53 protein-coding genes, 1 tRNA gene and 1 pseudogene are annotated in these 57,671 nt (G+C 36.5%); 39 read left to right on the top strand and 16 right to left on the bottom strand.

The window, feature by feature from the left end; genetic code table 11:
* Positions 1-18: 18 nt before the first annotated feature.
* Together HNR69_RS04255 and HNR69_RS04250 are read left to right on the top strand one after the other, a co-directional pair.
* The gene (locus tag HNR69_RS04255) at positions 19-624 is read left to right on the top strand and encodes an NAD(P)H-dependent oxidoreductase (RefSeq protein ID WP_011608490.1); all 606 of its coding nucleotides are present in this window, start codon (positions 19-21) and stop codon (positions 622-624) included.
* A gap of 333 nt (positions 625-957) precedes the next feature.
* A complete protein-coding gene (locus HNR69_RS04250) occupies positions 958-1,584 on the top strand; it encodes a hypothetical protein (RefSeq protein ID WP_041605197.1) in 627 nt (208 codons plus the stop codon).
* An 81-nt stretch (positions 1,585-1,665) separates the two neighbouring features.
* On the opposite strand, the gene HNR69_RS04245 is transcribed toward HNR69_RS04250, so the two are convergent.
* On the bottom strand, positions 1,666-3,354 hold the full coding sequence (locus HNR69_RS04245) for a solute:sodium symporter family transporter (protein WP_011608492.1): 1,689 nt from the start codon (positions 3,352-3,354) through the stop codon (positions 1,666-1,668).
* 326 nt (positions 3,355-3,680) lie between these two features.
* Here HNR69_RS04245 and tamA point away from each other — a divergent pair, with 326 nt between their 5' ends.
* The 4 genes from tamA to ilvD all read left to right on the top strand — a co-directional run bounded on the left by tamA (position 3,681) and on the right by ilvD (position 12,537).
* Entirely contained in the window at positions 3,681-5,441 is a 1,761-nt protein-coding gene (gene tamA / locus HNR69_RS04240; protein ID WP_081376621.1) for an autotransporter assembly complex protein TamA, read from the top strand.
* A 10-nt stretch (positions 5,442-5,451) separates the two neighbouring features.
* Positions 5,452-8,976, top strand: a complete 3,525-nt coding sequence (gene tamB, locus HNR69_RS04235; RefSeq protein WP_136122283.1) for an autotransporter assembly complex protein TamB — start codon at positions 5,452-5,454, stop codon at positions 8,974-8,976.
* Between the two features lie 2 nt (positions 8,977-8,978).
* Entirely contained in the window at positions 8,979-10,529 is a 1,551-nt protein-coding gene (locus tag HNR69_RS04230; protein WP_075293631.1) for a Ppx/GppA phosphatase family protein, read from the top strand.
* 172 nt (positions 10,530-10,701) lie between these two features.
* Positions 10,702-12,537 carry a dihydroxy-acid dehydratase gene (gene ilvD / locus HNR69_RS04225; RefSeq protein ID WP_012341084.1) on the top strand — a complete coding sequence of 612 codons (1,836 nt, stop codon included), beginning with the start codon at positions 10,702-10,704 and terminating at the stop codon, positions 12,535-12,537.
* A gap of 398 nt (positions 12,538-12,935) precedes the next feature.
* Here ilvD and clpX read toward each other — a convergent pair whose 3' ends face one another.
* From clpX to tig, 3 genes are all read right to left on the bottom strand, one after another.
* Positions 12,936-14,180: an ATP-dependent protease ATP-binding subunit ClpX gene (gene clpX / locus HNR69_RS04220; protein ID WP_075293630.1), complete on the bottom strand. Its 1,245-nt coding sequence runs from the start codon at positions 14,178-14,180 to the stop codon at positions 12,936-12,938.
* Positions 14,181-14,195: 15 nt separating this feature from the next.
* Positions 14,196-14,777, bottom strand: coding sequence for an ATP-dependent Clp endopeptidase proteolytic subunit ClpP (clpP, locus tag HNR69_RS04215; RefSeq protein WP_075293629.1), 582 nt, complete (start codon positions 14,775-14,777; stop codon positions 14,196-14,198).
* Positions 14,778-14,862: 85 nt separating this feature from the next.
* On the bottom strand, positions 14,863-16,161 hold the full coding sequence (gene tig / locus HNR69_RS04210) for a trigger factor (RefSeq protein WP_075293628.1): 1,299 nt from the start codon (positions 16,159-16,161) through the stop codon (positions 14,863-14,865).
* 358 nt (positions 16,162-16,519) lie between these two features.
* Between tig and HNR69_RS04205 the strand changes: the two genes are divergently transcribed.
* Positions 16,520-17,935, top strand: coding sequence for a GspE/PulE family protein (locus HNR69_RS04205; protein ID WP_232451458.1), 1,416 nt, complete (start codon positions 16,520-16,522; stop codon positions 17,933-17,935).
* 33 nt (positions 17,936-17,968) lie between these two features.
* On the opposite strand, the gene HNR69_RS04200 is transcribed toward HNR69_RS04205, so the two are convergent.
* Together HNR69_RS04200 and HNR69_RS04195 are read right to left on the bottom strand one after the other, a co-directional pair.
* Positions 17,969-19,228 carry an HlyC/CorC family transporter gene (locus HNR69_RS04200; RefSeq protein ID WP_012341088.1) on the bottom strand — a complete coding sequence of 420 codons (1,260 nt, stop codon included), beginning with the start codon at positions 19,226-19,228 and terminating at the stop codon, positions 17,969-17,971.
* A 69-nt stretch (positions 19,229-19,297) separates the two neighbouring features.
* On the bottom strand, positions 19,298-20,095 hold the full coding sequence (locus tag HNR69_RS04195) for a cytochrome C assembly family protein (RefSeq protein WP_075293627.1): 798 nt from the start codon (positions 20,093-20,095) through the stop codon (positions 19,298-19,300).
* Between the two features lie 149 nt (positions 20,096-20,244).
* Here HNR69_RS04195 and ffh point away from each other — a divergent pair, with 149 nt between their 5' ends.
* The gene (gene ffh / locus HNR69_RS04190; protein WP_075293626.1) at positions 20,245-21,621 is read left to right on the top strand and encodes a signal recognition particle protein; all 1,377 of its coding nucleotides are present in this window, start codon (positions 20,245-20,247) and stop codon (positions 21,619-21,621) included.
* A 42-nt stretch (positions 21,622-21,663) separates the two neighbouring features.
* Here the strand turns inward: ffh and dauA are convergent, their stop codons facing one another.
* Complete coding sequence (dauA, locus tag HNR69_RS04185) at positions 21,664-23,403, bottom strand: C4-dicarboxylic acid transporter DauA (RefSeq protein ID WP_075293625.1); 1,740 nt, start codon at positions 23,401-23,403, stop codon at positions 21,664-21,666.
* A gap of 138 nt (positions 23,404-23,541) precedes the next feature.
* Here dauA and HNR69_RS04180 point away from each other — a divergent pair.
* The 12 genes from HNR69_RS04180 to HNR69_RS04125 all read left to right on the top strand — a co-directional run bounded on the left by HNR69_RS04180 (position 23,542) and on the right by HNR69_RS04125 (position 33,378).
* Positions 23,542-23,631, top strand: a tRNA-Ser gene (locus HNR69_RS04180).
* 259 nt (positions 23,632-23,890) lie between these two features.
* Positions 23,891-24,751 (top strand): phosphoribosylaminoimidazolesuccinocarboxamide synthase, encoded by an 861-nt coding sequence (locus tag HNR69_RS04175; protein ID WP_075294126.1) that lies wholly within the window; start codon positions 23,891-23,893, stop codon positions 24,749-24,751.
* Positions 24,752-24,817: 66 nt separating this feature from the next.
* Positions 24,818-25,648 (top strand): SDR family oxidoreductase, encoded by an 831-nt coding sequence (locus tag HNR69_RS04170; RefSeq protein ID WP_075294125.1) that lies wholly within the window; start codon positions 24,818-24,820, stop codon positions 25,646-25,648.
* 92 nt (positions 25,649-25,740) lie between these two features.
* Positions 25,741-27,075: an argininosuccinate synthase gene (gene argG / locus HNR69_RS04165; RefSeq protein WP_011609516.1), complete on the top strand. Its 1,335-nt coding sequence runs from the start codon at positions 25,741-25,743 to the stop codon at positions 27,073-27,075.
* A gap of 109 nt (positions 27,076-27,184) precedes the next feature.
* Entirely contained in the window at positions 27,185-28,072 is an 888-nt protein-coding gene (locus tag HNR69_RS04160; protein WP_075294124.1) for a VirK/YbjX family protein, read from the top strand.
* A gap of 83 nt (positions 28,073-28,155) precedes the next feature.
* Positions 28,156-28,611 (top strand): 3-hydroxyacyl-ACP dehydratase FabZ, encoded by a 456-nt coding sequence (gene fabZ / locus HNR69_RS04155; RefSeq protein ID WP_011609514.1) that lies wholly within the window; start codon positions 28,156-28,158, stop codon positions 28,609-28,611.
* 13 nt (positions 28,612-28,624) lie between these two features.
* Complete coding sequence (gene lpxA, locus HNR69_RS04150; protein WP_075294123.1) at positions 28,625-29,413, top strand: acyl-ACP--UDP-N-acetylglucosamine O-acyltransferase; 789 nt, start codon at positions 28,625-28,627, stop codon at positions 29,411-29,413.
* A gap of 81 nt (positions 29,414-29,494) precedes the next feature.
* Positions 29,495-30,664, top strand: coding sequence for a lipid-A-disaccharide synthase (gene lpxB, locus HNR69_RS04145; protein ID WP_075294122.1), 1,170 nt, complete (start codon positions 29,495-29,497; stop codon positions 30,662-30,664).
* Positions 30,665-31,300: a ribonuclease HII gene (gene rnhB / locus HNR69_RS04140; RefSeq protein ID WP_011609511.1), complete on the top strand. Its 636-nt coding sequence runs from the start codon at positions 30,665-30,667 to the stop codon at positions 31,298-31,300.
* A gap of 60 nt (positions 31,301-31,360) precedes the next feature.
* Positions 31,361-31,945, top strand: a complete 585-nt coding sequence (gene mog, locus HNR69_RS04135; protein ID WP_011609510.1) for a molybdopterin adenylyltransferase — start codon at positions 31,361-31,363, stop codon at positions 31,943-31,945.
* Between the two features lie 42 nt (positions 31,946-31,987).
* A complete protein-coding gene (gene glnB, locus HNR69_RS04130) occupies positions 31,988-32,326 on the top strand; it encodes a nitrogen regulatory protein P-II (protein WP_011609509.1) in 339 nt (112 codons plus the stop codon).
* Positions 32,326-33,378 (top strand): AI-2E family transporter, encoded by a 1,053-nt coding sequence (locus HNR69_RS04125; RefSeq protein WP_075294121.1) that lies wholly within the window; start codon positions 32,326-32,328, stop codon positions 33,376-33,378. The genes glnB and HNR69_RS04125 overlap by 1 nt, the downstream gene beginning before the upstream one ends.
* 67 nt (positions 33,379-33,445) lie before the next feature.
* Here HNR69_RS04125 and prmB read toward each other — a convergent pair whose 3' ends face one another.
* Entirely contained in the window at positions 33,446-34,399 is a 954-nt protein-coding gene (prmB, locus tag HNR69_RS04120) for a 50S ribosomal protein L3 N(5)-glutamine methyltransferase (protein ID WP_011609507.1), read from the bottom strand.
* Positions 34,400-34,477: 78 nt separating this feature from the next.
* Here prmB and smrB point away from each other — a divergent pair, with 78 nt between their 5' ends.
* Positions 34,478-34,984 carry an endonuclease SmrB gene (gene smrB, locus HNR69_RS04115; RefSeq protein ID WP_075290544.1) on the top strand — a complete coding sequence of 169 codons (507 nt, stop codon included), beginning with the start codon at positions 34,478-34,480 and terminating at the stop codon, positions 34,982-34,984.
* A gap of 1 nt (position 34,985) precedes the next feature.
* On the opposite strand, the gene yccS is transcribed toward smrB, so the two are convergent.
* From yccS to HNR69_RS04100, 3 genes are read right to left on the bottom strand one after another with little or no spacing between them, the layout of a single operon-like run.
* Positions 34,986-37,151, bottom strand: a complete 2,166-nt coding sequence (yccS, locus tag HNR69_RS04110) for a YccS family putative transporter (RefSeq protein ID WP_075290546.1) — start codon at positions 37,149-37,151, stop codon at positions 34,986-34,988.
* Positions 37,152-37,175: 24 nt separating this feature from the next.
* Positions 37,176-37,634, bottom strand: a complete 459-nt coding sequence (gene mgsA / locus HNR69_RS04105; RefSeq protein ID WP_011609504.1) for a methylglyoxal synthase — start codon at positions 37,632-37,634, stop codon at positions 37,176-37,178.
* 51 nt (positions 37,635-37,685) lie between these two features.
* The gene (locus tag HNR69_RS04100) at positions 37,686-38,339 is read right to left on the bottom strand and encodes a curli polymerization inhibitor CsgI-related protein (RefSeq protein ID WP_075294120.1); all 654 of its coding nucleotides are present in this window, start codon (positions 38,337-38,339) and stop codon (positions 37,686-37,688) included.
* Positions 38,340-38,729: 390 nt separating this feature from the next.
* On the opposite strand from HNR69_RS04100, the gene HNR69_RS09690 reads away from it, so the two are divergent.
* From HNR69_RS09690 to HNR69_RS04015, 18 genes and pseudogenes are all read left to right on the top strand, one after another.
* A complete protein-coding gene (locus HNR69_RS09690) occupies positions 38,730-39,761 on the top strand; it encodes a ShlB/FhaC/HecB family hemolysin secretion/activation protein (protein WP_311735921.1) in 1,032 nt (343 codons plus the stop codon).
* Between the two features lie 17 nt (positions 39,762-39,778).
* Positions 39,779-40,474: pseudogene (locus HNR69_RS09685) on the top strand (ShlB/FhaC/HecB family hemolysin secretion/activation protein); the annotation flags it as partial.
* 33 nt (positions 40,475-40,507) lie between these two features.
* Entirely contained in the window at positions 40,508-47,374 is a 6,867-nt protein-coding gene (locus tag HNR69_RS04090) for a two-partner secretion domain-containing protein (RefSeq protein ID WP_221265075.1), read from the top strand.
* Positions 47,375-47,377: 3 nt separating this feature from the next.
* Positions 47,378-47,728, top strand: coding sequence for a hypothetical protein (locus HNR69_RS04085; protein WP_075294118.1), 351 nt, complete (start codon positions 47,378-47,380; stop codon positions 47,726-47,728).
* On the top strand, positions 47,712-47,933 hold the full coding sequence (locus tag HNR69_RS04080; protein WP_232451460.1) for a heme transporter CcmA: 222 nt from the start codon (positions 47,712-47,714) through the stop codon (positions 47,931-47,933). Before HNR69_RS04085 ends, HNR69_RS04080 begins: the two co-directional genes overlap by 17 nt.
* Complete coding sequence (locus tag HNR69_RS04075) at positions 47,930-48,280, top strand: hypothetical protein (RefSeq protein WP_075294116.1); 351 nt, start codon at positions 47,930-47,932, stop codon at positions 48,278-48,280. The genes HNR69_RS04080 and HNR69_RS04075 overlap by 4 nt, the downstream gene beginning before the upstream one ends.
* Positions 48,281-48,420: 140 nt before the next feature.
* Entirely contained in the window at positions 48,421-48,852 is a 432-nt protein-coding gene (locus tag HNR69_RS04070; protein WP_178384272.1) for a hypothetical protein, read from the top strand.
* Positions 48,853-48,855: 3 nt separating this feature from the next.
* A complete protein-coding gene (locus HNR69_RS04065; RefSeq protein WP_075294115.1) occupies positions 48,856-49,230 on the top strand; it encodes a hypothetical protein in 375 nt (124 codons plus the stop codon).
* The gene (locus HNR69_RS04060) at positions 49,214-49,441 is read left to right on the top strand and encodes a heme transporter CcmA (RefSeq protein ID WP_221265074.1); all 228 of its coding nucleotides are present in this window, start codon (positions 49,214-49,216) and stop codon (positions 49,439-49,441) included. The genes HNR69_RS04065 and HNR69_RS04060 overlap by 17 nt, the downstream gene beginning before the upstream one ends.
* A complete protein-coding gene (locus HNR69_RS04055) occupies positions 49,438-49,797 on the top strand; it encodes a hypothetical protein (protein WP_075294113.1) in 360 nt (119 codons plus the stop codon). The genes HNR69_RS04060 and HNR69_RS04055 overlap by 4 nt, the downstream gene beginning before the upstream one ends.
* Positions 49,798-49,929: 132 nt before the next feature.
* Positions 49,930-50,349, top strand: coding sequence for a hypothetical protein (locus HNR69_RS04050; RefSeq protein ID WP_178384271.1), 420 nt, complete (start codon positions 49,930-49,932; stop codon positions 50,347-50,349).
* A 1-nt stretch (position 50,350) separates the two neighbouring features.
* A complete protein-coding gene (locus tag HNR69_RS04045; RefSeq protein WP_136122308.1) occupies positions 50,351-50,713 on the top strand; it encodes a hypothetical protein in 363 nt (120 codons plus the stop codon).
* Between the two features lie 62 nt (positions 50,714-50,775).
* Entirely contained in the window at positions 50,776-53,064 is a 2,289-nt protein-coding gene (locus tag HNR69_RS04040) for a hypothetical protein (RefSeq protein ID WP_075321885.1), read from the top strand.
* Between the two features lie 665 nt (positions 53,065-53,729).
* Positions 53,730-54,386, top strand: coding sequence for a hypothetical protein (locus HNR69_RS04035; RefSeq protein WP_157665518.1), 657 nt, complete (start codon positions 53,730-53,732; stop codon positions 54,384-54,386).
* Positions 54,387-54,539: 153 nt separating this feature from the next.
* Positions 54,540-54,794 carry a type II toxin-antitoxin system TacA family antitoxin gene (locus HNR69_RS04030; protein ID WP_075294108.1) on the top strand — a complete coding sequence of 85 codons (255 nt, stop codon included), beginning with the start codon at positions 54,540-54,542 and terminating at the stop codon, positions 54,792-54,794.
* Entirely contained in the window at positions 54,794-55,105 is a 312-nt protein-coding gene (locus HNR69_RS04025; RefSeq protein ID WP_075294107.1) for a hypothetical protein, read from the top strand. Before HNR69_RS04030 ends, HNR69_RS04025 begins: the two co-directional genes overlap by 1 nt.
* A 137-nt stretch (positions 55,106-55,242) precedes the next feature.
* Complete coding sequence (locus HNR69_RS04020; RefSeq protein ID WP_011609927.1) at positions 55,243-55,506, top strand: type II toxin-antitoxin system TacA family antitoxin; 264 nt, start codon at positions 55,243-55,245, stop codon at positions 55,504-55,506.
* A 1-nt stretch (position 55,507) separates the two neighbouring features.
* On the top strand, positions 55,508-55,975 hold the full coding sequence (locus HNR69_RS04015) for a GNAT family N-acetyltransferase (RefSeq protein ID WP_075294106.1): 468 nt from the start codon (positions 55,508-55,510) through the stop codon (positions 55,973-55,975).
* 213 nt (positions 55,976-56,188) lie between these two features.
* On the opposite strand, the gene HNR69_RS09550 is transcribed toward HNR69_RS04015, so the two are convergent.
* From HNR69_RS09550 to HNR69_RS03995, 5 genes are all read right to left on the bottom strand, one after another.
* Positions 56,189-56,323 (bottom strand): hypothetical protein, encoded by a 135-nt coding sequence (locus tag HNR69_RS09550; protein WP_256692772.1) that lies wholly within the window; start codon positions 56,321-56,323, stop codon positions 56,189-56,191.
* 1 nt (position 56,324) lies between these two features.
* Positions 56,325-56,558, bottom strand: a complete 234-nt coding sequence (locus HNR69_RS04010) for a hypothetical protein (RefSeq protein ID WP_011609925.1) — start codon at positions 56,556-56,558, stop codon at positions 56,325-56,327.
* A 95-nt stretch (positions 56,559-56,653) separates the two neighbouring features.
* Entirely contained in the window at positions 56,654-56,956 is a 303-nt protein-coding gene (locus HNR69_RS04005) for a DUF2442 domain-containing protein (RefSeq protein ID WP_075294105.1), read from the bottom strand.
* Positions 56,925-57,179 (bottom strand): DUF4160 domain-containing protein, encoded by a 255-nt coding sequence (locus tag HNR69_RS04000; RefSeq protein WP_075294104.1) that lies wholly within the window; start codon positions 57,177-57,179, stop codon positions 56,925-56,927. Before HNR69_RS04000 ends, HNR69_RS04005 begins: the two co-directional genes overlap by 32 nt.
* Positions 57,180-57,310: 131 nt before the next feature.
* A complete protein-coding gene (locus tag HNR69_RS03995) occupies positions 57,311-57,535 on the bottom strand; it encodes a hypothetical protein (protein WP_232451461.1) in 225 nt (74 codons plus the stop codon).
* Positions 57,536-57,671 lie beyond the last annotated feature (136 nt).

Below are 57,671 nucleotides of genomic sequence, written 5' to 3'. Positions count from 1 at the left end.
TGATCTCAAGGAGGTTAAATGTCTTTATTAAATATCATTAAATCGTTTTTCTCATCTAAAAAGGAGCAAGCCATGCCGAATATTCTCGTCATTTCAGGTCATTCAAATTTACAGCAATCCACTGCCAACAGTGCTATTTTAGGTGAATTGGCAAATAACCTTCCAAATGCAGAAATTCGTAAATTAGATGAGCTTTATCCCGATTTCAATATCAACATCGAAGCTGAACAAGCGGCATTATTAAAAGCCGATATTATCATTTGGCAATTTCCGGTGAACTGGTACCATTTCCCAGCGATTATGCAAAAATGGTTATCTGATGTGTTCACTTATGGTTTTGCTTATGGTTCTGAGCAAAAATTAACTGGTAAAAAATTGTATATTTCTTGTACTACAGCAAGTCCGGAAGAAGCCTATCAACACGATGGTGCACAAAAACACACCATTGAAGAATTTAGTTATGCTTATCAGCAAACTGCCGCACTTTGTGGTTTAGAATTTTGCGGTATTATTCATTCTGGCAATATGCTTTATATTCCGGGTATGAATACAGAGGAAGATAAAGAAAATGTAATTGCAAAAGCAAAACAACATGCTGAACGTCTAGTAAGTGCGGTTAAATAACACATCATGTTAATAGACAAAAGGGACATAATGTTTTATGTCCCTTCCTTGAGTCAAAATAACGATAACACTTCATCATCACATCTTTTTTAAAATCTCAATTTTTTCTGTATTTTTTTGAAAATCTATATCGTATAATGCTCAGTCGGTTTAACGATAACATTAAACTATGTAAACATTACAAACATTATTTTTTCTAAATAAGGGGTCTCTTATGAGATACAAATTATCTTTAGTACTTTTATCAATGCTGCCCGCACTTTCCCATGCGGGGGGGGTAATTTCAACTTTTACGGCAAAGCGGGAATTGATTTAACCTCTCGATTTGAAACGATGAAAATAACGGAAAATCACGATAGTGATAGAGGTTTTAAATTATCAATTCCGGCAAGTTCAAGACAAAACACTTTCTCACCCAGTATCTTCTTTGAAACGACTTACAATATTTTACCGCAAACGGAAATTGGTCTCGGACTAGGCTATATCAAACGAAAAGGCTTTGACCATATTGCAATTTGGCCTGTCGAGGGTAGTTCTTTATATAACCCCCAAGGACAGTTTCATCTGAAAGAAACCTATAGAGTAAATCGTTATGCTTCCCTGCCAATTTATTTTATTTTGAAACAAAATTATGCCTTAAATGCAAATACAAAATTTTATCTAAAGGGCGATTTAGGGTATTCAATTAATAAAATTCGTAAAACAGTATATACTCTCTATGAGGATTTATCCTTGGGTAGTAGCACAGGTTACAAAAAAGACAGAGATTTTATTAGTAATAATAAATCTAGAAGCGGTCTTTACTTAGGTTTAGGTTTGGGGATTGAATATAAATCTTTCTTAGTAGATATTGGATATTATCATACTCATTCAAAAATCACTTACAAAGAGCAAGGAAGTTACGTATCAACACCCTATAACAACGATGCAATACGCTTAACGCTTGGCTTTAAATTCTAAAAAATAAAAAATTAACGGTCATAAAATAGATGTTTTATGACCGTTAAACATATTCGTTAATAATGTAATGCTAAAAAAACATCAATTATTTTCTTTAAGTCTAAATTGTTGATTACGGTGTTGCACAAATGAGTAGATGAAATACAATACTGTCGCTGCACCGAAACAGTAATAACCGATCCACACTGCCGGCAACACGTCTTTTGCCATGAAAATATACAGAGAAATTGAAATAAATGTGATGACTAAAGAAACAGCTTTTGCATAAGCCCAAGGTTGAATATCCACTTGCTTAGTGTATTCTTCGTTGTATGGTGTTTCCATTGGCATGATGCGACCGATAATTAGCATTACTACTACATTCACAACAAATAAGATAGCGATTAAGTGGAAAAAATGGATCTCAACTTTAATCACAAATTTACATAGGATATAAGCTACCATACCAAATACTAAACCGAATTTAGCCGCAATCGCAGGGACACGTTTTGTCAGTAAACCAACCACCACAACACTCAAAATTGGGGCATTAAAAATACCTTGTAATTCTTGTATTAAGAAGAATAAACCATCCGGTGCATTGGCTACTAATGGTGCAACAATCATTGCCATAATCGCTAAACCTGTACCGACCCATTTACCCACGCTAACTAATTTCATATCGCTTGCATGAGGATTAATTTGTGTTTTATATACATTGCGGGAAAATAAAGTTACCGATGAGTTTAAGGCACTATTAAAGGTGGATAAAACTGCCCCAACAACAACTGCCGCAAAGAAGCCGACTAACGCATCTGGTAAGACTAAATGAACTAAATTAGGATAAGCCTGATCTGGAATATCTAATTTACCTTGGTAAATATGATAAGCAATGATACCGGGTAAAATGATTAATAAAGGTCCCAGTAGTTTTAAAAATGCACATAAAAGAACACCTTTTTGTCCCTCTTTTAAACTTTTCGCACCTAACGCACGCTGAATAATGGATTGGTTTGTACACCAAAAGAATAAATTAGAAATAATCATTCCTGTGAATAATGTTGAGAAAGGAACAACAGAATTATCGTCACCAATAGAATTAAATTTATCAGGGTTTGTTTCGTAAATGGTTTTTAAACCATGCCAAGCATTACCATCTCCCACATAAGCTAAACCTAAAACAGCCACTAAAATTCCACCGACCAATAACCCGATACCATTAATAGTATCAGATACAGCAACCGCTTTGAGTCCACCGAAAATTGCATAGACTGATCCGAGTATTCCGATTCCCCATACCATAATCCAAATTGCCGTAGTCTTATCAATGTTGAAGACGGTAGAGACATCAAAGAGACTTTCTAATGCAAGTGCACCTGTATAAAGCACGATCGGCAACAATGAAATAACATAGCAACCGAGGAACAATAAAGAGGTGATTAATAATGTTCCTTTGTCAAAACGTTTTTCTAAAAATTCTGGAATAGTTGCAATGCCAAGTTTTAAATACTTAGGTAAGAAGTAAAGTGCAAACATTGCAATTGTAATTGCCGCTAAAACTTCCCATGCCATTACGATAAAACCTTCACGATAAGCCAAACCGTTTAGACCCACTAAATGCTCGGTAGAAAGGTTAGTTAATAACATAGATCCTGCAATAAACGTTGCTGTCAACGACCGTCCGGCTAAATAGTAGCCTTCAGAGTTGCTAAGATCGTCTTTTCTGGTGTACCACCAAGCAAGCACAGCAACAAGGGCTGTAAATCCTATAAATGAGATAAGAGATAGCATAGAAATTCCTTATATGAATGAGTGTTTCTATCATTGTTGTAAACAACACATCGATAAGGTCGAATGGTGACCTTTCTTGAAATATATATTTCAAAAATTATTAAATCAAATATTTTTGTTTCATTTTGTTACAGAGATCAAACTTTTTAGTGAAAAACTATCAGAAAATAACCAAGAAAATTTTATTTTTAAGACTTGTAAACCCAATATGACATTTTGGTCTATATCTCAAGAAACAAAAATTTAAATCAAAAACACCGCACTTTTTACATTGCATAACACCGTTACTAACAGGTAAACTAGACAAGGTTAAACTAGGGATGAATATGAAATTACTAAGTAAATATTTTGTGAGATCAATACTGAACACGAGCATATTTGGCATATACCTAGCAAGTTCGTTTTCTTTTGCTGAACATCTTGTTGATTTAAAAGTTGTTGGTGTAACCGGTGTACAAAAAACGACTAATGTAGACGCTTATATAAATACCATTGATGAAGAAGAGCGTGATGGATCTGAACGTTATCAACAATTAGTTCGAACCGCAATTGATAAAGCATTACGTGCTTATGGTTATTACAGTAGCACAGTGAATTTCACTTTACAGCCGGCGAAATCATCTAATAAACCCGTGCTTGTTGCAAATGTGGACATGGGAAGGCCAAGTATTATTCAACGTGCCGATGTTACTATTCTTGGTGAAGCAAAAGATGATGAGGTTTTTCAAGATTTACTTCGTCGTACTGCCCAAAAAGGCGAACACGTAAGCCATCCTGTTTATGAAGACTATAAAAGCCGGTTGCAAAAGCAATTACTCGCTCGTGGGTATTTTGATGCAAAGTTTGAGGTTTCTCGTTTTGAAATCAAACCATCCACTTATCAAGGTTGGTGGAAAATGGTTTTAAACAGTGGCACTAGATACAAATTCGGACAATTCAATTTTAAGCATAGTCAAATTCGTGAAGATTACTTACGCAATATGATGCCAATCAAAACAGGCGATAAATATTTAATTAATGATCTCTCATCACTTACCAACGACTATACATCATCAAATTGGTTTAGATCGGTTTTATTAGAACCGAAAGTCGATGAAAAACGCAAGGTGGTTGATATCAATGTATTGCTTTATCCTCGCAAGAAAAATGCAATAGATGTAGGGATTGGGTATTCGTCTGATGTAGGCACTCGATTCAAGCTCAGTTGGATTAAGCCTTGGATTAATAATCGTGGACATAGTTTCAATTCCAATTTATATATATCAGCCCCAAAACAAACTCTTGAGGCGAATTATAAAATTCCCTTACTGAAAAATCCGCAAAGATATTATTATGAACTGTCTGGTGGTTTTGAAAAGGAAAATACTAAAGATACTCAAACTATAGCAGCAAGTTTTGCTGCATTACGCTACTGGAATAGAGTGACCGGTTGGCAACATTCTTTTGGGTTACGTGTACGTTATGACTCATTTACCCAAGCCAATGTTTCAGATAGAACATTATTTATTTATCCAACAATATCAGCGAATAGAACACGCTTAAGAGGTGAGTTATTTCCTACTTGGGGAGACTCACAACGCATCACGGTAGATTTTGGAAGCAAACGTTGGAAGTCTGATGTAAACTTCTTTCGAATAAAGGCCTCAACAGTTTGGATCAGAACGTTTAAAGAAAATCATCGTTTCTTGACACGTGGCGAAATAGGTTGGTTACACACCAAAGATATTAATAAAATACCGCCCGCACTTCGCTTTTTTGCAGGCGGGGAACGTAGTGTGCGTGGATACGGTTACAAGAAAATTTCTCCAACATCTTCTGATGGCAAACCAATAGGTGCACCATATCTATTAACTGTTAATACTGAGTACCAATATCAAGTACTTGAAGATTGGTGGCTGGCAGCCTTTGCTGATACGGGGTTGGCTGCTAATAAATTTAACGTTAAAGAACTACGTTATGGTGCCGGTTTTGGTGTGCGTTGGGTATCACCGGTGGGAGCAATAAAACTTGATATAGCTACACCGATTCGAGATAGAGAGAAGAATAAAAATATCCAATTTTATATTGGATTAGGTTCAGAATTATAAGGTCGTAAAAATGACACAAATACCAAATGAAAATACAACAACAGAGCGACAGGAAACTCGCTCGGTTAAGCCAAAACGTAAGGTATTACGCGGGATTTTATGCACAATAAGTGCGGTCATTTTATTACTTATTTTATTTTTAGTAACCGCACTTACAAATAGCGGACAACGCTTGTTCATTCAGCTTGCTGATCATTTCATAGATAATCTGCATATTGCTCAAATTGATGGTGGGTTGCAAGACGGTTTACAATTAAAACAAATTGCTTTTCACACTCAAGGTATTAAAGCTGATATTGAACAAGCAAATATAAAACTGGACTTACATTGTCTATTAAGTGGCAAGATTTGCTTAAAAAATCTCACTTTAAATCAGCCTAAAATTCAGATTGATACTGCTCAACTGCCAAAGTCGGAAACTAAAACGTCACAACCAATACAACAAATCAAGCTACCTGTTGAAGTGGACATCAATGGTATTGAGATCAACCAGCTGGATCTCACAATAGACCAACAGCAAGTTAAATTAGCAAAATTTCGGACCGCACTTACTTTAAACAATGAGCAAGGTTTAACTTTACTGCCTACAGAAATTAATGGTTTAACGATAGTTCACCGACATCTCACAGAAAAAACAGCGAAGAAGAAAAAGAGTGAAAAAACTGTAAGATCCCCTGTTGATTGGGAAAAACTTACACAACGGTTAAATCAACCGTTATTGCCTGATATGCCCGAAATTGAGCTACCTTTTGATCTACATATTCAAGGTATTCAAGGAAAAAATTGGCTATATCAACAAATTGGCAATTCAAATATACCGCAAAGTGATTTACACCAAATTGAAATATCAACTATTTATTTACACGCAGACAGTATAGATAATTCTATTCAATTACAAACGTTTCAACTTGAAAGTAATTTAGGTCAGCTACGAGGTGAGGGGACATTGCAACTCAAGCAAGAATTTCCGATAGAACTACAAGTTCAAGCAACGCTCAATGAACTTAAACATGATGGAAAATTGCTTTTGCCTCACAGTAACATCAATCTTACATTAAGTGGAAATCTTAAAAAACAAACCGCACTTTTCCTGCAAACTCAGGGAACGTTTGAGTCGATATTACAGGGTAAAATTGAGCTTTATTCACAAAAAACACCGTTTGACATTGAATTAAAAGTAATAAACGGACAATATCCATTTGAGAAAAACTCTACAGAACCATTGAAAATTCAGGACATGTTTTTTACTGCAAAAGGAGATTTGCTCAATTATCAAGCCACATTACAAGGCAAGCTCATTGGTATGGGAATGCCTGAAACCGATGTGGATTTAGCACTACAAGGCGGATTGACACAATTTACCTTACAACAACTTCAAGTTAATGCGTTAAATATGAAGGCGAATGCAAACGCCAATGTGAGCTGGAAAGATAAACTTAAGTTGAAAAGCAATATTGATCTAAAAGGACATAATGTTCGGCTAAATAATATGCGAATTAACAAAATTGATTTATTGGCTAACATTAGTTTACAAGATATAGTGCAAGGACAAGTCGATCTTGATATTGATGGTTTCAGTTTAAATAATATTAAATTGAACAGCACTAAATTACAAATTAAGGGAACGGAACAACAACACTATTTAATCCTTAAATCAAAGGGCGAGCCGGCTTCCGCAACCTTAAATTTACAGGGGAAATTTGACCGCACTTTACAACAATGGCAAGGTATTTTAAGTCAAGTGAATATTCATTCTTTAATTGGCAATTTGACCAATAGTGAAAATATTTTGTTGTCTTATGATAATAAAAAGACAATTGCACAAGTTTCCGCCCATTGCTGGAGATCATCGGATATTCATCTCTGTTTTCCACAAGAGTTCATTGTAGGAAAAACCGGAGAAATTCCGTTTGATTTTAAAACAATTAATTTAGCGTTAGTGAATAAATTGATCTCACAAGAGATTTTCAAAGGACATTTATCCGGTCAAGGAAAATTCGCATGGTTTACGGAGAGTTCTCCTTATTTGACGCTACAACTTAAAGGCGATAATCTCAATGTGACAAAAAAATTAGATTATCGTACTTTTCGTTTAGCTATCCCAACTTTAAATATAACTACAGAGTTACAAAACAATAACTTAACCCTAAATTCTAATTTTAATATTCAAAACCGAGGAGACGTTAATATGGAATTAAAATTAGCTGATTTAACCAATCAGAAAAGGTTAAGTGGTCATTTAAAAATTAGCGATATGAATTTAAATATAGTTAATCAGTTAATCGCTAGCAGTGAGAAAGTAGATGGTCAAGTCAATGCAAAGTTGAGTTTTACAGGTGATTTAAGTAATCCTCTTTTGAATGGTGAATTTGCTGTGAGTCAAGTTCGAGCTAAGTTGAAATCAGTTCCTTTTGGTATAACAAATGGAAATATTATACTGAGCTTTTATGGTGATCGTTCAATTCTAAAAGGAAATATTCAAACTCACGAAAGTCATTTAAATGTTGAAGGTCAAGCAAATTGGCGTAAGATCGACGATTGGCAAGCAGGTTTACATATTAATGCAGATAAATTTAAGGTGGATATTCCTTCCATAGCTAAATTACAGGTATCGCCAAATATTGAAATTCATGCAACACCTAAACTATTAGCGTTAAGTGGTAATGTTGATATTCCATGGGCAAGGATCGAAATTGAACGTTTACCTGACAATATAGTTGCTCCCAGTAAGGATGAAGTGATTTTAGATGGTCCCCAAAAAACTAAAGTAGTTAAATTGATGAAAGGAGAAATTGAGACAACTACAAAGAGCGGTATACAAATTCACTCTGACTTAAAAATCAAGCTCGGCGATCATGTGCGTTTAGAGGCATATGGTTTGAAAACCGAATTAAATGGCTTGCTTTCAGTAAAACAAGAAAAAGGCAACCTTGGCTTATTTGGACAAATTAATTTACACAATGGTCATTATGAATCTTTTGGACAAGATCTTTTAATTCGTAAAGGGATTATTAGCTTTTCCGGTTTACCTTCTCAACCTATGTTAAATATAGAAGCAATACGAAATCCGACATCAATGGAAAATACGAATATGACAGTAGGTGCAAAAATAGTTGGTATTGCCGATAGTCCTGAAATCACTATATTTTCCGAGCCAAGTACCTCTCAAGATCAAGCACTCTCTTATCTTCTTACCGGACGATCTTTAGAAAATAGCGGAAATAATGGTTCCGGTGGCTCACTTGGTGCGGCATTATTAGGAATAGGGTTAGCTAAGAGTGGAAAATTAGTCGGTGGTATTGGTAAAGTATTTGGTATTCAAAATTTGAACTTGGATACTTCTGGTGTTGGCGACAGTTCAAAAGTTGTCGTAAGCGGTAATATTACCCCTACATTACAGATAAAATATGGTATTGGTTTATTCGATGGATTGGCTGAATTGACCCTACGTTATCGCCTATTACCTAAACTTTATTTACAATCCGTTTCCGGTATAAACCAAGCGGTCGATCTACTTTATCAATTTGAATTTTAACGATGAATAACGAAAATTTATTACAAAAAGTAACCGCACTTGTACAACACCGCGGTGAAGCGAAAGAAATTGCCGCTATTGATTTAGGCTCCAATAGCTTTCATATGGTGATTGCCCGAATTATTAACGGCTCTATTCAAGTTTTATCTCGTTTAAAACAAAAAGTACAATTGGCGGAAGGGTTAGATGAAAATAATATGTTAAGCCAAGCCGCTATCACCAGAGGCGTAAACTGTCTTGCTCTTTTTGCCGAACGCTTACAAGGATTTGATCCTCAAAATATCAATGTAGTCGGTACTTATACATTACGAAGTGCGGTCAATAAGATAGAATTTTTACAACAGGCGGCAGAGGTTTTCCCCTATCCGATTAATATCATTAGTGGGGAAACTGAGGCAAAAACGATTTATTCCGGTGTTTCTCATACCCAACCTGAGATCGGTCGGAAATTCGTGATTGATATTGGCGGCGGTTCAACGGAAATGATTATTGGCGATGATTTTATCCCTTTAATTGCCAATAGTCGCAATATGGGATGTGTCAGTTTTGCCAAGAAATTTTTTCCATGTGGCAAAATATCAAGGGATAACTTTCAACGAGCTAAAAAAACGGCAAAACAATGTATTGAAGATCTTGCCAAGCCTTATCTTGACTTAAATTGGGATTGTGTTTTAGGTTCTTCCGGTACCATCAAAACCGTTCATCAAGTTATTAGTACCAACTATAATCAACACGCAATTATCACATTATCGCACTTAAACAAGTTGATAACACAAGTATTGAAAGCTCACCATTTCAATAAATTACATATCAATGGACTCAATGAAGATCGTGTAGATGTATTTGTTCCCGGACTTGCTATTTTGACCGCACTTTTTGAAACCTTTGCTATCAAAGAAATGCGTTATTCAGACGGAGCATTGCGTGAGGGGATTATTTATAGCTTGGAAAAGGATTTCCAAGTCAAAAATATTCGCCAACGTACCGCACTTGGTATTATGCAACAATTTAATGTGGATCTCGCACAAGCGGAGCGAACCTATCAAAGCACCTTATTGCTCAGTGAACAATATCAAAGTTGGCAAGCTGTTGAATTAAAAACTGAAATGCAAGATATTCTGTTATGGGCGGCAAGGTTACATGAAGTGGGGGTCGTGATTAACCATAAAAATTTACAAAAACATTCCGCTTACATTCTACAAAATATGGAATTGCCCGGATTTGATAAAGAACAGCAACGCTTACTTACTACAATAATCCATCACCAATTTAATCATTTCAAAATGCCTGACATTGGAAAATTTGCACGCTATCCGAGGGCTGATGTAATCGCACTTGTTCGTTTATTACGTTTGGCTATTTTACTCAATAAATCTCGCCAAGCGACATCGAAAACAAATAACATTACCCTAAAAATCGACCGCACTCTAAAAAAATGGTCATTATATTTTGATGCAGAATATCTTGAGCATAACCCTTTAGTCAAAAATGAATTGATGGAAGAACAAAAACGCTTGTCAGAATTTAACTTAGCACTGGACTTTTATTCTTAAAAAACGTTATATAGTAGAACGTGCTTGTTTCATATCAGTTATTGAGTACTACGATAAGATAGACTAATCAAGCAATGAAGACGGGCAGTTTTAACATGATTAGCGATGTGTTTAAGAATGCAAGAAACAGTGATAAAAATTTAAAAATAATATTATTTTACTTGGAGAGATTATGCCTAAACTACGTTCAGCGACCAGTACACAAGGTCGTAATATGGCAGGTGCACGTGCTTTATGGCGGGCAACAGGAATGAAAGAAAATGATTTCGGTAAACCGATTATCGCGGTTGTCAATTCATTTACTCAATTTGTACCCGGACATGTTCACTTAAAAGATATGGGGCAACTAGTTGCTGCTGAAATTGAAAAATTTGGTGGGGTAGCAAAAGAGTTTAATACCATCGCTGTAGATGATGGAATTGCTATGGGGCATGGAGGTATGCTCTATTCTTTACCGAGCCGAGATTTAATTGCCGATAGTGTTGAATATATGGTTAACGCTCACTGTGCTGATGCGATGGTTTGTATTTCTAACTGCGATAAGATCACACCAGGAATGTTAATGGCCGCATTGCGTTTGAATATTCCAACAGTCTTTGTTTCAGGTGGCCCAATGGAAGCGGGTAAAACCAAATTATCCGATCAAATCATTAAATTAGACTTAGTGGATGCTATGATTCAAGGTGCAAATCCGAATGTTTCAGATGATGTCAGCGAACAAATTGAGCGTTCTGCTTGTCCAACTTGTGGCTCTTGTTCAGGTATGTTTACCGCCAATTCAATGAATTGTTTAACCGAAGCACTGGGCTTGAGCTTACCGGGAAATGGCTCATGTTTGGCTACTCATGCCGACCGCAAACAACTTTTCTTAGCGGCAGGAAAACAGATTGTTGAACTGTGCAAACGTTATTATGAACAAGATGATACATCTGTTTTACCTCGCTCAATTGCCACAAAAGAAGCCTTTGATAACGCTATGAGTCTTGATATCGCTATGGGTGGTTCGACCAATACCGTTTTGCATTTATTAGCTGCTGCACAGGAAGCGGAAGTCAATTTCACTATGGCGGATATTGATCGCCTTTCTCGGGTAGTACCGTGCCTGAGCAAAGTTGCACCAAATACCCAAAAGTATCACATGGAAGATGTGCATCGTGCTGGCGGTATTATGGCAATTTTAGGTGAATTAGATCGTGCCGGCTTGTTGAATAGCCAAACTCGTACAATTTTGGGTATGAGCATAGGCGAACAAATTGCAAAATATGACATCAAACTCACTCAAGATAAAGCCATACATAAATTTTTCCGTGCAGGACCGGCAGGGATTCGCACTACTCAAGCTTTCTCGCAAGATTGTCGTTGGGATACGGTTGATGATGATCGTGAAAATGGTTGTATTCGCAGTAAAGAATTTGCGTACAGCCAAGATGGTGGGTTAGCTATGTTGTCAGGCAATATTGCTTTAGACGGTTGTATAGTCAAAACTGCTGGAGTAGATGAAAGCATTTTAAAGTTCAGCGGTAAAGCCATTGTATTTGAAAGTCAAGAAGATGCTGTATCAGGCATTTTGGGGGGTAAAGTACAAGCTGGACATGTTGTGGTGATTCGGTATGAAGGACCAAAAGGCGGACCGGGTATGCAAGAAATGCTTTATCCAACCAGTTATCTCAAATCTATGGGCTTAGGTAAAGCTTGTGCCTTACTTACAGATGGTCGTTTCTCCGGTGGTACATCGGGACTGTCTATCGGACACTGCTCACCGGAGGCGGCGGCAGGCGGTTTAATTGGTGTAGTAAAAGATGGTGATATTATTGAGATTGATATTCCAAATCGTCGCATCGAATTGATGGTATCCGAAGAAGAACTTGCTGAGCGTCGAGCAGAGCAAGATAAACTTGGCTGGAAACCAGCTAATCGCCAGAGAGAAGTTTCCTTTGCTCTAAAAGTTTACGGATATTTCGCAACATCTGCGGACAAGGGTGCAGTACGAGATAAAACGAAGATATAAAAGTTAAAAGTGCGGTGTTTTTTATCTAATCGTGCCCTAAAACCACGTCCTTTAGGGGGGGGATATAAAGCACAAATATGATATACTTCTTACTGCTAACAGAGGTCGCTTTAGACTCTCAATGACGGCATAATCAGGGCAGGACGTGCCCGTAGCGTCTGTGAAGTGAATCGCATTGGCGGTCAGCAGCAGAAACCCACCGAGAGTAGCCCATTGCTTGCAATGGGAGCTGGTAGGAATCTCCTTGCTTTAGCTAGGGGAGGACGTCAAAGCAGAAATGGTAGTGAAAATGGCACTTTCTGTAATAGAAAAAGTTAGTGATGATTAATAAAAATAATCAAAACCAACTTTTGTCTACTGTGCTTTTTTAGATAGCAGGATAAAATCACACCTTTTTATTAACTATTGAACTTCAATACTGGCACTTTATTTTCGGTGACTGTTTCTTCTTCCACTATAACTTTCTGTAAGTTTTCAATAGAAGGGAGATCATACATAGTATCAAGCAATAGGGTTTCAACAATAGATCGCAAACCTCTGGCACCTGTTTTACGAGCTAGTGCTTTTTTCGCCATTGCAATCAATGCTTCTTGGGTAAATTCTAATTCAATATTTTCTAAGCTGAATAAAACTTGATATTGCTTAGTTAGGGCATTTTTCGGCTCAGTTAAAATTTTTACCAAAGCCTCCTCATCCAGTTCGCTTAAAGGTGCGATAACAGGTAAACGACCGATAAACTCCGGTATTAAGCCAAATTTCATTAAATCATCAGGTTCAACTTGCTTAAATAATTCGGTTAAACTGACTTTCTCTTCATCAATACGAACATCAGCACCAAAACCAATACCTTTGCCACCGGTATTCGTTCTTTTCTCAATAATTTTATCTAAACCGGCAAAAGCACCGCCACAAATAAATAAAATCTTAGAGGTGTCCACACGCAACATTTCTTGTTGAGGATGCTTTCGTCCGCCTTGTGGAGGAATAGAAGCTACCGTTCCTTCAACTAATTTTAGTAAAGCCTGCTGCACACCTTCGCCTGATACATCACGAGTAATAGAAGGATTTTCAGACTTACGTGTAATCTTATCAATTTCATCAATATAGATAATACCTTGTTGAGCTTTCTCTATATCATAATCACAATTTTGTAATAATTTTTGCAAGACATTTTCAACATCTTCACCAACATATCCCGCTTCAGTTAAAGTTGTTGCATCTGCCATTGCAAAGGGAACATTGAGCATACGAGCTAACGTTTGTGCCAATAAAGTCTTGCCACTGCCTGTCGGGCCGATAAGCAAAATATTACTTTTGCCCAATTCAACCTCAGAAGTATTTTTTTCGCTACGTAAACGTTTATAATGATTATACACCGCCACAGCTAATACTTTTTTAGCATAATCTTGGCCTATGACATAATCATCTAAATGTGCACGAATTTCATGTGGTGTCGGTAATTTAGGCTCTTCCTCTTGAAATTCTTCATCAATTTCTTCGATGTCATCCGCATTAGCTAACATGTCATGACATAATTCAATACACTCATTACAAATATAACCGGATGTGCCTGCAATTAATTTATCTACTTCTTTTTGTTCCTTACCACAAAAAGAGCAATGTAATTCTTTTTCTTTTGTCATTTCTTTACCCAATATCTACCGTTTAATTAACACGTCATCAACTAAACCGTACAATTTTGCCTGTTCTGCAGACATAAAATTATCACGATCAGTATCTTGTTCAATTTGTTCAATAGATTGTCCTGTATGAAATGCTAAACGTTCATTTAACGTTTGCTTAATTTTTAAAATTTCTTGTGCATGAATTTGAATATCAGAGGCTTGTCCTCTAAAGCCACCTAAAGGCTGATGAATCATCACTCTTGCATGAGGCAATGCCGCCCTTTTACCTGCTGTGCCACCCGCCAATAAAAATGCTCCCATTGAACATGCTTGTCCAATACAAAGAGTTCTCACATCAGGCTTAATAAATTGCATAGTATCATAAATTGCCATTCCGGCAGTGACTGAACCGCCGGGAGAGTTTATATAAATATTAATGTCTTTTGCTGGATCTTCCGCTTCCAAAAAGAGAAGTTGAGCAACAATCAAGTTTGCCATACGATCTTCAACTTCTCCAGTCAGAAAAATCACCCGCTCTTTTAATAGACGTGAATAAATATCATAAGATCGTTCGCCTCTTGATGTTTGTTCTACGACCATAGGAATGACGCTCATATATACCTCTTCTAAAAAATCTAAATAACAAAAGTGCGGTCATTCTTACAAAACGACCGCACTTAAAACTATAAAAAGCTATAAATTACGCTTGAGGGTTCATTACTTCATCAAACGAAGACGCTTTCTCAGTTACCTGTGCTTTCGTTAATACAGCATCAACAGCTTGTTGTTCTAACACGACATTGCGAATGTTATTCATTAACTCTTTGTTTTTACTATAATATTCAATCACTTCTGCTGGTTGTTCATAAGCTGATGCAATATCTGCGATCATCGCTTTAACACGTTCTTCATCAGCCTTTAACTCATTAGAAGAGATGACTTCAGAGAATAATAAACCAACCTGAACACGGCGTTTAGCTTGTTCTTCGAATAATTCACGTGGTAATTGTGCAGCTTGTTGAGCATTACCGCCAAAACGTTGTGCTGCTTGATTACGTAATACTTCAATTTCTTGCTCAACTGCGGCAGTAGGTACTTCAATTGGATTTTGCTCTAACAAACCGTCAATTACCTGAGTTTTAATACGAGAAACCAAAGCATTTTTCAATTCACGTTGCATATTTTTTGCAATTTCATTGCGTAAATCCGCTACATTTTTTGTATTAGGGCCAAATTTTGCCACAAATTCATCTGTTAATTCAGGTAATTGCATTACTTCTACTTTTTTCAAAGTAATCGAAAATTTAGCAGCTTTCCCTTTTAGATTTTCAGCATGATAAGTTTCAGGGAAGGTTACATTAATTTCAAATTGTTCACCCGCTTTATGACCAATGATACCCTCTTCAAAACCGGGAATCATCCGACCTTGCCCCATTGCTAAAACAAAGTCTGTTGATTTTCCACCCTCAAACTCTTCGCCATCAACAGAGCCAACGAAATCGATAGTAACACGATCATCAGCTTTAGCAACATCTTGAGTTTCAATCCAAGTTGCTTGTTGTTTACGTAAAATGTCAAGCATCTTATCAATATCGGCGTCTGAAATTTCCACAACCGGTTTTTCAACCTTGATTTTATCCAGTCCTTGAAGCTGAATCTCTGGATAAACCTCAAAAGTCGCTGTAAATTTTAATTCTTTACCAGCTTCAAATTGTTCTACTGTAAATTCTGGGCGACCGGCTAAATTCACTTTATTTTCAAGCATCACATTGAAAAAATGTTTTTGTAATAAATCGCCTAATACATCTTGGCGAACAGATGCACCAAAACGTTTTTCAATCATTTGTGCCGGTACTTTACCTTTACGGAAACCGTCAATACGTGCATTTTTTGCTACACGTTTCAATTCTTCACGCACAGCTTGCTCAACAGCTTCAGAAGGAACGGTGATATTTACACGACGCTCAAGACCTTGAGTTGTTTCAATATTAAATGACATTATGTTACCTCAAAAAGAATTTGTACTCGGCGGAAACACGCACCGAACACGTTAGTAAATTAAATTTACATTAAAAGACGAGGAATTATAGCGATACAAAAGCAAACAGTCGAGGAAATGACAAATAAAAATCTGCATTTGAACATTTTTTAGCCTAATAGATAAAATTTTTTTGCCAAGAAGTTTTTCCATAATTTTGGTTCTCCTGTTGAGAAATATAAAATTTCTGATGTTCGCATATCACAAAAAGTTATTTTTACGATCCAGATCGTAAAAAAAGTGCGATGGTATTTTCCATATTTTCTTTTTGCAACAAAATTCTCAGTACATCATTAACCGAATAATATAAACGCACAATATGATAATTCCTCAATCTGAAGATATGTCTCCGATAGTGATGTCGATCGATGGAGATACTTATGAAATAACACCGCATTTATGGCAAAGAAATCAGCAACAATCCCAAATTCTGCTACGCTATTTTGCCATTCCTTTACAGGAAAATGAACAAACGTTATGGTTAGGCGTTGATAGTCTAAATAATATTAGTGCCTGTGAAACATTTGCATTTTTGTATGGAAAAATTGTAGAACCGGTTTTACTTAATAACCAATTACTTAAACAGTTACTACAAAACTTATCACCACAGCAAAATAATATGTTCGTTGAAGAGCAACCTATAAATCAATATGTAGCCGAGCATCGTATAGAAGTAACTGAAAAGTCTGATGAACCCGTGATTCAACTTTTAGATCACATTTTTGAAAATGCGTTAAAGCAAAATGTATCAGATATTCATATTGAACCACAAATGAATTGCTTGCAAATACGTTTCAGAATAGACGGTATTTTACAATGCCAATCGCCTCTTCCGTTTTCGCTGAGTAAGCGTATTCTTTCACGTTTAAAGTTACTGGCCAAATTGGATATAAGCGAAACACGGTTACCTCAAGATGGACGATTTCATTTTAAAACAACATTTTCTGACATCCTTGATTTTCGTTTATCAACCCTTCCGACGAATATGGGTGAAAAAGCCGTGTTGCGTTTACAGCAAAATAAACCTGTACAGTTGAGTTTTGCGGAACTCGGTATGACAGAAAACCAGCAAAAATCATTCAAACAGGCACTATCTCAACCCCAAGGACTCATTTTAGTGACAGGCCCAACAGGGAGTGGAAAAAGTATCTCACTTTACACTGCACTTCAATGGCTGAATGATAAGCACAAACATATTATGACAGCGGAAGATCCGATAGAAATTGAATTGAACGGTATCATTCAATGTCAAATAAATCCGCAGATCGGGTTAGATTTTAGCCGACTGTTAAGAACTTTTCTTCGTCAAGATCCTGACATTATTATGTTGGGTGAAATTCGGGATAACGAAAGTGCAATAATGGCATTAAGAGCAGCACAAACCGGACATCTTGTTCTCTCAACTTTACATACAAATGATGCTCCGTCGGCAGTCTCACGCTTGCTTCAATTGGGGGTAAAGCAACATGAAATTGACAATAGTTTATTATTGGTCATCGCTCAACGCTTGGTACGAAAAAAATGTCCACATACAGAAAATGAAAATTGCACTTGTCATCAGAAATATCAAGGGCGAATTGGTGTTTATCAATTTTTACAACCGCATCTAATAGATAATCATATTTGCTACCAAACGGATTATGCTCATTTGCGTGAAAGTGCAATGGAAAAAGTGCGGTTAGAAATAACAGATTTAGCAGAAGTGGATAGAGTTATTGGACAAAGTAGTGAATAAAAAACGGATCTTCATGATCCGCTTTTAACCTATTTAAACTTTTTCAACTTTAACTTGTTTAATCATATTATCCGCCACTTCTAATACAGTAATTTTTAGCCCATTTATTTCACATTCAGTTCCTTCATTAGGAATTTCTTCTAAATGTTCTAAAATCAATCCATTAAAAGTGCGGGCATCTTCGGTATCTAAATTCCAATTAAATAATTTATTTAAATCACGTAAATTGGCAGATCCTTCAATAATTATTGTTCCGTCAGATTGCTGTGTCACTTCTTCATCAATAGATGGGGCGGTTGAAGTGGTAAATTCACCGACAATTTCTTCCAAAATATCTTCTAACGTTACGAGTCCTTTAATATCCCCATATTCGTCTACGACCAAGCCAATACGTTCTTTATTGTTGCGGAAATTAAGTAATTGAGTATTTAATTCTGTCCCCTCAGGGATAAAATAAGTTTCATCTACTGCACGAATGAGCGTTTCTTTACTAAATTCATTTTTATCCAGCATTAGGCGATAAGCCTCACGAACCCGTAATATACCCAGTACATTTTCATCAATACTGCCTTTATAAAGTACAACACGCCCGTGAGCGGCATGATTCAGCTGACGCATAATCGCTTTCCAATCATCATCAACATCAATACCGGCTATATCATTACGTGGCACCATAATGTCATCGACCGTAACTTTCTCTAAGTCCAAAATAGAAAGAAGCATTTCTTGGTGTGCAGAAGGGATATATTGTCCTGATTGATTCACTATTGCACGTAATTCTTCTGAGTTAAGAGAATGTGCTTTTACTTCATTTTTTAAACGAAAAAGTTTCATTAGCCCGCTAATAAATAGATTTATAATAAAAACTAATGGACTAAAAATTTTCAATAGTATGCTAATAATATGACTTGAAACAAAAGCAACTTTTTCAGGATAAAGTGCGGCAATAGTTTTAGGAAAAATTTCTGAAAAAATTAACATTACAAAGGTCAATAAACCTGTCGCAACGGCAACGCCAACATCACCATATATACGCATACCTATAATGGTTGCAATTGCTGATGCGGAAATATTAACTAAGTTATTGCAAATTAAAATTAGACTGAGGAAAACATCCGTTCTCTTAAGCAATTTCTCTGTTTTTTGTGCCCCTTTATGCCCTTTTTCTGCTAAAAATCGCATACGATAGCGATTAACGGAAAGCACTCCCGTTTCAGAACCGGAAAAATAAGCTGAGAGAATAAGTAAGATAATTAATGTAATAAATAAGGTACTAAGGGGGATACTATCCAAAATATAATCCTTTCATTCATTTCCATAATGCCATAATATTTTTACTTATGACAATGAGACCAAGACATTTTATAACTCTAAAATAACACGACTACCGAAATAAGCGACAGTGAGCAAGATCATACCTGAAATTGTATAAATAATCATTCTTTTTCCTCGCCAATATAATTTCCAATGTCCAAATAAAGCTATACCGAAAACAAACCAAGCTAAAAACGAAAAAATAGCTTTGGGAATATTATGAGCGGAGAAAAAATCAATTAATTGAATGCTACCGGAAATAAGTGTCAAAGTAAGTAATATTTGCCCGCTAAACAAAGAGCGAAAGAAATGTTTTTCAACGGTCATTAATGGAGGAACAGCCGGTGAGAAAGTTAATTTTTTACTTTTTAAGCTATTATCAATCCAGCGTAATTGAATGGCATACAACATAGCAATAAAACAAACGGAATATGCAAATAAAGATAAGGCAATATGGAATAATAAACTTGTATTTTGACTTAAATGATAAACCCAAATTTCAGGTAATAATGCTTGTAAAATTAAATTGATAATAGAAAAACAGTAAACTATAGGCAACAGAAACCAAAGTGTTTTTACTCGAGCCAAAATGGCAACAGTTGCAATAGCAGCAATCATGGCACTCACTAACGAGCAAATTTCAATTAACGTGAAATTATTACCTATGAACAAATGAATAAATAACTTATTTAACGCAATAAAATGGCTAATAATTGCGATGAGTGCGGTGACTAAAAAAGCCATTTTATTCAACTTAACTTCTTGACCGCCTTGCCCTAATAACATTGGCATGATTAATAAAATGCTAATTAAATAAAAAAAAGCTGAAATAACCGCAAACCACATAAATTTACCTTACACAATATATAATAATGGTTCTTATTCTAACTTATCCACTTGATAAAATCGCTATAAATTTCTTGCAAATGATGAAAATTTACCGAATTTCAGTATAATTAAAGCGGTAGTTTTTTCAAGAAAATATAGGATTAGAAATGTTTGAAAATTTATCGGATCGCTTGTCAAAAACCTTGCGTAATATTACCGGAAAAGGTCGTTTAACTGAAGATAATATTAAAGATACATTGCGTGAAGTCAGAATGGCGTTATTAGAGGCTGACGTTGCCTTACCTGTTGTCCGTGAATTTATTCATCAAGTCAAGGAACGAGCGATTGGCGAAGAAGTCAATAAAAGTCTTACGCCTGGACAAGAATTTCTCAAAATTGTCCAAACCGAATTAGAAAAAGCCATGGGGGTGGCAAATGAAAAACTCAATTTAGCCACTCAACCACCAGCTGTGATTTTAATGGCAGGTTTACAAGGTGCAGGAAAAACAACCTCCGTCGGTAAATTGGCGAAATTCCTAAAAGAGAACTACAAAAAGAAAATAATGGTAGTTTCTGTCGACGTCTATCGTCCAGCAGCAATTAAACAGTTGGAAACATTGGCTCAATCTATCGGCGTTGATTTTTATCCTTCCGATGTTTCACAAAAACCTGTTGAAATTGCACGTACTGCATTGGCTGAGGCAAAACTAAAATTCTATGATGTCCTAATTGTTGATACTGCCGGTCGTTTGCATGTAGATGACACAATGATGGAAGAAATTCAACAAATTCATACCGCACTTAATCCAATTGAGACCCTATTTACTGTCGATGCTATGACAGGTCAAGATGCAGCGAATACAGCAAAAGCATTTAATGAGGCATTACCACTGACGGGGATCATTTTAACGAAAGTTGACGGTGATGCTCGTGGTGGTGCGGCACTTTCTATTCGTCATATTACCGGAAAACCAATTAAATTCTTAGGTGTCGGTGAAAAAACCGATGCTCTTGAACCGTTCCATCCGGATCGTATTGCTTCTCGTATTTTAGGCATGGGTGATGTTCTTTCTTTGATTGAAGATTTACAACGTTCAGTCGATCAAGAAAAAGCAGAAAAAATGGCAAAAAAATTCAAGAAAGGAGATAGCTTTACTCTTGAAGATTTTCGTGAACAACTTATCGAAATGAAAAAAATGGGCGGAATGATGTCCATGCTGGAAAAACTGCCGGGTGCCAGAAATCTCCCTGATCATGTGAAAAATCAAGTGGATGATAAAATGTTCAATAAAATGGAGGCAATTATTAACTCCATGACCTTAAAAGAGCGGTCCAATCCAGATATTATCAAAGGTTCACGCCGACGCCGGATTGCATTGGGTTCAGGTACGCAAGTGCAAGATGTGAATAATCTGTTGAGACAGTTCAATGAAATGCAGCGTATGATGAAAAAAATGCGAAAAGGCGGTATGGCGAGAATGATGCGTGGCATGCAAGGCATGATGGGGGGATTAGGTGGATTAGGAAATATGTTTAGACGTTAATATCCACATATTTATAGGGCGAGTTGGATACTCGCCTTTCTTTTATTCAGTTTTTGTTAAATCTCTAATCTTGCGATAGACCACGTCCAAATTCGTACTAAAATGAATTTTATGTATTTCTTTCACTGTCTTAGATTTAACAATCGTTCTTAAGGGTTGGAACTGCATATTGCACATATGCAATTCTTGTGAAGGCAACATATGTTGGATAAAACGGGTCAAAGCATGAATTCCTCCAGCATCAAGCACAGTCACTGCATCACATTGCAATACAATATGTTTGATCTCTTTCCCTGTATGAGTAGTTTTTTCATGTAAGTCGGCAAACAAGTTATCCGCTGCGGCAAAAAAGAGCGGTCCGCTAATACGAAAAACTACGGTATCACACAGATCCTCAGGATGTGCAATTTCAAAAGATCTTGTCATTTCAGCAATAGTACGGATAAACAATAGACTTGCTAAAAGCACGCCAACGGTAATTGCAATTACCATGTCAAAAATGACAGTTAAAGTTAAACAAGTCAGCAAGACTGCAATTTCATTCAAACCTGATCGACGGATTAATTGAACAATTTGCCCAACGTTTGCCATATTCCAAGCAACCACAAGCAACAACGCAGACATAGAGGCAAGCGGTAAATAAGACAATGCTTTTGCAAAAAATAATAGAGAGAATAAAACTAATAAAGCATGTATCACACTGGAAATAGGTGACACCGCCCCTGATTTCACATTAGCCGCAGAACGAGCAATAGCTGCTGTTGCTGTAATCCCTCCTAAAAATGGTGCAACGATATTTCCTAACCCTTGAGCCAATAATTCATTATTAGAATGGTGCTTAGTACTAGTCATATTATCCAATATCACCGCACAAAGTAGAGATTCAATTGCACCTAATACTGCCATAGAAAATGCCGCCGGCAATAAGGCCTGCAAAGTATTGAAATCCCAATTGATCACTTCTCCATCAGCATTGGGAAAATTCCAAGGCAAAATAATTTCGGGTATGACATTCGGAATACCATATCCCGTACTACCGTCTGATAGGCTATAACTAAAAGAAGAGCCTATTGTTGCCACATCAAAGCCAAAATGAATCAATGCAATGGATAATAACGTACCGATAATAACAGCGGGCAGGTGACCGGGTATAGGTAAACGAAACTTATGCCATTTTGTCAGTAAAATTAGCGTTACAGTTCCGACTGCAGTATCAGCCCAATTAATTGTTGGAAGTGCGGTAAAAATTGCTTGCAATTTGCCAAGGTAATGTACCGGCATGGTGGCGACATTTAAGCCAAGAAAATCTTTAATTTGCAATGTCGCAATAACAATCCCAATTCCACAAGTAAAACCAAGCGTTACAGAGAGCGGAATATATTCAATCAAACGACCTAGACGAAAAAAAGCCATTAAAATTAAAATAATCCCTGACAATAGAGTTGCCATGAGTAACCCGCTTAACCCAAATTGCTGCGTCACAGGGTATAAAATCACCACAAATGCCGCTGTAGGGCCGGAAATATTAAAACGAGAGCCACCGGACAGAGCAATCACTATCCCAGCAACAATAGCGGTATATAAGCCGTGCTGAGGCGGTACACCGCTGGCAATAGCTAATGCCATGGACAAAGGAATAGCAATAACACCAACAGTAAGTCCTGCAATAATGTCCTTTATAAGATGCGACTTACCATAGCCAATTTTAAAGCTATCTTGCAGTGCACTAAAAGGACGAACAGCAAGAAAAATATTTTTAGTTAAAAACCACTTCTTCAACATATAAATTCCAACAGACAAGATGATAGAGAGAAGTATTGTAACTGAAATTTAAGCTAATAATTTGTTTTAGCACAAGAAAAATAAAAAATACTTGACTGAATTAGAAGAAATCTTTATATTTGCCGCCCTAACTTCAATGGTGAGATGTCCGAGTGGTTGAAGGAGCACGCCTGGAAAGCGTGTATGTGGGAAACTGCATCGGGGGTTCGAATCCCCCTCTCACCGCCATCTAACTGTAAAATAAAGTTTGTCTTGTAAAAAACAATTAAAAAATCAATAAGTTACCATTCCTTAATTGTTCACATTGTAAAATAATGTTTGTCATTGTAATCGCTTGATGTTCCCTTTTATGTTCCTTTTTTGAGAGCTAAAAAAGTAACAGCAACGTTATTTTTATGTAGAGCTAAAATCTATGTAAACGTTTGCTTAATGAAAGCGGGCTGCGGTAAAATAACCCGATTTTATTTAAAGCTAATAAGGTATTCATATGACACAGCTAAGTTTGAAAAAAATTTATTCGGGGAAAGTACGGGATCTCTATGAAATTGATGATAAACGCATGTTAATGGTTGCAACGGATCGTTTGTCGGCATTCGATGTAATTTTAGATGATCCTATTGATCGTAAAGGTGAAATTTTGACGCAGATTTCTAATTTTTGGTTCAAGAAATTAGCCCATATTATGCCAAATCATTTTACCGGTGAAACTGTTTACGATGTTTTACCTCAAGCCGAGGCAGATTTGGTTAAAGATCGTGCTGTTGTTTGCAAACGCCTTACTCCCATCAAAATTGAGAGTATCGTACGAGGCTATTTAACAGGATCGGGATTGAAAGATTATAAAGCCACTGGCACAATCTGCGGATTAAAATTGCCGGGAGGTTTGGTTGAGGCAAGTAAATTACCTGAGCCGATTTTTACACCTTCAAGTAAAGCAAAAGTAGGTGATCATGATATAAACATTAGCTATGCGGAATGTGAGCAATTAATTGGTGTTGAGCTTGCAAAGCAAGTACGGGAAAAAGCGATTTCACTTTATAAAGAGGCAGCGGAATATGCACTGACTAAAGGTATCATTATTTGTGATACGAAGTTTGAATTTGGTTTAGATGAAAATGGCGTATTAACCTTAATGGACGAAGTTTTAACGCCGGATTCAAGTCGTTTCTGGTCTGTGGAAACTTATCAAGAAGGCACTAATCCGCCGTCTTTCGACAAACAATTCGTGCGTGATTGGCTGGAAAAGAGTGGTTGGAATAAACAGGCTCCTGCACCTAAAGTCCCCGCTGATGTTATCCAAAAAACTGTTGATAAATATAAAGAGGTATTGGATTTATTAACAAAATAATTGGAAGTGCGGTGAAAATTTGTTAAATTTGACCGCACTTTTGCCATGAAATAAGTTTGAGATAATATGAGAGCTGTTTCAATCGTAGGGTTAGGGTGGTTAGGTTTAACACTTGCCCGTCATTTAAAAAATTTGGGTTGGAAAGTTAAAGGCACCAAACGCACACATGAAGGCGTGGAGCAAATGCGTTTAATTCGATTGGAAGCCTATCATCTGGAACTCACACCCGATATTAATGCTGATCCCGATGATCTAACAGCATTACTTTCTGTGGATGCTTTAGTTATCAATATTCCACCGAGTCAATATTTTTTTCATTTACAACACTACGTACAGGGCGTTAAAAACTTAGTGAATGAGGCATTGTTAAACGGTCTTCAACATATTATTTTTATCAGCTCAACCTCTGTATTTCCTGATGTTTCAGGCGAATTTGATGAACAAAGTCAGATTGTACCCCAGTCAGAAATGAGTAAAGCATTGCTTGAAATTGAGCAATGGCTGTTTGAGCTGAAAGATGTTGACTGCGATATTATTCGTTTTGGGGGACTTGTGGGCGAGGATCGTCATCCTGTTTATTCTTTAGCGGGAAAAGATGAATTATCAGCGGGGAATATGCCGATCAATTTGGTGCATGTTGATGATTGTGCAAGAGCTATTCAATTGTTATTGGAAACACCAAGTTCCCAGCGTTTATATCATTTGGTCGCACCGCAACATCCGACTCGAGCAGAATATTACTCACAGATAGCAGAAAAATTATCACTGGAAGCACCGCACTTTATTTGTTCGGAACAAGATCCAAGACGTGTTATTTTAGCGAATAAAATTTGCCGAGAGCTCAGTTTTGTTTATCAGTGTCCAGATCCTTATTTGATGTTATTTGAAAGAAAATAAAAAATATCCGATTTGCATTTTTAATCAAAAAAAATGCAATAATATGCAGAATTTATTCAAAAAAATCTATAATGCAAAAAAGAAGGTCATAAATGTCAAATACAATTTTACAACATCTTCCAATTGGTCAAAAAGTAGGCATTGCTTTTTCCGGTGGTTTGGATACCAGTGCAGCATTACTTTGGATGCGTCAAAAAGGCGCTGTACCTTATGCTTATACCGCCAATTTAGGTCAACCTGACGAAGAAGATTATAATGCTATTCCTCGTAAAGCAATGGAATATGGTGCAGAAAAAGCTCGTTTAATTGATTGCCGCAATCAGCTTGCTCATGAAGGTATTGCCGCTATTCAATGCGGAGCCTTTCATATTTCCACAGGCGGTGTAACGTATTTTAATACTACGCCTTTAGGTCGTGCGGTAACAGGTACCATGCTTGTTTCAGCTATGAAAGAAGATGATGTTAATATTTGGGGCGATGGTTCCACTTTCAAAGGCAATGATATTGAGCGTTTTTATCGCTACGGGTTATTAACTAATCCGAGTTTACGTATTTATAAACCTTGGTTGGATAATCAATTTATTGATGAGCTGGGTGGCCGTCAAGAAATGTCCGAGTTTTTAATCGCAAACGGGTTTGATTACAAAATGTCTGTTGAAAAAGCTTACTCGACGGATTCCAATATGTTAGGTGCTACTCATGAAGCAAAAGATTTAGAATATCTCAATAGCGGTATTCGTATTGTTAAGCCTATTATGGGTGTTGCCTTTTGGCGTGATGATGTAACTGTGAAAGCGGAAGAAGTGACGGTCGGATTTGAAGACGGTGTTCCTGTCACATTAAACGGTCAGTCTTTTTCAAGTGCGGTCGAACTCTTTTTAGAAGCCAATCGCATCGGCGGTCGTCATGGTCTGGGAATGTCCGATCAAATTGAAAATCGTATCATTGAAGCGAAAAGTCGTGGCATCTACGAAGCTCCGGGTATGGCGTTATTGCATATCGCCTATGAGCGTTTGGTTACGGCGATCCATAATGAAGATACTATTGAACAATATCGTATCAATGGGTTGCGTTTAGGGCGTTTATTATACCAAGGACGTTGGTTTGATCCGCAAGCATTGATGTTACGTGAAACAGCTCAACGTTGGGTAGCCCGTGCGGTAACCGGTGAAGTTACATTAGAATTACGCCGTGGTAACGATTATTCTATTTTAAATACAGTGTCACCGAATATGACTTATCATCCTGAACGTTTAAGTATGGAAAAAGTGGAAAATGCACCGTTTGATCCGTCCGATCGTATAGGTCAACTTACCATGCGTAATCTTGATATTACGGATACGCGTGATAAATTGGGTATTTATACACATACCGGATTACTGACTGTAGGTAAAGATTCAATGTTACCACAATTGGATAAAAAATAGTTTTTTTACACGCCGACATAGTTGACCGCACTTTTAAGTGCGGTTAGTTTTTGCTACAATTCCCCGTTTTAAAACAAGCAGGTTATACAAACGACGGATTCATCTGATAATGAAAAATTTATTTTCTTTTCCTTCTTTCTATCAGTTTTCTAATGAAAGACGTTTTTTAAAACGGTTAAGAACTCGTATTCGCTATTATTTTTATCGTTTAACTTGTTTTAAAGAATGTCAGATTTTTGTTACCTATTTAAATCATAATCCTCTTTGGATTGATATATTCACGAAAAGTTACAATCGTTGTGATGCTGTGCTTAGAAAGTATTGCGATAACCGTTTTAATAAAAAACAACGTGTACAAGCAATTATGGATAATTTTTCCGTAGCAGAACAAGTATTTGGGCGGTCTTTCTCACAACTGTTAGTTGAAAAAGATAAGGTTTTATTGGCTGAATTAACAGATGAGTTGGATTTGTATTTAGCAATTAATCAAATAGATCCTTTTGAGGGGTTTTTTGCGGTAAATATTCGCAATAAACAGGGTCAACGTATTTACGATGCCTCTTTTTCTTTTTTGGCAGGGAATAAATTATTGATCACGTCTGTGCAAGGACCTAGTGATGATAATTCACAAGAATTAATTAAATCGACAACGAAGCAATTACATGGTGTACGCCCAATGTTTATGTTGGTAAATGTGTATAAATTGTTAGCAAAAGAGCTGAATTATGAACTTTTAGGCATAGCACATAAAAATCAAGGAAAATATCGTTGGAACGACAATGCACGTTTGTTATTTAATTATGATGATTTTTGGCAAGAAAATAATGCACTTTTAAACCCTCAGGGCTATTGGCAATTACCTGTAGTTATTGAACGTAAGACGCTGGAAGATATTCAAAGTAAAAAGCGTTCCATGTATCGCAAGCGTTATGAAATGTTTGATTTTATTGAAAAAAATATAACTGAGATTTTTGGAAAAGAAAATTTGAATAAATAGACCGCTCTATTTGGTATTCAAGTTTTAAATGGCATATAATGAGTTGCTATTGATTTTTAGTTTGTTTTATTTAATTTAAAGGTATGACTGTGACAACTGAACGTATTGCAAGAATAATTGAATCAAAAGAAATTATGACACTTCTCCCTCATCGCTATCCGTTTTTATTGGTAGATCGTGTAACTGATTATGAAGAAGGGAAATGGTTAACCGCAATTAAAAATGTGAGTGTAAATGAACCTTGTTTTACAGGTCATTTCCCTGACCAACCTATTTTGCCGGGGGTATTAATTTTAGAAGCATTAGCACAAGCAATGGGGATTTTGGCGTTCAAAACTCACGAGTTAAGTAATAAAGAGCTATTTTATTTTGCCGGTGTGGATGAGGCACGTTTTAAACGTCCTATTTTACCGGGAGATCAAATGATGTTAAAAGTTGAAGTCATTAGGGAACGCCGTGGTATTACCGCTTTTACAGGTGTGGCGAGTGTAAATGGTGAAGTAGCTTGTGAAGCCAAATTAATGTGTGCTCGTAGATAATTAAGGAGCAAAAATGATTCATTCGACTGCAAAAATCCATCCTTCTTCTATTATCGAAGAAGGTGCAAAAATTGGTGAAAATGTTGTTATTGGTCCTTTTTGTATTGTGGGAAGCGATGTACAAATTGGTAAAGGTACCACGTTATATTCCCATGTTGTCGTGAAGGGAGTAACTACCATAGGGGAAGATAACCAAATTTTCCAATTTGCCAGCATTGGTGAAGTCAATCAAGATCTTAAATATCAAGGTGAACCAACGAAAACGATTATTGGTCATCGTAATCGTATTCGTGAAAGTGTGACTATTCATCGTGGGACAGTGCAAGGTGGTGGTGTAACTCGTATTGGTGATGACAACTTGTTGATGATTAATGCTCATATTGCACATGATTGTCAAATTGGAAATCGTTGCATTTTAGCCAATAATGCGACGTTAGCAGGACATGTTGAATTAGGTGATTTTGTTATTGTTGGCGGTATGTCAGCCATTCATCAATTTGTTATTGTTGGTGCACATGTAATGCTAGGTGGTGGTTCTATGGTAAGTCAAGATGTGCCGCCTTATGTAATGGCACAAGGCAATCATGCACGGCCTTTCGGAGTAAATATAGAGGGGCTAAAACGCCGTGGTTTTGATAAGCCGACACTACATGCAATTCGTAATGTGTATAAACTGATTTATCGCAGTGGCAAAACCCTTGAGGAAGTCATTCCTGAAATTGAAAATTATGCACAAACTGAAAGTGCGGTGAGTTTTTTCCTTGACTTTTTCACTCGATCAACACGTGGCATCATTCGTTAATGGGTAGCCTAAAATAATGTTGTAATAAAATAGGAATGAACCGCACTTTTTTTAAGTGCGGTTATTTTTTATGGTGTTTTTATGATAGATAAAAAAAATATAACAATTGGCATTGTCGCAGGCGAAGTATCCGGTGATATTCTCGGTGCAGGTCTTATTCGAGCGTTAAAAATACAATATCCACAGGCACGTTTTATTGGGATTGCCGGTAAAAACATGTTGGCTGAGGGGTGTAAAACGTTAGTTGATATGGAAGAAATTGCTGTCATGGGGTTGGTAGAAGTAATCAAGTATTTGCCTCGTTTGCTGAAAATTCGTCGTTTAGTCATTGATACTATGTTAGCGGAAAAGCCTGATATTTTTATTGGCATTGATGCACCGGATTTTAATTTGGATATAGAGTTAAAACTTAAAAAGCAAGGTATCAAGACGCTTCATTATGTTAGCCCCTCCGTTTGGGCGTGGCGACAAAAGCGTATTTTTAAAATTGCTCAAGCAACGAATTTGGTACTAGCTTTTTTGCCTTTTGAAAAAGCATTTTATGATCGTTTTAATGTGCCTTGTCGCTTTGTCGGGCATACTATGGCGGACATCATCGATTTGCAACCGGATCGCCAAGATGCTTGCTTCCAACTTAATCTGGAGCCAAAACATCGTTATGTGGCTATTTTAGTTGGAAGTCGAGAGGCAGAGGTTCAATTTTTAACTCCCCCCTTTTTACAAACGGCACAATTAATCAAGCAGCGTTTTCCCGATGTTCAATTTTTAGTGCCTTTGGTAAATGAAAAAAGACGTAAACAGTTTGAACAAATTAAAGCCCAAATTGCACCGCATTTAGAGGTCGTTTTTCTAGATGGGCAGGCACGCCAAGCGATGATTGTTGCTGAGGCTAGTTTACTTGCCTCTGGTACAGCGTCTTTAGAATGTATGCTATGTAAATCGCCAATGGTAGTGGGTTATAAAATGAAACCTTTTACTTACTTTCTTGCAAAGCGTTTAGTTAAAACAAAATATATTTCGTTACCAAATTTATTAGCAGATGACATGTTAGTGCCTGAAATGATTCAAGAGGATTGTACTGCTGAGAAATTAGCTGAAAAATTATCTGTTTATTTGGAGCAAACGGAAAGTGGGATTAAAAATCGTCAACATTTAATTCAACAATTTACTCAATTACATCAACTGATTCGATGCGATGCTGATAAGCAGGCGGCACAAGCAGTTATTGATTTATTAAATGATGAGGTATAAATGACGAATGCTTTTGTTTATCCGAATGTGGAATTCATTGCAGGCGTTGATGAGGTTGGTCGAGGACCTTTAGTGGGTGCCGTAGTGACGGCGGCGGTTATTTTAGATCCGCATAATCCAATTGAAGGGCTAAAAGATAGTAAAAAATTATCGGAAAAAAAGCGTTTGCTTTTGGCTGAAGAAATTAAACAAAAAGCGTTAGCTTGGAGTTTGGGACGGGCAGAACCGGCAGAGATTGATAAGTTAAATATCTTGCATGCCACTATGTTAGCAATGCAAAGAGCGGTAGAAAATTTGAAAATTCAACCGCACTTTGTATTGGTTGACGGTAACCGTATTCCTCAATTGCCGATGTCGGCACAAGCGGTGATAAAAGGCGATAGTCTGGTTGCTGAGATAAGTGCGGCATCAATTTTAGCAAAAGTTGCTCGAGACCAAGAGATGATAGAACTGGATAGACGTTATCCTGAGTACGCTTTTGCACAACATAAAGGTTATCCAACAAAATTACATTTGGAAAGATTAGCCCAATTCGGGGTATTGCCTGAATATCGTCGTAGTTTTGCACCGGTGAAAAAATTGTTATCAACTTTATTGTCAAAAAATCACGAGTACGTTTTCAAAATACAAAAATAAATATTATGTTAGTACCTGTTATTGAGTATAATGAGAACTCAGTTTTCAAAAGGAAATAATATGGCTACGCTTTTAAAAATTGGCTTAGTTTCAGTCTCTGATCGAGCATCACAAGGTGTCTATCAAGATCAAGGTATTCCGGAACTGCTTGAATGGTTAAAATCTGCTCTATGCGATCCGTTCGAAGTGGAAAGTCGCCTAATCCCCGATGAACAAACCTTAATTGAAAAAACACTTTGTGAATTAGTCGATGATTGCCATTGTCATTTGGTTTTAACTACAGGCGGTACCGGTCCTGTAAAACGAGATGTAACACCTGATGCAACTTTGGCTGTTGCCGATCGTGAAATGCCAGGATTCGGTGAGCAAATGCGTCAAGTGAGTTTGCATTTTGTGCCTACTGCGATTTTATCTCGTCAAGTTGGTGTTATTCGTAGAAATAGCCTTATTTTAAATTTACCCGGGCAACCCAAAGCAATTAAAGAAACGCTCGAAGGTGTTAAAGATGAACATGGTAACGTCATTGTGAAGGGGATTTTCAGTGCAGTACCTTATTGTTTGCAACTGATTGATGGGATTTATATTGATACAGATCCCAATGTAATTGAAAGTTTTAGACCGAAGTCGGCAAGACGTACTTTATAGTTGAAAAGTGCGGTAGCTTTTTTATTTTGTTTGAGGAAGATGATGAAAAAAATTGAAGCAATTATTAAACCTTTTAAATTAGATGATGTACGTGAAAGTTTAGCTGATATCGGTATTACCGGAATGACGGTAACGGAAGTGCGTGGTTTTGGTCGTCAGAAGGGACATACAGAGTTATACCGTGGTGCCGAATACATGGTAGACTTTTTACCAAAAGTCAAAATGGAGATTATTGTGCCTGATGAAATTGTCGAACAATGTATTGAGGCAATCATTGAAACCGCACAAACCGGTAAAATTGGTGACGGCAAAATTTTTGTGTATGATGTAAATCGTGTCATTCGTATTCGTACGAGAGAGGAAAATGAGGAAGCACTTTGATGTCTGAAAGAAATTCATCGCTAACTCAAGTGCTGGTTGCTTGTGCTGCAATTATCGTTATTTTAGGTGGCATTAAACTCGCCGGTGAGATTGTTGTGCCATTTCTATTATCGTTATTTATTGCGATTATTTGCTCACCTGTGGTGAATTTTATGACTAAACGGAAAATACCTCATTGGCTTGCGATTACTTTGCTTTTTGTATTAATTGTGGTGTTATTTTATTTTTTAGCCAGTTTAATTAGTAATACTGTTCAGGAGTTTACTCAATCTATTCCTCAATACAAGGTACTGTTGTCACAACGTTTAAATGATTTGTTAGCTTTTGCTCATCATTTTAATATTCCTTTATTTTTTTCTACCGATAGTATTAATGATGATTTTGATCCTAGCATTATCATGAAATTTGTCAGTCGTTTTTTGTTGAGCTTCTCGAATGTGGTAACAAATATTTTTGTGTTGTTTTTGATAGTTGTCTTTATGCTTGCTGAAGCACCTACTGTAAAGCAAAAATTTACTAAATTAATCGTTACTGAAAATACTGTTACTCAACAAAATTATATTGAACGTATTCTACAAGGCGTTATCGGCTATTTAGGCGTAAAAACGATTACTAGTGTGATGACTGGATTGTGCATTTACTTTGTTTTATCCGTCCTTGATATTCAATATGCTATTTTATGGGCTACCTTGGTCTTCTTATTGAATTATATTCCTAATATAGGATCTATCATTGCGGCAGTCCCTGTTATTGTGCAAAGTTTTTTATTAAATGGATTTATCACGGGTTTAGTTGTCAGTATTGCATTTATTCTGATTAATACTGTGGTTGGTAACGTTTTAGAACCTAAGATGATGGGCAGAAAATTGGGACTATCGACTTTAATTGTTTTTCTATCACTTTTATTTTGGGGTTGGTTATTAGGAACAGTAGGAATGTTGCTTTCAGTTCCTCTAACAATGGGATTAAAAATTGCATTAGAGGCAAGTCCAAATACAATCAAATATGCTGAGTTATTAGGTGATGTAAGCGATGTGAAAAATGTTAAATGACGAAAATTTATTTTTTATTTGACGCAATATCTACAAAAGGCATCTTTCTTTTCAGATGCCTTTTATCTTATAAAAACTTCTTTTTGTACTTTACTAAGTCTTTTTTATGTAGTGCAAAGACGCCTATTCCGCCATTTCTTAATTCTAACCATTGGAAAGGCACCTCCGGGAATTGTTCGATTAAATGAACCATACTATTGCCAACTTCACAAATGAGTATTCCATTATCAGTAAGATAGTCAGCAGAATTTGCCAAAATTTCTTTAGTAATAGTCAGTCCGTCAATTCCGGAGCCTAAAGCCATTTCCGGCTCATGATGAAATTCTATAGGCATATCCTGCAAATCTTCTTCATCCACATAAGGTGGGTTTGTGATAATCAAATCATATTGATCGAGCGGTAAATTTTTGAATAAATCTGACTGAATAGGGAATACACGATGGGTGAGGTTATGACGTTCGATATTGATTTCAGCAACATTTAATGCGTCAATAGATAAATCAACCGCATCAACTTCTGCATGGGTAAATTGTTCTGCACAAGCAATAGCAATACAGCCACTTCCAGTACAAAGATCTAAAATTCTGATTGGGTCTTGTTGGAGTAACCCTTTGAATTTATTCGTGATTAAAGCACTGATTGGTGAACGAGGAATAATAACACGTTCATCTACATAAAATTCTAATCCACAGAACCATGCACTATTAGTTAAATAGGCGATAGGTAAACGTTGCTCAATTCTAGCAATAACTAATTGAATGAGTGAATTTTTCTCTGAAGTCGTGAGTGCTGAATTATAAAGTTTTTCGGGAAAATCTAGGGGGAGGTGTAATCCGGTTAAAATGAGCTGAAGACTTTCATCCCAAGCATTATCATAACCATGCCCATAATAAATATCTGAACGGTTAAAAATGCTATAGGTCCATCTGAGAAAATCTTGTATTGTATGTAGGCTGTTCTGAACCTGATCTGTTAAAATGCAATCTACAAGTTCTTGGTTAAATTGATTTATGGTACTCATATTAAATTTCTCAAGCAAATAAACGATGTAGTTATACCATAGTTATTCATAATGGGTAAGTTAAAAATAGGGAAAAACATGTTGAATGATGAAGATATAGAACTTTTTCATCGTGAAATTCAAGGAGCAAAAAAGATAGAACAGAATATTTTTATTGCACCACGTCATCGAAATTTAAAGAATAAAGTTAAGATTCGCAATGTTCGAGAAAAAGAAGATACATTATTTTTCTTTTCAGATGAATATGAACCTTTATTAGATGAAGAAAGTGCGGTGAAATATTTACGTCCACATGAAGATCGTTATTTGTTAAAACAATTACGCCGTGGTGATTTTTCACCTGAACTTTTTTTAGATTTACATGGTTTGACACGTAAAGAGGCAAAAATTGAGCTGGCAAGCCTTATTCATGCCTGTGAAAAGGAGCATGTTTATTGTGCTTGCATTATGACGGGATATGGAACTTATACGTTAAAGCAACAAATTCCTCGTTGGTTAGTGCAGCATCCAAAAGTGAGAGCTTTACATCAAGCACCAAGGGAATGGGGAGGCGATGCTGCAATTTTGGTATTGCTGGACGTTTAAATTATTTATTAGTATCAAGTTTAGATGTACGTTGATTTTGCCTAAAAGCCGTATAAAGTGCGGGTAATATTTGGTTAATCAGATTAAGTTGTTGCAATGGAATTGCGACTTCATTTCGATTGAACTGATCAGCATGTTCATCACTAAATTGTTTTAAAGAAAACTCAATATTTAGCAATAATTTTTCAAAATTATCTCGTTCTAAAGTTTCAATATGCTCAAGGACATGAAGTAATTTTTTGGCGATAGGATAAAACTCCCCTAAAAACACCGCACTTTGCTGAATTTTCTGCATATTTTTTCTATATGCACCTAAAGCAGAAATATAACTCAGTAGCGAATAGTTAATTTTGACTAGTTCAAATCCTTCTTGCAAATAGGCTTGATATTTTTTAGGTTCGCTATTCATGTTTGATAGGGTTGTACTTAATGCGGTTGCATATTCATGTGCTTGCCGTCTGGCAATACGATATTTTAGCGGATCACCTTTGCCGAATAATAGTTGGCTAATGATATATAAAAAGTATTTAGCATTAGCTTTTATCGCTTGTTTTATCACTTTATTTAGTTGTAGATATTTCCAATCCGGCCATAAATAAGAAACAGCACTCCAAGCAATAAAGCTGCCTATTAATGTGTCGGTTAAGCGAGATAATAGAGCGTTATTTAAATCAAATCTCATGATATTAAAGCTAATTAAGACTTGTAGTGTAATAAAAAAAGTAGAGTAGCTATAATTATTGCTACGGAAAAAGAAAAACAATGTACTAGTGACGACAACTAAACCTAATTGCAATTCTAAAGTTGGATGTATGTAAGGCAATAGAGAACCGATTACCACGCCAAGAATTGTACCAATGATACGTTGTTTTAATCTTAACTTAGTCGCCGAATAATTAGGTTGGCATACGAAAACAGCAGTAAGTAAGATCCAATAACCTAATTGCAAATTAAATATTTCTACTAAACTACAGCTAACAAAAACAATGATGGATAGGCGTATTGCATGGCGAAAAAGTTGTGATTCAAAGGTAAAATGACTACAAATTGTACGCCACATATTTTTTAAACCAATGATCTGCTCTGTATATATTTGCGTTCCTTCAGATCGTTCATTTGTATTTTCCGAATATTGATCCATATGGTGTAATTGCCAATTAACTGCCTGTAAATTGTCGATTAATGTTTTAATGGCAAGTCGTTGTAATTGATTTAAGTGACTGTTTTGATAATGTATTTCAAACGACTGATTAATACCTAAAATCGCTTGTTCCAAACGAGGATTGTACGAATAGGATTTATTGTATTGCAGACTATGAGCAATTTCACGACAAGATTGTGCTTGTAGCTCTAATAAGCGTTGGATACGAAAAATAAGATCCGTATTTTTTAATTGCTCTGATAATTGTTGATAATTAAAATGACTTGAATTAATTCGTTCATGAATATCTTGTGCAGCAAAATAATATTTAATCATTTTTGTCGTACGGCGATGTTTATGTTGTCCACGAATGCGATGAAATAATGCTGTACGACAAGCGTTAAAGGCAGTAATTAAATTACCGTTTTTCATGGCAAGAATGACACGTTTATTTTCTAATTGTTCAATATCATCAGGATCAAAAAAAAGTGATTTTGTGTCTAAATATTCTGATAAAGCAAGAAAAGCTTTTGTCATATTTTCTTGTACAGGGCGATTTGGAAACATTAAATGAACAAAAACCGTGCATAAACTATAAAGTAATGTGCCACATAAAATTAAAATAGGGTTGATATACCAAGAAACATTTGGTGTATAAGTTAATGTTGTATAAAGAGCTACAACGAGTGTACCGAAAGCAATAGTGCTATAACTTTGCCCTATAGCACCAACCATGGTAAATAAAAAGGTAAGAGCGGTCATTAATAACAAATATTCAATTCCATGCCCTAAGGTGAGTTGTACACTAAGAGAGGAAATAGAAAAAGCAATTAATGTATAAAATACATATTTAAGTCGTCCTGTTAATCTATTATCCAAATCAACCAGTCCGCCTGCAATAATACCTAAAATTAATGGCATAGACTGTTCGGAAATATTTAGTTTCCAAATAGAGAATGTCACTATATTTACTGCTAAAAAAACAGGAATGGAGAGAATGATTTTTGTATTAATCCAAGGGGGCATTTTATATTTTTTCTAAACTTTTTATTATTTTAACCGCTCTTTTAAGTAACCTTGATAGTCCGGAATACGAATTTCAGTTTCTTGTTGGAATGCAGGAGAACTAATTAAAAAATCAGCAGTAGCAATATTCATCGCAACAGGAATGTTCCAAACAGTTGCAATACGCATTAAGGCTTTGACATCAGGATCATGAGGAACTGCATTCATTGGATCCCAAAAGAATATCAGCAAGTCAATTTTGCCTTCTGCAATTAAGCCACCCAACTGTTGATCTCCTCCCATAGGACCGCTAAGTAAATTTTTGATTTCTAAATTCGTTTCTTGATGAATTAAATTTCCAGTTGTCCCCGTTGCATAAAGAATATGAGGTTGAAGTAAAGTGCGGTTAGTTTGACACCATTGTATCAAATCTTGTTTGCAGTGATCGTGTGCAACCAAAGCAATTTTTTTGTTTTTTGTCAATTTGCGATAGGTGGTTTGCATAATGATAGTCCTTAATAAAAAAGTGAGCTTAGGCCCACTTTTGAGATAAAATTATTTTTGGTTTTTTGCCCAATTGAGGAAGCGAACTTGAGTTTCTTTGTCGGCTTGTTGAAACCAGAACTGTAATTGTTGCTCCGCAATATTTTCACCTTGCACGACGACTTTTCCTTTTTGTGCTTTAGTAAATCCGAGAGCAACAGCAGGCATTGCCGTTGCAAAGCTGGAAACTGAAGCAACAGAACCGGATGCATTATATTCAGATAATGTATCAATTAGGTTAGCCCCTGGAAGGAAACCTTCTTGCTTCAATATTTCTTGTTTTGTCGCAATTATTTTTCCGCTATTTGTTTTGACGATGACAGACGGTGAATCTTTAAAATTTTTAATATCTCGTTCATTTTCCAGTTTAGGGGCTGAGATAACTACGTCTTCGTTTGTGCCTTGAAATGTAACAACAATAGGATCTGATTCATATAAAGAACGATCTGAGCCATGACGAACAATTTCTGAAACACGAACGACGACTTGGTGAGTTTGCGATTCATTGATATTAAATGATTTAGTAGATTTTAATAGATCTTTATTAGCTTTTTGTCCATCAATAGCTAAGAAATCTATGTTTGATGAACTGGTTACTATACCGGCAAAAGCTGCTGTACTTGTTAATAGCATTGCACTTGCAAGTGCTGCAAAAGAAAATTTCATAATTGCTCCTATAGCCTCAGGAAATATAATATAAACTTATCCGCTTTTAGAAAAAGCTAACCCTGTATCCTATTCCAAATTAAATAAAATGGGAATAGAAAAAACTCGATTATTTGATTTTTTTCTATTTTTGTAGTGAATAAGTAAAAAAAGAAAGCAAATTTACTTCTTAGTTTTTTTTCATTTAGTATATTCGAGAAGAAATTTTGACGCTGTGGAAAACCGAATCATAAATGTTCGAATCACGATAGATAGCCATTCTCAAATAAACCAACTATATAGTCCCTGATTGATCAACCCGCTTTACTTTTTATTCATTTTCGAATAGACTGCCTGAAGATGCAATTTCTCATTGATTCGTACGATTTCTTCATTTCTGTAGGGCTACATATGAAAAAAATGTCGGTATTAATTTGGCTTTGCGGTTTTTCATCATTATTGTCGGCGGTAGAACGACCGCTCCTCCAATTAAATCGTATTGATTCCCAACAGCAACAACGCCAAAAGGAACAAATTCAACAGCAAAGTGAACGACTTCGTTCCGATCCCGATGTGAGAATGGAAATTTCTTCAGAAAAACCTACCGCACTTCCCTTTAATGAATCTCCTTGCTATCCCATTCAACATCTTTCCATTGTAGATTATTCCTCCGATAACAAGACAAAACCTAGCCAATTTCAATGGGCACTGAATAAAGCTGTTACGCAATTAAACCTCCAATTACCGCATTGTTTCGGAACTCAAGGGCTAGGGATTTTGATGAAACAGGTGCAAAATAATGTGATTGAACGAGGCTATATCACAACCAGAGTGGTTGCCGGCGAACAAAATTTAACGCAAGGCGTATTTTCTTTAACGGTTATTCCCGGTCAAGTTCGCCATACGATTATTGCCGATGTAAGTAGTCTCCCTTGGTTTAGTAAACTGACAGCTAAAACCGCATTGGCATTTAAACAGGGAGATTTAGTTAATATCCGTGATATTGAACAATCCTTGGAAAATCTCAAACGTGTGCCAACTGCAGATGCCAATATCGACATTCTTCCGGCTGATAACAGTTCAGCATTCGGTGAAAGTGATATTAAAATCACCTATCAACAGCGGTTTCCATTCCGATTTAGCTTAAATTTAGATGATTCGGGTTCAACATCTACGGGGAAATGGCAAGGCTCTGCCACCCTTTCGTGGGATAATCTTTTTTCTGCCAATGATTTATTCTATACCACTTTCACACATAGCTTAAAACGTCACAGCGATAATTCGGGGCGTCGAGCAACGAGAAACTATGGCTTCTATTATTCTGTTCCTTTGGGTTATTGGGCACTCTCCACCTCATTGTATAAAACAGATTATCATCAAGATGTTTTTGGGCGTTTGATAATACTTACCTCTATGCTGGGCGTAGTGAAACAACCAATTTAAATCTTGCCTATCGTCTTTATCGAGATGCGGTACGTAAAACCACGATTTCAGGCGGGTTTTGGTCTCGCCACTCGAAAAACTACATTGATGATGCTGAAATTGATGTTCAACGTCGCCGAATGGCTGGTTGGCAACTCAAGCTTAGCCATATTGAATATATTAAGGCAGTAACACTGAAGCTTTCTCTAGGATTTAAATGGGGAACAGGTGTAGGTCGCACCATAGCGGCACCGGAAGAATATTGGGGAAACGGTAATTCTCGTCCTAAAATTATTACCGCCTCGGTAGACGTTAATTATCCTTTCTATATGGGGAAGCAACCCTTGGCATTTAATACGAATTGGTCCGCGCAATGGAATAAAACCCCTCTTATTCAACAAGATAGATTGAGCATTGGTGGGCGTTATACGGTGCGTGGATTTGACGGTGAGCTTACCTTATCGGGCGAGCGAGGTTGGCTATGGCGTAATGAACTCAGTTGGAATATTGCAAATAAAGGACATTGGGTTTACTTAGCCTTAGATGGCGGTAGAGTGATGGGACGTAGTGATGGAATACGATTAGGGCATCATTTAATGGGGACAGTTTTAGGTCTGCGTGGTAGTTGGACGCATTTTTATTATGATGTATTTATTGGACGGCCATTAAGCAAGCCGAGCGGTTTTAGAACATCGCATACCGTAACCGGCTTTAATATCGGCTTAACCTTTTAATTTAGTGCATTAGGCTCAAACGAGGATTTTCTTATGAATAAACGTCAGTTTCGTGTGATTTTTAGCAAAACATTGCAACCTATTGTCGTGGTTTCAGAACCGGTAAAAACCGAAGGAAAAACAAAAAGTGAGATGCCTCAAATGCAAAGTGCGGTTAATTTTCTACCCATTTTTGCCACCTTAACTCCCCTTGTCTTTCGTTTATTCTGTGCTTTGAGTTTTGTCTTTTCCTCGTCTGTATTTGCGGAAACCTTAATCATCAAAGCCGATCCCAACGCTCCCAAAAATCAACAACCTATTGTGTTGCAAACAGCGAACGGATTACCGCAAGTCAATATTCAAACCCCGAATGATAAAGGGCTTTCTCATAATAAATACCAAGATTTTAATGTAGACAAAAAAGGGGCGATTCTTAATAACAGCCACAAAGACACACAAACACAGCAAGCAGGTTGGGTACAAAGCAATCCTTATCTTGCTCGTGGCGAAGCAAAAGTGATTCTCAACGAGGTAACATCTACACATCCAACCCAACTTAAAGGTTATGTGGAAGTGGCAGGCAGAAAAGCCGAAGTGATCATCGCTAATCCAAATGGGCTTCATTGTGATGGGTGCGGTACGATTAATGCGACACGCTCAACAATGACCACAGGCAAACCGCAGATTATTGATGGACAAGTAGAAAGCATTAACATAGAAAGAGGCAAAATAACCATCAGTGGCAAAGGGTTAGATAACAGTCGTGTCAATTATACCGATATTCTTGCTCGAGAAGCGGAAATCAATGCAGGCATTTGGGCGGGTAAAAAGCTCAATGTGGTAACCGGCAAAAACACCATCAAACAGACAGATATGGAACATGGCGGAAATGATTTACAAATTATCCACATTGACAGCCAAAATCTCAGTGAAAACGCACCGCACTTTGCTTTAGATGTGAGTGAGCTTGGCGGCATGTATGCGGGGAAAATTCATCTTGTCGGCACAGAACAAGGACTGGGTGTGCGTAATGCAGGGCATATTGGGGCAAGTGCGGATAATTTAGTGATTGATTCACAAGGTAAAATTGTCAATCAAGGAATGATTTCTGCGAAGGGAAACCTACACGTCAGTACGAAAAAAGAAATTCAGAACCAAGGGCAATTACTCACCGAAGCTCAGCTAAGTACCAAAAGTTCTCATTTGGATAACCGTGGCGGTAAGATTGAAGGAAGAACCGCACAAATTAATGCGACCGAGACAGTGAATAATGATCGCATAGGTTCAACAGGATCTTTGATTCAAACCGCTGAAAAACTTGATATTCATAGCAAACTCGTTACAAACAAAAACACGAAAGCGTCACAAAGTAAGCAACCTGAACAAGGTATTATTGCAGGTGTACTGACAATAAATAGCGATGCTCTTGCCAATCAAAACGGGGCAATTTATGGCATGCAAAATGTTCAACTTAATCTTTCAGGGCACCTGCATAATCAGCAAGGCGAAATTCTCTCTCTTGGTGAGTTACAAATTCAAGGCGATAAACTTAATATGAATAATGAACAAGGAAAAATCGCAAGCAGAAGTAATTTAGCTATTTATGCCAGTAAATTAGAATCTGAAGGAGAAATTGAAAGTAGCCACAATGCGAGTATTCACCTCAAGCAAGATTTAACGCTTAATAATGCTTTTAAAGTGAGCGGTAATTTAGATTTTCAAACACAGGGCAATTTTATCAACAACTCAGTTCTTCGTGTGGGAGAGAAACTAAGCATACAGGCTCATAATATCAATAATAACAGGGAGAGTGAGCTATCCGGTAAAAATACCCAAATTCTCAGTAATGAAATAATTAATCGAGGATTAATTGATGGTGAAAAAACCTTATTAAAAAGCACCGCACTTTCTAACCTTGGGACAGGGCGAATTTATGGCAATCATTTAGCCATTGCGACACCAAATCTTATCAATGGCAAAGAAGACAATGCTTCGCCAACCATCGCAGCACGTGAACGATTAGATTTGGCGGTCGGTTCACTTACCAATCGTGATCATGCGTTAATTTTTAGTGCGGGAGAGATGGGCATTGGCGGTCATCTTAATGAACAGCACCATGCTGAGGGGAAAGCTTCATTCATTGATAATGGCAGTGCGACTATTGAGGCTTTGGGAAATGCTTATGTGAATACAGCACGCCTACAAAATCACGACTTACACTTGCGATTGGGGGAAAATCACACCGATGAACGGCGAGTTGAATATGCACCGAAAAATACGTCTCGACGCTATGTATTGATAGATAAAGATGGCAATCACGGGCGATTTGATTTAAAAAATAATAGTAGGAGCGATAGAAATTCTTATTTAAGGCTGAATGACGGCACAACCATTGCGGCTAATAGTTGGATGCATTGGGATTATAATCGCCACACTATTACGACAACGATTGAAAAACGTGATCCGGCTAAAATTTTGATTGGCGGTGATCTTCATTTATCAGGCAATGATCTTGAAAATAATGCGTCTACTCTTTCTGTAGGAAAACGCTTATTACTCGGTGATGAGGTATTTATAAAAAATGATAAAAATGAAACGTTGCATTCCACAACCGGTACATCGCTCAATAATATTGATATTGCAGGAACGATAAATGTTACGGACAAAGGACATTGGGATAGCTTCCATAAAAAGAAACGTCGCTATGGAATAGGGGTAAGGAAACGTTGGGCGGTTTATGGTACCGGAAGAGGGGATTTGAATGACATTCACCCGACGAGCCATTTCTTCTTCAATAAGGTAGATAATACTATCGGTCAGCCTGTTGACAGCACCAACACGAAAATTACAGCTCAAGCTGAGGCGATTATGCCAAACCAAATGAATGGCGTAATTATTAACTTACCGGAACAAAGTCTATATCAGATTAACCCCGATGCCCCTAATGGTTATTTAGTGGAAACCGATCCGCACTTTACTAACCGTAAACAATGGCTTAGCTCTGACTATATGTTTAACGCATTGCGTTCCGATCACAATATCACGTTAAAACGCCTTGGAGACGGGTTTTATGAACAACGCTTGATTAATGAACAAATTCATCAACTCACCGGACGACGCTTTTTAGATAATCACCAAACCGATGATGAGCAATACAAAGCCTTAATGGATAGCGGTATTTATTATGCCAAAAAATTTAACCTGCACCTCGGTGTCGGCTTAACAGCGGAGCAAATGGCAGAGTTGACTGCGGATATGGTATGGTTTGTGAATAAAGAAGTCATACTGCCGAGCGGTAAAAAGTTGACAGTTCTCACTCCACAAGTTTATCTTGTTGCACGAAATCTTGATGTAACTTCACAAGGTGCTTTAATTTCAGCGAGAGAAATTATGGGTAATATTAACGGAAAACTTACCAATACGGGAACGATTGCGGGGCGAAATCTTACCGCACTTTCTGCCAAGAATATCAACAACCAAGGGCTTGTTTTGGGGGATTCCGTCAATTTACTTGCAAAGCAAAAATTAGTTAACCTCGGCGGTAGAATTGAAGCTCTTGATTCAGTGATATTAATCGGCAAAGAAGGTGTTGACATTGCAAGTACAACAACTCGCCGAGCTTATCAAGATGACTTTGGTAATAAATTTGACCGCACTCATGTAGATAACCTTGCCGGTATTCATGTCAAAGATAAAAACGGTAAATTAATTGTTCACAGCCCAAAAGATGTTACTATTAAAGGTGCAGAACTCAATAGTGCAGGCGGAATACTTGTTCAAGCCAACCGTATTGATATTGGTACCCTTAATACAAAAAATAAAACGGATTACAATGCGGATATGGATAATTACTACCGCTTAGAACAGCATCAAGAAGTCGGTTCTCAATTAAATGGAAAAGGTAATATCACCCTTGCCGGTGAACAGGGCGTTGTGATTCGCCAAGGGGAAATTCATAGCGAGAACGGTGATGTTCATATTGCCTCAAACGGTAATATTCGCATTGAAGAAGGGCGTAACAAAGAGCGGCTTTCTTCTGCCTCTAAAGTGAAGCATAGTGGTTTTCTTCAATCCACGACAGATATCACTAAACACGAGCACCATTATGATTTAGCTCAAGGCTCAACCCTTGACGGTAAGAATGTGGTGTTGCAAAGCAATGCTAACCTGACGGTTCAAGGCTCAAATATTGTTGCTGAAAATCAGCTCAATGCTCGAGCGAAAAACATCGCAATTAAGGAAGCAGAAAACCGTGTTTTCGAACAAGATGTTGAGAAAACCACGAAATCAGGCTTAATGGGTTCAGGGGGATTTGGCTTTAGCATTGGCGAAAAGAAAAACACCACAGAAACCAATCAAACCAAATATTACGCTACAGGTAGCCAAGTGGGAAGCCTGAAAGGTGATACCGCCCTTATTGCAGGCAAACACTACCAACAAACCGGCAGCGTCGTGACCTCCCGAGACGGTGATGTAGATATTACCGCCAAATCAGCCAACATTACGGCAGCACGTTCAGATTATGAGAGTAACTACAAACACACAATGGAGCAGAAAGGATTAACGATAGCCTTAACTGGTGCAGTTGCTTCAGCAATACAAGCGGTTGATTCTACGCTGAAATCTGTAAAAACGGTTGGTGATAGCAAAAACAACCGCATTAATGCAATGGCGGCAGCAAATACAGGGTTTGAGGCAATGCGAGCGGCAGATCAAATAATGAAAATCGATGAAGCCCTATCTAACGGCTCTGCTACAGGAGGAGCGGTGGGAATAAGCATTACTTACGGACAGCAAAAATCGGTACAAACGCAACACAGCGAGGGCAATACGGCGGAAAAAAGTCAAATTAATGCAGGAGGTAAAGTGAATATTCAAACGACAGGAGCAGGTAAAGATTCGCATATCACTATTGCAGGTTCAGATGTTGCCGGTTTAGGTAGTACGCATTTAAAAGCGGACGGCAAAGTCAGTATTGAAGCGGCAGATGAAAACCATCTTGAACGCAGTAAAAACAAATCGAGCGGCTTTAATGTAGGCGTTGCGATTCAATTCGGTAATGGAATATCGGCAGGGATAACCGCCGGCGGAAACGTGGCAAAAGGCTATGGTAATGGCGAAAGTCAGGCTTGGGTAGCAAGCCAAGTGGGTGATAAAAACAGTAAAACTACGATAGAAAGCGGAAGTGATACTAATATTATCGGCTCACAAGTGAGAGGTAAACGGGTTGAACTTACGGCAGAAAACTTGAATATCCAAAGTCTGCAAGATACAGCGAAATATGAAGGTAAACAGGAAAGTATGCAAGGGCAAGTAACCGTAGGCTATGGTTTTTCAGCGAGCGGTAGTTACAATAAATCGAAAGCTAACTCAAATTATGCGGGAGTAAAAACGCAAGCAGGGATATTTGCCGGAGATGAGGGCTATGATGTCGATATTCGTAACCATACCGATTTAAAAGGCGGAACAATCACTTCCACAGAACAAGCGGAGCAAGAGGGAAAAAATCAATTTGTAACGAATACTCTGACTTATCAGGATATTTATAATCATTCGGATTATTCGGCAAAAGGTTTTGGTTTAAACGGCGGTTTTAGTGTAAGTGGCGGTGAAGCCCCGAAAGAAATAGCTGGGGTGAAATTACAACAAATCGGAGAAAACCATCAAGACGGCTCATCGAAAGTAGAGATGGGCGGTGTTGCCGGAGCGGCTTCTCAAGGTAACTGGGGTATTGCAAAACTGGCAACATCATTCTTAGGTCAAGTAAGTGATAAAGGCAGTGAAAGTGGTATCACAACGGCTTCGATTAACACGAAAAATATCACTATTCGAGACGAACAAACTCAGCAACAATTGACGGGCAAAACAGCAGAAGAAGCTGCAAAAGAAATTAATAAAACCAATCTTCATCAGGAGGTAAATAAAGTGGATATTGAAAAAATAAAATCTGACGTCGAGCGAGATTTAAAAACAGCGACAGATTTTGTGAAAAATCTTCACGAGCGAGGAGATGAAATTTATTATCGAAAGGAAAAAAATGAAGATTCTGTATTTTCCATTCAAAAGAAAATAGAAGATTGTAATCATATCAGTTGTTTAGATTTTAAAGCTGATAATTCACAAGAACTTAAACGCATTATTTATGGAGATAAAATATTAACCGATGAGCAAGCTCAACTTTTAAGTAAAGTTGCAACAGCGGGAATGCTGAATCTGAAACGAGAAGACAAAGTATCCAGTGCAATTTTATACGATAAGGATTTGGCTTCAATTGATGAAACCGCAGTTATTTTAAATCGTGGCAGTGCTGGGTATGTTAATGAATTTATCTTTACTGGATTTGAACGTTTCAGAGCGTGGGCAAATCTACCGAGTATCTTCGGTGCATCAAATGCTACACGAGATCACGCTCAAATCAATAAGAAATTGGAAGAATATAATGCTCACAAAATTGCTCAAGGTAAAACGCCGATAAATGCAAATAATGTGGCACATAGTTTGGGCGTTTCGGGCAATAAAAATATGTTGAATTGGTCGGAGTATATTGGAAATGAATATAAGAACACGAAGATTAATTTCTTGCATTTAGGTGGTTCTTATCCGTCAGCAGAAATAGATAAACAAGCAAAAGGACTGTTTGGTGATGTAAATACTGAATATCATGGAGTGAAAGGAGATTGGGTTTATAAGGGTTTAGGAGGATTATTTATAGGAAACAATCCGAATGCTAAGCAGGTGGAGGGGTTAGGATTTGGTAAAGCACATTCGGATGCTAATCAGAATATAAACAATTTGAAGTATGTTTATAAATTTGAGAAAGATGGAAGTAAAGAAGAGAAATGGAAGAAAACAAACGAGGTTATACAAAAAGTTTATCCTGCTGATATCAACAGAAGATTTAATACTATTAATCAGGAGTGATATATGAAAAATATAATATATTTCTTTTGCTTATTTCTATCATCTTGTGCATTAGTCCCTTTATATTCTATACCTAGTAGTGATGCTAAATGGGTTCATCGAGTAACAGGCGAAGATGTTTCTACAGAAATACTTGTAAGATGTTCAGATTATGCTTCATTGAGTATTATAGGAAGAAGACCTGATCACAATATAGTCATTGATAGAGAGTACATCAACAATTTGGATAAAATAAATCGGATAAAAGGGAAATGTTTATATGAAAATGGATTTATTTTTAAAGTAAAAATGTTTAGTGTTTATTGTTATAGACTGGAAGAGGTTTGCAATGCTTATAATGAATATAGAAAATAATCCGAATGCTAAGCAAGTGGGAGGACTAGGGTTTGGTAAAGCACATTCAGAAGCTAATCAGAATATAAATAATTTGAAGTATGTTTATGACAAAAAAGATAACAAGGAAAGAAAACAATGGGAAGAAGCAGAAGACACTTTAAACAAAGTGTATCCGAATAGTGGTATTAGAGAATTTAATAAAGTAAATGAGGTGAATAAATGAGATTGTTTACTTGTTTATTAGCCTCCTTAGTTCTGACTGGCTGTTTATTTTGGGAGTTAATGCCGTCATATTCCTCGTATTGGGATGAAGATATTTGGACACATAAAAATACCAAGCAACCTTTAAGTAGAGATATTGATATGGATTGCTTTAATAAGTCCCTTGAAGGGTTTGAGATTAAAAATATATCAGGACTACCGAGTGTAGTAGGAGAGGATAATCGGGCAAAATCAGAAAAAATATATGCCTCTTGTTTAAGAAGAAAAGGTTTTATATTTAATGCCAGTTATAAATACTGTTATAAATTTAGAAAGGTATGTGAACTATACAATGAATATAGAAAATGAAAAATTAAAATGCGACGAGAGATCACGCTCAGATTGCGAAAAAACTGGATGAATATAATACTTACGCAGAATCTCATGGAACAAAAACATATACATTTAAAAATGTAGCTCATAGTTTAGGTGTATCAGGTAATAAAAATATGCTGAATTGGTCGGAGCATCTTGGTCAGAAATATGAACATACTGATGTAGAATATTTACATTTAGGCGGTTCATATCCGTCAAGTGAAATAGATAAACAATCGAGGAGATTATTTAAGAACGTCAAAACACAGTATCATGGCGTAAAGGGTGATTTTGTCTATGAGGGAATACCCATTTTAAGAAATTTAGGGTTGGGAATGATTGGAAATAATCCTAACGCAACCCCTAATAAGGCAAATGTGTCTTTCTTAGATGCTCATTCCGAAGCCAATCAGAATATTAATAATTTAAAGTTTGTTTATGATTCAAATAATAAAAAAGATAAAAATTTTAAAGAAAACACTGAAAAAATTCTCAAGTCAATACATCTCGATTTAGATGGGGTTAGAAAATTTAATAAAATTAACAAAAATAATGAGAGGAAATAAGATATGAATAAGTTAATGGTGATTTTCTTAATATTGTTTTTATCCGGATGTTCTCTGATATTTTATAGAGAACCTTATACTTTAAATCGTTATGCAGACTGGGTTAATGCCAATACAAATGAATCTGTATCTAATGATGACTTCGGATTTTGTTACAGCAAAGCCAAATCTGAAGTAATGGGAAGACCTGTCAATGAAGATGAAGATATAGGGGGATTGGATAATTATTATAAAACTTATCCCATTTTAGGAAAATGTTTATATGAAAAGGGATACAGGTTTAAAGTTAAACATTTTATCGTATATTGTTATAACAAACCTAGAGAATGCAAGGCTTATAGAAATTATATGAAATTAGATTTTGATACCGAATGGTAATAATCCTAACGCAAAACCTAACAAAGCAAATATTTCTTTCTTAGAAGCACATACTAAAGCCAATCAGAATATTAATAATTTGAAGTTTTTTTATAGAATGAATAATGAAAAAGAGAATGCTAAATGGGAAAAAGTAAAAGATGCTTTAAAAAAAGTATATCCTAATAGTCTTATTAGAGAATTTAATACAGTAAGAGAGGTGAATAAATGAGATATTTTATTTTTCTATTATTTCCTTTCATGCTGTCTGGGTGTTTAGTTTGGGATTTAATGCCACTATATTCTTCTTTCTGGGATGAAGATACTTGGATACATAAAAATACCAATCAACCACTGAGTGATGATATTCATACTGATTGTTTTAATGAGTCTCTTAAGGGATTTGAAATTAGAAATATTTCAGGGTATCCAGAGGTTGTTGGAGAAGATAATAAAAAAATATCAAAAAGGATTTATGGTACTTGTTTAAGAAATAAGGGATTTATATTTAATGCCAGTTATAAATACTGCTATCAATTTAGAGAGATTTGTGATCAATACAATGAATATAGAAAAATGAAAAATTAAAATGCGACGAGAGATCACGCTCAGATTGCGAAAAAACTGGATGAATATAATACTTACGCAGAATCTCACGGAACAAAAACATATACATTTAAAAATGTAGCACCTAGTTTAGGTGTATCATGTAATAAGAATATGTTGAATTGGTCGGAGCATCTTGGTCAGAAATATGAACATACTGATGTAGAATATTTACATTTAGGCGGTTCATATCCGTCAAGTGAAATAGATAAACAATCGAGGAGATTATTTAAGAGCGTCAAAACACAGTATCATGGCGTAAAGGGTGATTTTGTCTATGAGGGAATACCCATTTTAAGAAATTTAGGGTTGGGAATGATTGGAAATAATCCTAACGCAACCCCTAATAAGGCAAATTTGTCTTTCTTAGATGCTCATTCCGAAGCCAATCAGAATATTAATAATTTAAAGTTTGTTTATAAATCAGAAGAAAATGGAACGAAAACTAAAGAATGGTTAACAATAGAGGATATGTTAAAAAAGACATATCCTGAAGGAATTAGAAAATTTAATGAAATCAATGAGGCTAGATAAGATGAAAAAATTTGTTTTTTTAGTGTTTTTTTTGTTGTCAGGTTGTTCTGCTATTATCTCTTTATATCCTAGTTATACTCAGGATATTATGCATGGGGAAAGATTTTGGGTAAAAAAAGGAACCAAGGAACAAGTCAGTGAAGATATATATACTGATTGTTACAATGATGGTGTAAGGGCTGATTTAAGGCAGAAAAATCTTCCGCCAGATGCGTCTGGTTGGGATTGGTATAACGTTGCTTTATATCAAGGTAAATGTTTGCATGATTTGGGATATGTTTTTAAAGAGGATATATTGTCAAAATATTGCTACCATTACATAAATGAAGTTGATTGTAGAGCATATCGAAAATTTAAGTATTAGTTTTTAGCAATTTGATATTATTTTAATTCTTACTTTTTTCTATATCAGTATAAAACGGTAGAATGCAATCATATTTCTTGAATATCAGCGGACAGATGACGGTGGGCTATGGCTTTTCCGCCTCCGCCAACTTCAATCAATCCAAAATCAACGCCGATTATGCAAGTGTGCAAGAACAATCGGGGATTTATGCAGGAGATGAGGGGTATCAAATTAACATTGCCCAACACACTGACCTCAAAGGCGGCTTAATCACCTCCACCGCCCAAGCCGAAAACCAAGGTAAAAACCAATTCAGCACAGGTACATTTTCTTATTCGGATATTCAAAATCACGCTGATTATAATGGGAGTGCGGTTGGTGTAGGAGTACAAGCAGATATTAACGGTGGCTGGGACGGTCGTCAGGTTAGAGATGGCTCACCGGTAAGTCGAGTGAATCAAGGTATCGGCTTTGGTTATGACAAAGACAGCCAATCCAGCCTAACAAAAAGCGGTATTAATACGCAAAACCTCATCATTCGTGACGAACAAGGACAGTTGGCGAAAATGGGAAAAACCGTTGAACAAATAAAAACGGAAATTAAAACGGACATAACCACCGACAATGCCGAAACCCGTTCGGGTAAGTTGGAAAATAAATTTGATAAAGAGGCGTTAAGCAAAGAATTAGCCATTCAACAAGACGTGACGAAAAACTTTGCTCCATTAGCTGCACAAGCTGTCGCTTGGACGTCAGAACAATTAGGTGCGGTGCAAAATTATGAAATTTTATCTGCCCGCAAATCACAAGTTGAAGTGGCATTATCAAACAACACAAATCCTGAAGAGCGTGTGAAACTACAAGGTGAACTAACCCAATTAACCGATTATCTCAATGAAAACCAAACCCGCTACGACCTTTGGAAAGAAGGTGGTATAGCAAGAGCGGCATTGCACGCCGCAGCGGGGGGATTATTAACGGGGAATGTCAGCGGTGCGGCTGCTTCCAGCACAACTTCCCTTGCTGCCCCTGCTATTGAAAAACTGGGCGAAAAAGCAGAGGCGAAATTTGGAAAAACGGGCAAAATGGCAGTCAATGCCACAGCGGGATTAGCCATTGGTGCAGTGACGGGTAATGGCAATGTGGGAGCGATGACCGCCGCAGCAAATACGGATTGGAATAATCGGCAGTTGCACCCAAGTGAACAACAAAAAATCAAAGAATTAGCTAAACAATTAGCTAGTGAGAAAGGTGGCACAGATGCTTATTGGGAGGAAAGATTAACATTGATTGCTTCAGCAATGGTTGATGATAAGGAAAATCAAATCGCCAAATTAGGGATAAATGCTGTTTTAAAAGATAATGAAATTTATAATTTAAACGATTATAAAGAAAGTTTAGGTATCGCCTATAACGCATTAACGGCAGAGGCAAATAAAAATGAAACCATAAAATGGAAAGACGGTACAGAAACGGTTTTATATGGTGAAAAAGTCAAAATGTTCCAAGCGACAGATAGGCAATATCGTGATAGTAAAATGTTTGGTAGCCTTAACTATAACTATCCAAATTTAGGTAAAACCAACTCAATAAATAGCTTTAACAGTCTGAATGATATTGGTCGTTTGAATGGCTTAGATAAAACAACAAGCCAACGTTATGCAAATGAATTATTAGGTATGATTACTGAAGGAAATCGAACTCGTCAGTATAGTAGCGACATTGTCAATAAAGATTATTTTCATTATGTAACTTCACCAAAAGGGATTGCAGAACCTGTTATTTGGGAGGATTTACTTGTTGGTGGTGGGTTAAAATTGGGCGGAAAAGCTCTTTCAGCGACAAATAAAGCCTTAACTGCAACAGGTGAGACCTTGGCAAAGTCTATGGTATCAAATGAAGCGATTGCTTTAGGCGTCGCAGCAGAGCAGAAGTTTGGAAAAGCCTTAGAGAGTATCGTAAATGTATATAAATATACTCCTAAAGAATATAAAGTTGCATTTGGTATCAATGCCATTACAGGTAGTGCTGTAGAAACTTTATATTATGTTGATGGTTCAAAAGAGCTTACGAGCAATAATTTAGCTAGTTCAACTATAAAAGTAGGAACAAATGCAATTTATGATTCTTTAGTTCATAAGTTAAATCCTGCTTATGGTGTAATAGCTGATACAATAAAAGGAATTGCTATTAACAACAATAATATTGAAAAATCAATTTCAAATGCAGCTAAATCAGCAACTTCATCCTCAGTAATAAATTATACGAGTTCTAAGATTGGATTAGGGGGTGTATCAACAAAAGGAATTTCATCTTTTTATAATAAATACTTAGATTATCTAGATGATAAAAAAGAAGATGGAAAGTAATATGAAATTAATATTGAACTTTCTAAAAATTATTTTCTTATCCTTTATTGGTGATTCATGTTTCTATTTATTAAATTATTTAACAGGTTTAAACATACCCTATACAGAGTTTATGATTAAGTTATTTCCTATATCAGTATTAGCAATAGGAATGGCTTACTGGCAGAAAAATAGAGATTAGCTAGCTTATAGATGGCACTTTAGGGGAAAATTCAACTTCAAGTATGGAAGGAAAGTTCTTGAACAATCTGTTCCATCCGTTCTAGGTAAGCAATTTATTATTGAGACAATGCAAAAATTAATTGAGAAAAAATTCGAAAAAGATCATGTTCAGGAGAAAAAAGAATGAGAGAAATAATAGAAGATATACTAAATATATTAAACTTATTTTTGGAATAATTTTTTACTATTTTAAATATTTATCTAAAACATGGCAAACTTGACCCTTCTATATTAGAGGGGATGATGTATAGAATGGTAGATTTCTTTATCCCATATCAATTACCATTGATTATATTCTTTTATTTTTTCTACAAATACAACATAAAAAGGAAATAAGTAGAGAAGGCCTTGTAAACGTTCAAGGTATAAAGTGCTTGATGGAGGTAAATATAGCTCGAATAATGGCTTTGATCACATTTTAGTGGGTAAAGATTAAACAGGCGGTGAATGAAAAAGGGGAAAAACTTTATGAAGGACATAACGGAAAAACAACAACACAAGCTATATCAGGCGGTAAAAACAATCCGGTTAAATTGGCAGAAGGGTTGGATTCGTTGACAAGGACTACCTCTTTTGGTTTTGGGGCGGATAGTGATAGTCAACGAAGCCAAACAAAATCAGGCATTAACACCACCCATCTTCATATTCGTGACGAACAAGGACTGGTTGAAAAAACAGGTAAAACCGTTGAACAAGTGAAAACGGAAATTAAAACGGGCATTGCTACCGACAATGCTGAAAGACGTTCGGGTAAGCTGGAAAACCGTTTTGATAAAGATGAGCTACAAAAAGAGTTGGATTATCAGGTTAAAGTTACACAAGAGTTCGATAAAAATCGAAAAGAAGTAATCGGTTATATTTACAGTAAAGCAGGGGATGCTCGAGCAGAAGCAGCAGAAATTCGACGAACAACCGAAAAAGATATTTCTCCCACAGGATTTAATTTGCACCATTGTTGGATGGCATATCTGGCCTCACCTTCTAAAGAGCGTTCATTACTCATTGCTAGAGATTGCAATTGGATTAAGGTATTTTCATTGAGCCCTCGAATATTTAATGATTTTGGTTTATTTGGAAACATAAGACCTCTTTTTAGCTAAAAGAAACAAAATGACACCAAAGTGATACATTAAAATCAGTTGTTATTCAAATTACTTTTATATGTGTTAACCATTGTCTATTTTTTATAAAATCCCCATTGAAAAATACACACAAACACCGCACAATCAATCCCTTAAAAAGAGGATAACGTTATGCCGGCAACAGTGAGATTTGAAGCAAGAATTAATACTGAGATACAATCCTTATTAAAGCGTGCCGCAACCCTTGAAGGACGCAGTTTAAGTGATTTTGTTGTCGGCAGCGAAAAAAACCGTGGAAAAAATGAACTTATTCATCTTTCTATCGCTGATCAGCAGTATTTTGCAGAAGCATTGATTTCCCCTCCTTCGCCAAATCAAAAAATGCAAGAAGCACTTCATTTAAGTACATCATTATTGGGGGAATAATGCTCCCCCCTATCCGGATCACCACATTTGATAAAACCTATTTACGAGATCAATTTGATTGTGGCTCACGTCCCTTGAATCTCTATTTACAAAAACAGGTTTCACAAGATATCAAAAGGCGTATTGCTCCTTGCTTTACTGTCATTGATGAAAATAAACGTATTTTAGGCTACTATACTTTAGCCTCAACAAGCATTCCTCTTGTCTCTCTCCCTGAGAACCTTAAGAAAAAATTACCCCGTTATCCTAGTGTTCCGGCGGTTTTACTTGGACGCTTAGCCGTTGACAAGCAAGTCTCAATATTCATTTAAATATAGAATCCCAAACTTAATCTTCAACAATTTTTGAACACCAATAGTGGTGAAACCATATCACACCATTGAATATACAATAGATATACATTATAATTTGTGTATTGATTGTGTATTAATAAACTATGGAGATTCTTATGCGTACCGCTGCAATTAACCTACGAGTCCAGCCAAAGCAACGTGACTTAATTGATTATGCCGCTTCATTACTCGGAAAAACACGTTCTGATTTTATGCTTGATGTTGCTTGCACTTATGCACAAAACGTGATTTTAGACAGAACAGTTTTTCAGCTTGATGAAGGAAAATTCAATCATTTTATTGAAGTACTTGAACAGCCTAATTTACCTAATGCCGGGTTGGAAAAATTAATGGCAACTCATTCACCTTGGGAATCATAAAATGTATTCAGCACCTGAGCTATTAACACATCATCACCATTTAGGTGCATTTAATTGTGGTGAAGAGTCATTAAATATTTGGCTTAAACGTCATGCACTTAGAAACCGGCAAAACCGAGCAAGTAGAACATTTGTGATCTGCAATGAAAATGTCGTTGTTGGCTTCTATGCACTAGCGGCAGGTTCAGTGACGCATCGGTTTGTATCCGGAGCATTAAGACGTAATATGCCTGAGCCTATTCCTGTTGTTGTTTTAGGAAGATTAGCTATAGATATAAAACATCAAGGAAAAAAATTAGGTGCTGCATTACTTAAAGATGTTGTACTACGAGCAAGAGCTGTGTCAGAACAAGTTGGAGTAAGAGCTTTGCTCGTACACGCTTTAAATGATAAAGCAAAACAATTCTATCTCAATTATGGTTTTCAACCTTCACCAATTGATGATATGTTATTGATGTTGAAGTTATAATTTAACCTCATTAATTGGTTAAGGACAAAATTTGAATTAACAGCAAAATAAGTCATTGTAAATTCTCTTAGCCATCATTTCTGCACTTTGACTAAAAAAGTGGTTGCTGCCAAATTATAATTTTATTGTTGGTATACCTTATGCCTATAAGGTAAATGTACCCCATGGGTGAAAAGAATATACGACACCGAAGTGTCGTATATTTAAGTTAAATTAATGATTTGAATCTAATTTCTTAGATTTTAAATTTTCGTAATATTTACGATTGGCTTCAGGGATTTTTGACACACCATAGAGTATTAAAAGTCCGATAATGGCAAAAATCGTTAAACCGATTGATAGTTCCATATTATTTCTCCTTTGAGCACTTAATAATCTCTAGTCGTAAGCAACGCCCTGTAGTTAAGAATACCAATGCAATAACACTAAGTATTACAATATTAAATATTCTAAAACCTAAACTGTAATTGCTATACAGCATAACAGGAACAGCTAGAATTGCAACTTTTGCGATATCATCACTCATTTTTGACCATGCTTCCAACGTCGAAATTTCAAATGGGGGTTTAAATAACCTGAACATAGTACTCCTTTTCTGTTAAATAAAAAAAGGGATAATGTATCCCCTCGGGGTTAAAAGAATATTGCAACCAATATTCCTTAATCTTTAATAGCGTTTTAGGCTGATGGCAACGTTAGCCCCTTACGAATAAGATAATCTTTCATTGACCAATCAGGATTAAACTCGCGTTTTCCTTGTAACAATCCATTAATAGATAAATTCAAATCAAGCTCCCACCAATGAATACCTTCTCCTGTTGGAGATAGCTCATAGTTCTCTCTTTCCGCTTGAGAAGCATTTTGTAATTTAGGAAACCAATTAAAAGGTACCCCTAATACTCTTCCATCTTGCAAGGTAATTTGAAATGAATCCTGATTAATGGATACTTTAGTGGCTATCGCTAATGTTGAAAAAGTCATTCCACACCTCTACGATAAAACGTTCATATTTTTGTAAATAGTTACATATTTCTTTTATCTCTTTTGACGAAAAACCATAGATATATGCTACGGATATTGGGTTTAACCATACCTTTGCTGTTTTACCTGCCTTATCAATATGAACATGAACAGGCTCTAATGGTAATCCCTCATTTGAATAAAAGTATATTTTGTAACCTCTATAAGTTAAAACAATTGGCATAGTGTACTCCAATTCAATAAAAAAAGGGATACACTATGCCCAAAGGGATAAATGTATCCCCACGGGTTAAAGGAATATTGCAACCAATATTCCTTAATCTTTAGTGTTGCTTCAACGAAGCATTTCTGTGGTTAAAATAAACGTTGAAAGTTATTAGCTGCAATAAAGTAATAACTTTGTTCTGTCGCTTCAATTTCGGTAATTATTTCCTGTTTCAGTAAAATATGAGCAATACCGTTAAAAAATTGATGCAATAAAAATGATACAAAGCCTGTTGTTTCAACTTTTACAGGGCGACAATAAAAGTACTTGTCATACCAAATTTTAATGTCATCTTTTAATTGTTGAGAGCTCACAATTTCATGTACAACAGCAGAGATATTAACTAAATTATCAGACAGTGCCGTAAAACCACGTCCTTGAGGGCGTGGATATAAGGCACAAGCGGCATAGCCGTTTCAAACCTAACTACTCAGGTGTTTGTTGTTGCTC

The sequence above is a fragment of the Histophilus somni genome, assembly GCF_014202395.1.
GTDB classification, from domain to species: domain Bacteria; phylum Pseudomonadota; class Gammaproteobacteria; order Enterobacterales; family Pasteurellaceae; genus Histophilus; species Histophilus somni.
This window is presented reverse-complemented; position numbering and strand designations above follow the sequence as displayed.

What these genes read in the sequence shown, in the direction of transcription:
- HNR69_RS04085 (WP_075294118.1), top strand. Translation starts at nt 47,378, where the DNA reads ATGAAAAATATAATATATTTCTTTTGCTTATTTCTATCATCTTGTGCA.
- glnB (WP_011609509.1), top strand. Translation starts at nt 31,988, where the DNA reads ATGAAAAAAATTGAAGCAATTATTAAACCTTTTAAATTAGATGATGTA.
- HNR69_RS04050 (WP_178384271.1), top strand. Translation starts at nt 49,930, where the DNA reads ATGTTGAATTGGTCGGAGCATCTTGGTCAGAAATATGAACATACTGAT.
- HNR69_RS04055 (WP_075294113.1), top strand. Translation starts at nt 49,438, where the DNA reads ATGAGATATTTTATTTTTCTATTATTTCCTTTCATGCTGTCTGGGTGT.
- mog (WP_011609510.1), top strand. Translation starts at nt 31,361, where the DNA reads ATGGCTACGCTTTTAAAAATTGGCTTAGTTTCAGTCTCTGATCGAGCA.
- HNR69_RS04075 (WP_075294116.1), top strand. Translation starts at nt 47,930, where the DNA reads ATGAGATTGTTTACTTGTTTATTAGCCTCCTTAGTTCTGACTGGCTGT.
- HNR69_RS04090 (WP_221265075.1), top strand. Translation starts at nt 40,508, where the DNA reads ATGAATAAACGTCAGTTTCGTGTGATTTTTAGCAAAACATTGCAACCT.
- tamB (WP_136122283.1), top strand. Translation starts at nt 5,452, where the DNA reads ATGACACAAATACCAAATGAAAATACAACAACAGAGCGACAGGAAACT.
- HNR69_RS04255 (WP_011608490.1), top strand. Translation starts at nt 19, where the DNA reads ATGTCTTTATTAAATATCATTAAATCGTTTTTCTCATCTAAAAAGGAG.
- HNR69_RS04080 (WP_232451460.1), top strand. Translation starts at nt 47,712, where the DNA reads ATGAATATAGAAAATAATCCGAATGCTAAGCAAGTGGGAGGACTAGGG.
- HNR69_RS09550 (WP_256692772.1), bottom strand. Translation starts at nt 56,323, where the DNA reads ATGGAACTATCAATCGGTTTAACGATTTTTGCCATTATCGGACTTTTA.
- HNR69_RS04245 (WP_011608492.1), bottom strand. Translation starts at nt 3,354, where the DNA reads ATGCTATCTCTTATCTCATTTATAGGATTTACAGCCCTTGTTGCTGTG.
- HNR69_RS04000 (WP_075294104.1), bottom strand. Translation starts at nt 57,179, where the DNA reads ATGCCAATTGTTTTAACTTATAGAGGTTACAAAATATACTTTTATTCA.
- fabZ (WP_011609514.1), top strand. Translation starts at nt 28,156, where the DNA reads ATGACTGTGACAACTGAACGTATTGCAAGAATAATTGAATCAAAAGAA.
- lpxB (WP_075294122.1), top strand. Translation starts at nt 29,495, where the DNA reads ATGATAGATAAAAAAAATATAACAATTGGCATTGTCGCAGGCGAAGTA.
- tig (WP_075293628.1), bottom strand. Translation starts at nt 16,161, where the DNA reads ATGTCATTTAATATTGAAACAACTCAAGGTCTTGAGCGTCGTGTAAAT.
- ilvD (WP_012341084.1), top strand. Translation starts at nt 10,702, where the DNA reads ATGCCTAAACTACGTTCAGCGACCAGTACACAAGGTCGTAATATGGCA.
- HNR69_RS04020 (WP_011609927.1), top strand. Translation starts at nt 55,243, where the DNA reads ATGCGTACCGCTGCAATTAACCTACGAGTCCAGCCAAAGCAACGTGAC.
- HNR69_RS04040 (WP_075321885.1), top strand. Translation starts at nt 50,776, where the DNA reads ATGCAATCATATTTCTTGAATATCAGCGGACAGATGACGGTGGGCTAT.
- smrB (WP_075290544.1), top strand. Translation starts at nt 34,478, where the DNA reads ATGTTGAATGATGAAGATATAGAACTTTTTCATCGTGAAATTCAAGGA.
- HNR69_RS04015 (WP_075294106.1), top strand. Translation starts at nt 55,508, where the DNA reads ATGTATTCAGCACCTGAGCTATTAACACATCATCACCATTTAGGTGCA.
- HNR69_RS04045 (WP_136122308.1), top strand. Translation starts at nt 50,351, where the DNA reads ATGAAAAAATTTGTTTTTTTAGTGTTTTTTTTGTTGTCAGGTTGTTCT.
- HNR69_RS04250 (WP_041605197.1), top strand. Translation starts at nt 958, where the DNA reads ATGAAAATAACGGAAAATCACGATAGTGATAGAGGTTTTAAATTATCA.
- ffh (WP_075293626.1), top strand. Translation starts at nt 20,245, where the DNA reads ATGTTTGAAAATTTATCGGATCGCTTGTCAAAAACCTTGCGTAATATT.
- HNR69_RS04230 (WP_075293631.1), top strand. Translation starts at nt 8,979, where the DNA reads ATGAATAACGAAAATTTATTACAAAAAGTAACCGCACTTGTACAACAC.
- HNR69_RS04005 (WP_075294105.1), bottom strand. Translation starts at nt 56,956, where the DNA reads ATGACTTTTTCAACATTAGCGATAGCCACTAAAGTATCCATTAATCAG.
- prmB (WP_011609507.1), bottom strand. Translation starts at nt 34,399, where the DNA reads ATGAGTACCATAAATCAATTTAACCAAGAACTTGTAGATTGCATTTTA.
- yccS (WP_075290546.1), bottom strand. Translation starts at nt 37,151, where the DNA reads ATGCCCCCTTGGATTAATACAAAAATCATTCTCTCCATTCCTGTTTTT.
- clpX (WP_075293630.1), bottom strand. Translation starts at nt 14,180, where the DNA reads ATGACAAAAGAAAAAGAATTACATTGCTCTTTTTGTGGTAAGGAACAA.
- HNR69_RS04170 (WP_075294125.1), top strand. Translation starts at nt 24,818, where the DNA reads ATGAGAGCTGTTTCAATCGTAGGGTTAGGGTGGTTAGGTTTAACACTT.
- argG (WP_011609516.1), top strand. Translation starts at nt 25,741, where the DNA reads ATGTCAAATACAATTTTACAACATCTTCCAATTGGTCAAAAAGTAGGC.
- mgsA (WP_011609504.1), bottom strand. Translation starts at nt 37,634, where the DNA reads ATGCAAACCACCTATCGCAAATTGACAAAAAACAAAAAAATTGCTTTG.
- lpxA (WP_075294123.1), top strand. Translation starts at nt 28,625, where the DNA reads ATGATTCATTCGACTGCAAAAATCCATCCTTCTTCTATTATCGAAGAA.
- HNR69_RS09690 (WP_311735921.1), top strand. Translation starts at nt 38,730, where the DNA reads ATGAAAAAAATGTCGGTATTAATTTGGCTTTGCGGTTTTTCATCATTA.
- rnhB (WP_011609511.1), top strand. Translation starts at nt 30,665, where the DNA reads ATGACGAATGCTTTTGTTTATCCGAATGTGGAATTCATTGCAGGCGTT.
- HNR69_RS04010 (WP_011609925.1), bottom strand. Translation starts at nt 56,558, where the DNA reads ATGTTCAGGTTATTTAAACCCCCATTTGAAATTTCGACGTTGGAAGCA.
- HNR69_RS04065 (WP_075294115.1), top strand. Translation starts at nt 48,856, where the DNA reads ATGAATAAGTTAATGGTGATTTTCTTAATATTGTTTTTATCCGGATGT.
- HNR69_RS04205 (WP_232451458.1), top strand. Translation starts at nt 16,520, where the DNA reads ATGATAATTCCTCAATCTGAAGATATGTCTCCGATAGTGATGTCGATC.
- HNR69_RS04070 (WP_178384272.1), top strand. Translation starts at nt 48,421, where the DNA reads ATGCTGAATTGGTCGGAGCATCTTGGTCAGAAATATGAACATACTGAT.
- HNR69_RS04160 (WP_075294124.1), top strand. Translation starts at nt 27,185, where the DNA reads ATGAAAAATTTATTTTCTTTTCCTTCTTTCTATCAGTTTTCTAATGAA.
- clpP (WP_075293629.1), bottom strand. Translation starts at nt 14,777, where the DNA reads ATGAGCGTCATTCCTATGGTCGTAGAACAAACATCAAGAGGCGAACGA.
- dauA (WP_075293625.1), bottom strand. Translation starts at nt 23,403, where the DNA reads ATGTTGAAGAAGTGGTTTTTAACTAAAAATATTTTTCTTGCTGTTCGT.
- HNR69_RS04125 (WP_075294121.1), top strand. Translation starts at nt 32,326, where the DNA reads ATGTCTGAAAGAAATTCATCGCTAACTCAAGTGCTGGTTGCTTGTGCT.
- HNR69_RS04025 (WP_075294107.1), top strand. Translation starts at nt 54,794, where the DNA reads ATGCTCCCCCCTATCCGGATCACCACATTTGATAAAACCTATTTACGA.
- tamA (WP_081376621.1), top strand. Translation starts at nt 3,681, where the DNA reads ATGAAATTACTAAGTAAATATTTTGTGAGATCAATACTGAACACGAGC.
- HNR69_RS04100 (WP_075294120.1), bottom strand. Translation starts at nt 38,339, where the DNA reads ATGAAATTTTCTTTTGCAGCACTTGCAAGTGCAATGCTATTAACAAGT.
- HNR69_RS04195 (WP_075293627.1), bottom strand. Translation starts at nt 20,095, where the DNA reads ATGTGGTTTGCGGTTATTTCAGCTTTTTTTTATTTAATTAGCATTTTA.
- HNR69_RS04175 (WP_075294126.1), top strand. Translation starts at nt 23,891, where the DNA reads ATGACACAGCTAAGTTTGAAAAAAATTTATTCGGGGAAAGTACGGGAT.
- HNR69_RS04030 (WP_075294108.1), top strand. Translation starts at nt 54,540, where the DNA reads ATGCCGGCAACAGTGAGATTTGAAGCAAGAATTAATACTGAGATACAA.